50 protein-coding genes, 2 tRNA genes and 1 pseudogene (1 of these 53 only partly in view) are annotated in these 57339 nt (G+C 61.5%); 13 read left to right on the plus strand and 40 right to left on the minus strand.

What is annotated here, in order from left to right; all coding sequences use genetic code 11:
• The 3 genes and pseudogenes from Q0P52_RS16515 to cysD all read right to left on the minus strand — a co-directional run.
• A pseudogene (locus Q0P52_RS16515) lies at positions 1-397 on the minus strand (transposase); the annotation flags it as partial.
• Between the two features lie 263 nt (positions 398-660).
• Positions 661-2097 carry a sulfate adenylyltransferase subunit CysN gene (gene cysN / locus Q0P52_RS16520; RefSeq protein ID WP_293766124.1) on the minus strand — a complete coding sequence of 479 codons (1437 nt, stop codon included), beginning with the start codon at positions 2095-2097 and terminating at the stop codon, positions 661-663.
• A 79-nt stretch (positions 2098-2176) separates the two neighbouring features.
• The gene (cysD, locus tag Q0P52_RS16525) at positions 2177-3100 is read right to left on the minus strand and encodes a sulfate adenylyltransferase subunit CysD (protein WP_293766125.1); all 924 of its coding nucleotides are present in this window, start codon (positions 3098-3100) and stop codon (positions 2177-2179) included.
• Between the two features lie 272 nt (positions 3101-3372).
• On the opposite strand from cysD, the gene Q0P52_RS16530 reads away from it, so the two are divergent.
• Together Q0P52_RS16530 and Q0P52_RS16535 are read left to right on the plus strand one after the other, a co-directional pair.
• The gene (locus Q0P52_RS16530) at positions 3373-5550 is read left to right on the plus strand and encodes an HDOD domain-containing protein (protein WP_293766126.1); all 2178 of its coding nucleotides are present in this window, start codon (positions 3373-3375) and stop codon (positions 5548-5550) included.
• A 3-nt stretch (positions 5551-5553) separates the two neighbouring features.
• Positions 5554-6669 carry an LD-carboxypeptidase gene (locus Q0P52_RS16535; RefSeq protein WP_293766127.1) on the plus strand — a complete coding sequence of 372 codons (1116 nt, stop codon included), beginning with the start codon at positions 5554-5556 and terminating at the stop codon, positions 6667-6669.
• 9 nt (positions 6670-6678) lie between these two features.
• Here the strand turns inward: Q0P52_RS16535 and Q0P52_RS16540 are convergent, their stop codons facing one another.
• The 13 genes from Q0P52_RS16540 to Q0P52_RS16600 form a co-directional block, all read right to left on the minus strand.
• On the minus strand, positions 6679-8082 hold the full coding sequence (locus tag Q0P52_RS16540) for a lipid II flippase MurJ (protein ID WP_293766128.1): 1404 nt from the start codon (positions 8080-8082) through the stop codon (positions 6679-6681).
• Positions 8082-8903, minus strand: a complete 822-nt coding sequence (locus Q0P52_RS16545; protein WP_293766129.1) for an acyltransferase — start codon at positions 8901-8903, stop codon at positions 8082-8084. Before Q0P52_RS16545 ends, Q0P52_RS16540 begins: the two co-directional genes overlap by 1 nt.
• Positions 8900-10297, minus strand: coding sequence for an O-antigen ligase family protein (locus Q0P52_RS16550; protein WP_293766130.1), 1398 nt, complete (start codon positions 10295-10297; stop codon positions 8900-8902). Before Q0P52_RS16550 ends, Q0P52_RS16545 begins: the two co-directional genes overlap by 4 nt.
• A complete protein-coding gene (locus tag Q0P52_RS16555) occupies positions 10264-11379 on the minus strand; it encodes a glycosyltransferase family 1 protein (protein ID WP_293766131.1) in 1116 nt (371 codons plus the stop codon). The genes Q0P52_RS16550 and Q0P52_RS16555 overlap by 34 nt, the downstream gene beginning before the upstream one ends.
• Complete coding sequence (locus Q0P52_RS16560; protein WP_293766132.1) at positions 11363-12619, minus strand: glycosyltransferase family 4 protein; 1257 nt, start codon at positions 12617-12619, stop codon at positions 11363-11365. The genes Q0P52_RS16555 and Q0P52_RS16560 overlap by 17 nt, the downstream gene beginning before the upstream one ends.
• On the minus strand, positions 12619-13926 hold the full coding sequence (locus tag Q0P52_RS16565; RefSeq protein ID WP_293766133.1) for a hypothetical protein: 1308 nt from the start codon (positions 13924-13926) through the stop codon (positions 12619-12621). The genes Q0P52_RS16560 and Q0P52_RS16565 overlap by 1 nt, the downstream gene beginning before the upstream one ends.
• Positions 13923-15116 carry a glycosyltransferase gene (locus Q0P52_RS16570; protein ID WP_293766134.1) on the minus strand — a complete coding sequence of 398 codons (1194 nt, stop codon included), beginning with the start codon at positions 15114-15116 and terminating at the stop codon, positions 13923-13925. The genes Q0P52_RS16565 and Q0P52_RS16570 overlap by 4 nt, the downstream gene beginning before the upstream one ends.
• Positions 15116-17110, minus strand: coding sequence for a hypothetical protein (locus Q0P52_RS16575; protein WP_293766135.1), 1995 nt, complete (start codon positions 17108-17110; stop codon positions 15116-15118). The genes Q0P52_RS16570 and Q0P52_RS16575 overlap by 1 nt, the downstream gene beginning before the upstream one ends.
• Before the next feature lie 8 nt (positions 17111-17118).
• On the minus strand, positions 17119-17898 hold the full coding sequence (locus Q0P52_RS16580) for a polysaccharide biosynthesis/export family protein (protein WP_293766136.1): 780 nt from the start codon (positions 17896-17898) through the stop codon (positions 17119-17121).
• The gene (locus Q0P52_RS16585) at positions 17895-18821 is read right to left on the minus strand and encodes a glycosyltransferase (protein WP_293766137.1); all 927 of its coding nucleotides are present in this window, start codon (positions 18819-18821) and stop codon (positions 17895-17897) included. Before Q0P52_RS16585 ends, Q0P52_RS16580 begins: the two co-directional genes overlap by 4 nt.
• Entirely contained in the window at positions 18818-20272 is a 1455-nt protein-coding gene (locus Q0P52_RS16590; RefSeq protein WP_293766138.1) for a mannose-1-phosphate guanylyltransferase/mannose-6-phosphate isomerase, read from the minus strand. The genes Q0P52_RS16585 and Q0P52_RS16590 overlap by 4 nt, the downstream gene beginning before the upstream one ends.
• A 10-nt stretch (positions 20273-20282) precedes the next feature.
• Positions 20283-21731, minus strand: coding sequence for an undecaprenyl-phosphate glucose phosphotransferase (locus tag Q0P52_RS16595; protein ID WP_293766139.1), 1449 nt, complete (start codon positions 21729-21731; stop codon positions 20283-20285).
• Positions 21732-22027: 296 nt separating this feature from the next.
• Positions 22028-22201: a hypothetical protein gene (locus Q0P52_RS16600; protein WP_293766140.1), complete on the minus strand. Its 174-nt coding sequence runs from the start codon at positions 22199-22201 to the stop codon at positions 22028-22030.
• On the opposite strand from Q0P52_RS16600, the gene Q0P52_RS16605 reads away from it, so the two are divergent.
• From Q0P52_RS16605 to Q0P52_RS16615, 3 genes are all read left to right on the plus strand, one after another.
• Positions 22200-22445 (plus strand): hypothetical protein, encoded by a 246-nt coding sequence (locus tag Q0P52_RS16605; protein ID WP_293766141.1) that lies wholly within the window; start codon positions 22200-22202, stop codon positions 22443-22445. The genes Q0P52_RS16600 and Q0P52_RS16605 overlap by 2 nt on opposite strands.
• Before the next feature lie 11 nt (positions 22446-22456).
• On the plus strand, positions 22457-23386 hold the full coding sequence (locus Q0P52_RS16610; RefSeq protein ID WP_293766142.1) for an SPFH domain-containing protein: 930 nt from the start codon (positions 22457-22459) through the stop codon (positions 23384-23386).
• 65 nt (positions 23387-23451) lie between these two features.
• Positions 23452-24090, plus strand: coding sequence for a LysE family translocator (locus Q0P52_RS16615; RefSeq protein ID WP_293766143.1), 639 nt, complete (start codon positions 23452-23454; stop codon positions 24088-24090).
• 73 nt (positions 24091-24163) lie between these two features.
• Here the strand turns inward: Q0P52_RS16615 and Q0P52_RS16620 are convergent, their stop codons facing one another.
• The 4 genes from Q0P52_RS16620 to Q0P52_RS16635 form a co-directional block, all read right to left on the minus strand.
• Positions 24164-24373 (minus strand): DUF2788 domain-containing protein, encoded by a 210-nt coding sequence (locus Q0P52_RS16620; protein WP_293766158.1) that lies wholly within the window; start codon positions 24371-24373, stop codon positions 24164-24166.
• Positions 24374-24570: 197 nt separating this feature from the next.
• Positions 24571-25797, minus strand: coding sequence for an argininosuccinate synthase (locus Q0P52_RS16625; protein WP_293766144.1), 1227 nt, complete (start codon positions 25795-25797; stop codon positions 24571-24573).
• 42 nt (positions 25798-25839) lie between these two features.
• Positions 25840-26763, minus strand: coding sequence for an ornithine carbamoyltransferase (gene argF / locus Q0P52_RS16630; RefSeq protein ID WP_293766145.1), 924 nt, complete (start codon positions 26761-26763; stop codon positions 25840-25842).
• Positions 26764-26954: 191 nt separating this feature from the next.
• Entirely contained in the window at positions 26955-28913 is a 1959-nt protein-coding gene (locus Q0P52_RS16635) for an aminotransferase class I/II-fold pyridoxal phosphate-dependent enzyme (RefSeq protein WP_293766146.1), read from the minus strand.
• A 189-nt stretch (positions 28914-29102) separates the two neighbouring features.
• Here Q0P52_RS16635 and dinG point away from each other — a divergent pair, with 189 nt between their 5' ends.
• The 6 genes from dinG (at position 29103) to rnk (ending at position 35384) form a co-directional block, all read left to right on the plus strand.
• Positions 29103-31229 (plus strand): ATP-dependent DNA helicase DinG, encoded by a 2127-nt coding sequence (gene dinG, locus Q0P52_RS16640; RefSeq protein ID WP_293766147.1) that lies wholly within the window; start codon positions 29103-29105, stop codon positions 31227-31229.
• 117 nt (positions 31230-31346) lie between these two features.
• A complete protein-coding gene (locus Q0P52_RS16645) occupies positions 31347-31661 on the plus strand; it encodes a DUF3579 domain-containing protein (RefSeq protein WP_366062601.1) in 315 nt (104 codons plus the stop codon).
• A 168-nt stretch (positions 31662-31829) separates the two neighbouring features.
• Complete coding sequence (locus Q0P52_RS16650; protein WP_293766148.1) at positions 31830-32975, plus strand: porin; 1146 nt, start codon at positions 31830-31832, stop codon at positions 32973-32975.
• A 118-nt stretch (positions 32976-33093) separates the two neighbouring features.
• Positions 33094-33891 (plus strand): type I methionyl aminopeptidase, encoded by a 798-nt coding sequence (map, locus tag Q0P52_RS16655; protein ID WP_293766149.1) that lies wholly within the window; start codon positions 33094-33096, stop codon positions 33889-33891.
• Between the two features lie 118 nt (positions 33892-34009).
• The gene (locus tag Q0P52_RS16660; RefSeq protein WP_293766150.1) at positions 34010-34867 is read left to right on the plus strand and encodes a flagellin; all 858 of its coding nucleotides are present in this window, start codon (positions 34010-34012) and stop codon (positions 34865-34867) included.
• Between the two features lie 112 nt (positions 34868-34979).
• Positions 34980-35384 carry a nucleoside diphosphate kinase regulator gene (gene rnk, locus Q0P52_RS16665; RefSeq protein WP_293766151.1) on the plus strand — a complete coding sequence of 135 codons (405 nt, stop codon included), beginning with the start codon at positions 34980-34982 and terminating at the stop codon, positions 35382-35384.
• 65 nt (positions 35385-35449) lie between these two features.
• Here the strand turns inward: rnk and Q0P52_RS16670 are convergent, their stop codons facing one another.
• From Q0P52_RS16670 to Q0P52_RS16685, 4 genes are read right to left on the minus strand one after another with little or no spacing between them, the layout of a single operon-like run.
• Positions 35450-36058 (minus strand): alpha/beta fold hydrolase, encoded by a 609-nt coding sequence (locus Q0P52_RS16670; protein WP_293766152.1) that lies wholly within the window; start codon positions 36056-36058, stop codon positions 35450-35452.
• Entirely contained in the window at positions 36058-36366 is a 309-nt protein-coding gene (locus tag Q0P52_RS16675; protein WP_293766153.1) for a (2Fe-2S) ferredoxin domain-containing protein, read from the minus strand. The genes Q0P52_RS16670 and Q0P52_RS16675 overlap by 1 nt, the downstream gene beginning before the upstream one ends.
• A 38-nt stretch (positions 36367-36404) precedes the next feature.
• Complete coding sequence (dnaB, locus tag Q0P52_RS16680; RefSeq protein ID WP_293766154.1) at positions 36405-37814, minus strand: replicative DNA helicase; 1410 nt, start codon at positions 37812-37814, stop codon at positions 36405-36407.
• A gap of 41 nt (positions 37815-37855) precedes the next feature.
• Entirely contained in the window at positions 37856-39028 is a 1173-nt protein-coding gene (locus Q0P52_RS16685) for an NAD(P)/FAD-dependent oxidoreductase (RefSeq protein ID WP_293766155.1), read from the minus strand.
• Positions 39029-39158: 130 nt separating this feature from the next.
• Between Q0P52_RS16685 and Q0P52_RS16690 the strand changes: the two genes are divergently transcribed.
• Entirely contained in the window at positions 39159-39740 is a 582-nt protein-coding gene (locus tag Q0P52_RS16690; RefSeq protein WP_293766156.1) for a Fe-Mn family superoxide dismutase, read from the plus strand.
• 115 nt (positions 39741-39855) lie between these two features.
• Here Q0P52_RS16690 and Q0P52_RS16695 read toward each other — a convergent pair whose 3' ends face one another.
• From Q0P52_RS16695 to Q0P52_RS16735, 9 genes are all read right to left on the minus strand, one after another.
• The gene (locus tag Q0P52_RS16695) at positions 39856-41691 is read right to left on the minus strand and encodes a SurA N-terminal domain-containing protein (protein WP_293766157.1); all 1836 of its coding nucleotides are present in this window, start codon (positions 41689-41691) and stop codon (positions 39856-39858) included.
• 78 nt (positions 41692-41769) lie between these two features.
• Positions 41770-41846: transfer RNA gene (locus Q0P52_RS16700), tRNA-Asp, on the minus strand.
• A 6-nt stretch (positions 41847-41852) separates the two neighbouring features.
• Positions 41853-41928: transfer RNA gene (locus Q0P52_RS16705), tRNA-Val, on the minus strand.
• A gap of 50 nt (positions 41929-41978) precedes the next feature.
• Entirely contained in the window at positions 41979-42248 is a 270-nt protein-coding gene (locus Q0P52_RS16710) for an HU family DNA-binding protein (protein ID WP_043572292.1), read from the minus strand.
• 174 nt (positions 42249-42422) lie between these two features.
• Positions 42423-44837 (minus strand): endopeptidase La, encoded by a 2415-nt coding sequence (lon, locus tag Q0P52_RS16715; protein ID WP_293766549.1) that lies wholly within the window; start codon positions 44835-44837, stop codon positions 42423-42425.
• 144 nt (positions 44838-44981) lie between these two features.
• Entirely contained in the window at positions 44982-46262 is a 1281-nt protein-coding gene (gene clpX / locus Q0P52_RS16720; RefSeq protein WP_293766546.1) for an ATP-dependent Clp protease ATP-binding subunit ClpX, read from the minus strand.
• Positions 46263-46278: 16 nt separating this feature from the next.
• On the minus strand, positions 46279-46911 hold the full coding sequence (gene clpP / locus Q0P52_RS16725) for an ATP-dependent Clp endopeptidase proteolytic subunit ClpP (protein ID WP_293766544.1): 633 nt from the start codon (positions 46909-46911) through the stop codon (positions 46279-46281).
• 24 nt (positions 46912-46935) lie between these two features.
• Positions 46936-48243 (minus strand): trigger factor, encoded by a 1308-nt coding sequence (gene tig, locus Q0P52_RS16730; protein WP_293766542.1) that lies wholly within the window; start codon positions 48241-48243, stop codon positions 46936-46938.
• Positions 48244-48550: 307 nt separating this feature from the next.
• Entirely contained in the window at positions 48551-48703 is a 153-nt protein-coding gene (locus tag Q0P52_RS16735; RefSeq protein WP_293766540.1) for a hypothetical protein, read from the minus strand.
• Between Q0P52_RS16735 and Q0P52_RS16740 the strand changes: the two genes are divergently transcribed.
• The gene (locus Q0P52_RS16740; protein WP_293766537.1) at positions 48702-49835 is read left to right on the plus strand and encodes a methyl-accepting chemotaxis protein; all 1134 of its coding nucleotides are present in this window, start codon (positions 48702-48704) and stop codon (positions 49833-49835) included. The genes Q0P52_RS16735 and Q0P52_RS16740 overlap by 2 nt on opposite strands.
• A 53-nt stretch (positions 49836-49888) precedes the next feature.
• Here the strand turns inward: Q0P52_RS16740 and Q0P52_RS16745 are convergent, their stop codons facing one another.
• The 7 genes from Q0P52_RS16745 to Q0P52_RS16775 all read right to left on the minus strand — a co-directional run.
• The gene (locus Q0P52_RS16745; RefSeq protein WP_293766535.1) at positions 49889-51148 is read right to left on the minus strand and encodes a GNAT family N-acetyltransferase; all 1260 of its coding nucleotides are present in this window, start codon (positions 51146-51148) and stop codon (positions 49889-49891) included.
• A gap of 210 nt (positions 51149-51358) precedes the next feature.
• Positions 51359-52135, minus strand: coding sequence for an ABC transporter ATP-binding protein (locus Q0P52_RS16750; RefSeq protein ID WP_293766534.1), 777 nt, complete (start codon positions 52133-52135; stop codon positions 51359-51361).
• The gene (locus Q0P52_RS16755; RefSeq protein ID WP_293766533.1) at positions 52128-53078 is read right to left on the minus strand and encodes an iron ABC transporter permease; all 951 of its coding nucleotides are present in this window, start codon (positions 53076-53078) and stop codon (positions 52128-52130) included. The genes Q0P52_RS16750 and Q0P52_RS16755 overlap by 8 nt, the downstream gene beginning before the upstream one ends.
• A 5-nt stretch (positions 53079-53083) precedes the next feature.
• Positions 53084-53875: an ABC transporter substrate-binding protein gene (locus Q0P52_RS16760; protein WP_293766531.1), complete on the minus strand. Its 792-nt coding sequence runs from the start codon at positions 53873-53875 to the stop codon at positions 53084-53086.
• Complete coding sequence (locus Q0P52_RS16765; protein ID WP_293766529.1) at positions 53865-54899, minus strand: ChuX/HutX family heme-like substrate-binding protein; 1035 nt, start codon at positions 54897-54899, stop codon at positions 53865-53867. Before Q0P52_RS16765 ends, Q0P52_RS16760 begins: the two co-directional genes overlap by 11 nt.
• Positions 54900-54925: 26 nt before the next feature.
• Positions 54926-57115, minus strand: a complete 2190-nt coding sequence (locus Q0P52_RS16770; protein WP_293766527.1) for a TonB-dependent hemoglobin/transferrin/lactoferrin family receptor — start codon at positions 57113-57115, stop codon at positions 54926-54928.
• Positions 57116-57182: 67 nt separating this feature from the next.
• Positions 57183-57339, minus strand: partial view of a hemin uptake protein HemP gene (locus Q0P52_RS16775; RefSeq protein WP_293766525.1) — the 3' portion only. 26 nt of this gene lie beyond the right edge of the window; only the last 157 of its 183 coding nucleotides appear in the window; its start codon lies off the right edge, out of view; it ends in the stop codon at positions 57183-57185.

Consider the following 57339-nt stretch of genomic DNA (forward strand, 5'->3'; position numbering starts at 1 on the left):
ACTCGCCTTCACCCATCATTTTGATGCCGGTGCTATCCACCAGGAGATGCAGACAGCCCTGCTTCTTCTGCACCGGGATGCGCACCTGCAGGTCTTTCTGCCGGCGGGAAAGCGTGCTGAAGTCGGGAACGGCCCAATCAAGTCCAGCCAGGCGCAACATGCTTCCGACCATGCCTGTGGTTTGCCATAGCGCCAGACCAAAGAGACATTTGATGGTGAGACAGAACTGGATGGCGGCATCGGAAAAAGTTGGCTGCCGTCCCCGCCTGCCGGTAGCCGGTGCCAACCAGTTCATGTTTTTGTTGAGCCAGAGAAGGAGCTGCCCTCGTTGCTTGAGGGGCTGGTTGTTGGACTGCTAGTTGATGGTTTGGTACTTGGGAGGAAGGTGCTTGCTCATGCGGTCACTCTACCGGACAGGCGCAAGCCCTGATTTGTACAACAAAGCCACTGCATAGCACATGCGGCGACGAAAGATCCACACAACAAGTATCAGAGAAGCTGCCCCGAAAGCGTCTCCACACAGCGAAGGCAGTCCCATGGGCGGTTGGCATCCAGCTTGAAAGAGAGGATTACCCCTACTCCACCATGAGAAAACCCGGCTCAAGGCCGGGTTTTTTTGACCTGACGGCAGTCCCATCCCAGAACGCTGCCATCATGGCATCAGAGCAGCTTGCTGATGTCTTTCGCCTCCCAGTGCGGGAAGTATTTGCGCACCAGTGCGTTCAGCTCCACCTCAAAGGCGCGCAAGCGGGTCAGTTCATCCTCGGCGGCCGGCGCTTCGCCGGCATATTCCGCAGCGGATGTCACCATGCCTGCGGCGGCGGTTGCATTGCTCAGGCGGTCAATGATGATGAAACTGCCGGTGCCGCGGCTCAGGCTGTAAGCGTCGAACACTACCGGCGCGTTGAGTTCCACGCGGATCAGGGCGATTTCATTGAGCGCCAGCTCTTCGGTGTCAAAGCGCTTGAGCGTGTTGACGTCGATGCGATGGCGAATGGCGGCCACGCGGCCGGTGACGAACTTGCCGGCCAGTTTGAAACCGTACTCTTTGCCCACCACCAGCGGCGCTTCAGACATCCATACCACGTGCGCTTCCAGCGCTTGCGATACCGAGGGCGCCTGTTGATCTGCGCGCACCAGCAGGTCGCCGCGCGAGATGTCGATCTCGTCTTCCAGCGTAACCGTGATGGCCTGGCCGACAAAGGCGGATTCCAGTTCGCCCTCGTAAGTGACCAATGATTTGACGCGGCTTTGCTTGCCGGAAGGCAACACTTTCACCGCATCGCCCGGGCGCACTTCGCCGGCGACGATGGTGCCGCAAAAGCCGCGGAAATCCAGATTGGGGCGGTTGACGTACTGCACCGGCAGGCGGAAGGCGTCCAGCGCCACGTCATGGCTGATCTGTACGCTTTCCAGCAGCTCCATCAGGGTGCTGCCCTGATACCAAGCCATGTTTTCACTGCGCGTGACCACATTGTCGCCGCGCAGGGCGGAGATGGGCACGAAACGGATGTCTGGAATATCCAGGTGTTCGGCAAACGTAAGGTATTCGTCGCGGATGCGCTGGTAGGTGTCTTCGTTGTGTTCGACCAGATCCATCTTGTTGACCGCGACGATGACGTGACGGATACCCAGCAGACTGACGATATAGCTATGGCGGCGGGTTTGGGTCTGCACGCCGCGACGGGCGTCGATCAGGATGATGGCCAGGTTGCTGGTGGAAGCGCCGGTGGCCATGTTGCGGGTGTACTGCTCGTGGCCCGGGCAGTCGGCAATGATGAACTTGCGCTTTTCGGTGCTGAAGTAGCGGTAGGCCACATCGATAGTGATGCCCTGCTCGCGCTCGGCTTGCAGGCCGTCCACCAGCAAGGCGAGGTCGATGTTCTGGTCGGTGGTGTTGTACTTTTTCGAGTCGCGCTCGATGGCGGCCAGCTGGTCTTCGAAGATCAGCTTGGAATCATGCAACAGACGGCCGATCAGCGTGGACTTGCCGTCGTCGACGTTGCCGCAGGTGATGAAGCGCAGCATGTCTTTGTTTTCATGCTGCTTTAGGTATTCCAGGATGTCCTGGGCAATCAGGTCGGACTGGTGGGACATGATCGTTTCTTCCACTGGTGGCCCGGGTCTGGCCCGGGCGGCGTTCATTCGGTGTGCGAGGTTGGCCGAAGCGGCCGGATCAGAAGTAGCCTTCCATCTTCTTCTTTTCCATCGAGCCGGCCTGGTCGTGGTCGATCACGCGGCCCTGGCGTTCGCTGGTGGTGGTGAGCAGCATTTCCTGGATCACCTCCGGCAAGGTGGCGGCGGTGGATTCCACCGCGCCGGTCAGCGGATAACAGCCCAGCGTGCGGAAGCGCACGGACTTGCGGGTGATGGAAGCCTTTTGCTCCGGCGTCAGGTATTGCAGGATACGCTCGTCGTCAATCATCACCAGCGTGCCGTTGAGGTCCACCACTTCGCGCTCGGCGGAGAAATACAGCGGCACGATCTCGATGTTTTCCAGGTAGATGTATTGCCAGATGTCCAGCTCGGTCCAGTTGGAGAGCGGAAACACGCGAATGCTCTCGCCCTTGTCGATCTTGCTGTTGTAGATGTTCCAGAGTTCCGGGCGCTGGTTTTTCGGGTCCCAGCGATGGTTGCGGTCGCGGAAGGAGTACACGCGCTCCTTGGCGCGGGATTTCTCTTCGTCGCGGCGCGCGCCGCCAAAGGCCGCGTCAAAACCGTATTTGTTGAGCGCCTGCTTCAGGCCTTCGGTTTTCATCACGTCGGTGTGCTTGGCGCTGCCCACAGTGAAAGGGTTCACGCCGGCCTTCACGCCGTCTTCGTTGACGTGAACGATCAGGTCCCAGCCTTCAGCCGCCTGCTTGTCGCGCAGGGCGTACATGTCCTTGAATTTCCAGGTGGTGTCCACGTGCATCAGCGGAAACGGCGGCTTGCCGGGGGCAAACGCCTTGCGCGCCAGATGCAGCATCACGGCGGAGTCCTTGCCGATGGAGTACAGCATCACCGGGTTTTCAAACTCGGCCGCCACTTCACGGATAATGTGGATGGACTCCGCTTCCAGTTGCTTCAAGTGCGTCAGTTTCTGTTGACTGATGTTCATGCTATCCCGCCTGTTTCCTTGGCGGCCCGGCCCTTGGCGCCCGGCCGGCATGCCGCGCAGTGCGGGCAAGCGTTTGAACAGGCGAAAGGGGCAAAGCCCGATGTCATCGATAGACGCCAATCTACCCGAAACGCCAGCGCAGCCAAAAATCAGTTGGATATATCAATATACGATATTGAAGTGAAAAATTAGCACAAAGAGCAATAATGCAAATTGACGCACCTGTTCCATTGGCCGGCATTCCGCCCTACAGTTGGAGCAGGGAGAAAAAAATGAACAACAAGGACTCAGTCCAGCCTTTGCACGTCACCCGCGCCTTGCTGTGCGGCGACGGCCTTACCGTCCACCTGGCCACGGATGGCGACGGTCGGGAATTTCTGCTGCTGCCGGCTTCAGGCACCCCGCTCCCATCCCCTTCCTCGCTGCCCGGCAGCCTGCTGGCTCGGCCGGATGAGGTGATGACAACGGAAGACGGCGCGTTGGCGGCTTTTGCGCTGGGCGGTCGTCAACCTTTGGCGCTGGCGCAGCTGGCGTCCTGCGATATCGAGTCGCTGGCCGGCATTGCCTGCGATCTGCTGGAGGCCCTGCTCAGCCTGCATCTGGCTGGCCAAGCGACTGGCGCATTACAACCGGAACGGCTGCTGCTGGATAGCCATCTGCAACTGACAGTACCACTGGCCGTGCTGAGCCACGCCGATGCGGACACGATGGCGGAGGACCTGCGACAAGCCGGCAAGCTGTTCTACTGGCTGTTTTCCGGCCGCCGCCACAGCAGCCTGCCTTTGCAGCGACTGAAACCGGACCTTGCTGCCGAGCTGGCCGCGCTTGTTGAAGAGATGACCGACGGCAGACTAGCCGGCGCGGTGGACAGTACCCGCCAATTGCTGGCAAGGCTGCAAGACTGGTTGGCCGGCCGCCAGCGCTTCATCCGCCACGACGGCGACACCGAAGCGGCCCTGCAACAGCTGTTGCATCGCATGCGCCACAGCCAGGATTTTCCCGCGCTGTCGCAGGCGGTGTCCGCCATCAATCACATCGGCAACGCGGACAGCGAGCGACTGCAAGTGCTGGCCGAGATCATCCTCAAGGATTTTTCACTGACCAACAAACTGCTCAAGGTGGTGAATTCGGCCAACTTCAGTCAGTTTGGCGGCACCGTCAGCACCGTGTCGCGCGCCATCGTCATTCTGGGTTTCGACACCATCCGCAATCTTGCGCTGACGTTGCTGTTGTTTGAGCACATGCACAACCGCCCGCACGCGCAAGAAGTGAAGGATGTGGCCATCAAGGCGCTGTTTTGCGGGCTGATGACGCGCGCGCTGGCGCAGAAAGCCGGCCAGCGCGAGGTTGAGGAAGCCCTGATCTGCGGCATGTTCCAGCAATTGGGCGAACTGCTGTGCGTCTATTACTTCCGCGAGGAGTACCGGCTGATCCAAAAGAAATTGCAGGCCGGCAGCCGCCAGGAAGCGGCGGTGAAAAGTACGCTGGGCATCGGCTACGCCGACTTTGGCGGCGGCACGGCGGCACTGTGGAGCTTTCCCGAGCGCATCGTGCGCAGCATTGAACCGCTGGGCGACGAGCCGGTGCGTCAACCGCAGCATGGCGAGGCCCGCCTGCGCGTCTTCAGCCATCTGGCGCGCGAACTCACCGAGCTGCTGTCGCACAACCATCCCGATTCGCTGGCGCGCGCCGCCACCCTGCTGCGCCGCTACGAGCGGGCTCTGCCGATGACGCTGCGCGACCTGGAAGACCTTATCCACGATGGCCAGCAACTATTTACCGACTATCTGCGCGAACTGGACAGCGGCAAGGAACACAGCCCGCTGGCCCGCCAGTTGCGCACCGCCCGCATCGGCCAGACGCCGCCGCGAGCCGCCGCCCCTTCGGCCAACCTGCCGCCTGCGCTGGAAGACAGCGTGGTGGCGCCGCCTCCCGCCACCTCGGCCCTGCTGTCGGCGGGCATTCAGGACATCACCAGCACCTTGCTGGGCAATTACCAGCTCAACGACCTGCTGCGCATGATCCTGGAAACCATGTTCCGCGCGGTGGGCTTTGATCATGTGCTGCTGTGCACGCGCGATGTAAAGCTGAACCAGGTGGTGGCGCGCTTCGGTTTCGGCGACGGCGTGGACGGGCTGCTGAAGAGTTTTCGCGTGGATCTGGCTGTCAGCGACAACGCCTTTTGCATTGCCATGGACCGCAATGTGGACATCTTCATCGAGGACGCTACTGCGCCTGAAATCGCCGCGCACATCCCGCCGTGGTTCCGCCAACTGGCGCCCGGCGATACCTTCATCGTCTTCCCCCTGGTGCTGGACAAGCGCAAAATCGGCTTTTTGTACGGCGATCGGCGCAAGGCGCACAGCCTGCCGCTGAAGCCGGACGAACTCAATCTGCTGAAAACGATGCGCAATCAGGCCCTGCTGGCCATCAAGCAAAAACAGAACTGATTCATGCCCCAAGATTCCAACCTCGCGCCTGATCCACAGCGCCGCCTGCTGCTGCAAGCGGGAGCCGGCGTGGCCGCCGCCAGCCTGCTTGCCGCCTGCGGCGCGCCGCCGCTCAAGCCCGACCAGCCGTCCGCCGCATCCACCCGACCTCATCTCATGAACAACAATGAAATCTACCTGCTGGCCCTGTCCGGCACCCTGCCCAAGGCCAGCCAGCGCGATGCCGGCATTGCCCGCCTCACCGCCGCTGGCTTCACGGTCAGCAATCAGGAGGCGGTGTCCCGCCAGTACCAGCGTTTTGCCGGCACCGACGAGGAGCGGCTGTCGGATTTGCACAACCTGCTGAAACGCGACGCCATGCCGCGCATGCTGCTGGCTGGACGCGGCGGCTATGGCGCGTGCCGGCTGCTGCCGCGCATCGACTTCGGCAAACTGGTTCCCCGCCTGAAAGAAGCCGGCACCCAAGTAGTGGGCTACAGCGATTTCACCGCCCTGCAACTGGCCCTGCTGGCCAAGGGCGGAATGGGCAGTTTTGCCGGCCCCATGCTGTACAGCGACATCGGCGGCAAAACACCCAGCGCCTATGCCCTGCAACAGTTCATGGGCTGCCTGAGCCAGAGCGGCTGGCAGGTGAGCGTGCCGGGCCGGCAAGCGGAAACCGGCCGGGGCGAAGGTTTGTTCTGGGGCGGCAACCTCAGCGTGCTGAGCAGCTTGGCCGGCTCGCCTTACTTGCCGGACATTGCCGGCGGCCTGCTGTTTCTGGAGGATGTGGGCGAACAGCCCTACCGGCTGGAGCGGATGCTGCAGCAGCTGTATCTGGCCGGCATCCTGCAAAAGCAGAAAGCCATTTTCCTCGGCGATTTCTCCATGGGGCGTATCGTCGACGCCTACGACCCGTCCTATACCCTGGGCAGCGTCATCAGCCAGATGCGCCGGGAGCTGGATGTGCCCATCTATACCGGCCTTCCTTTCGGCCACATACACGACAAAACCACTTTGCCGCTGGGCTTTCCGGCCAAATTCGCCTGCGATGAAAACGGCCTGACCCTGAGCTTCTTCGACTACCCCGCGCACAGCGCCGACGGCCTGCAGCCGGATACCCTGCTGAGCGCGATCTGACCGGCCGAGTCAGCCGTGGCGACGTTGCAGCAGCAAGGCCCCCAGCAGTCCGCCGCCCAGCAGCAGCGCCAGGCTCCAGGCCATGGGCGCGCTCAGGCCGGCCAGCCCGCCTTGCGCCAGCATCGCCGCGCCGCAGGCCAGCAAGGACAGCCCGGCCAGCCGCAGGTAAGCGGTGCGGGCGGCCCGGTCCAGCAGCCCTGTCAGCAACAGACCGGTAGTCAGCACTCCCACCAAACCGGCCAGCGCAATGCCGTACAACTGCGCCAGCGCAGGCAGCGTCAGCAGGCACGCCGCCTGCGCGAGATTGCCGCGCAATTCGCAAGATAGCGGCGTGCGGGTATCGGCCGCCGCATAGTAATAACGCGCCAGCAAGGCGTTCCAGCTGCCAAAAACGATGGCCACGGCAAATGCCGACAGCAGGCCCGCCAGCGGCCCTTCGGCCAACCCTGCCGGCAAGACGGTACGCACCAGTTGCGGCGCGATGGCGATCAGGCCCACCGCCGCCGGCAAAGTCAGCACGGTGCAAAGCGACAAACCGCTGTCCAGCAGCGCGCGCCGATCTTCCCGGCTCTGCCCGCTCATACGCCCCAGCAACACCTGATTGAGACTCATCAGCGCAATCAGCGGAATATTCACCAGCTTGCGCGCCAGATTCACCAGGGTAATGGCGCCTTCGCCAAGATAAGACGCCGCCAACCGCTCCAGCCAGGCTAGGCCTTGACTTGCGCCGCCGCTGGCCAGCAAGGGCCACAACTGCCGCCACACTTCTCGCGCAGCCCCGCTCGGGCCGCGCAAACAGGGCCGCCACCCCTCGCGCCAAGCGGATGGCAACAAGGGCAGCGCCATCAGCACGCTGCCCAGAACAAACCCCCAAGCCGCCCCGCGCGGCGTCGCGGCCGGCCCGCTCAGCCACAGATACACCACCGCAGGCAGATTGAACATCAAGGAACCCAAACCCGGCAGCAGGAAACGGCCCTGCGCCTGCGCCGGCACGGCAAACACCGCCTGCAGCATCAAGCCCGGCATGATCAGCGACAACAGCGACAGCGTCTCGGCGGCCAGCGCGAGATCCGCCGTTGCCAACCCGGGCCCCACCAGCTGCGCCAGCCCGGGGGCCAGCAAACTGATGGCCGCCGCCAGCGCCATGCCCACCCACAGCCAGTGGCGCGCCAGCGCCGCCAGCCAGCCTGGCCGATCCGCCTCCGCTCGCCCTTGCCACAAGGGCAGGCAGGCCGCCGACAGCACACCGCCGGCCAGCATGGCCCGCAGCGCTTCCGGCAAAAACATCGCCACCAGAAAAGCGTCGCTGCGATGACCCGCGCCCCAGTCCGCCACCAGCAGCCACTCGCGGGCAAAGCCCGCCGCCAGGCCGGCCAGTGTGGCCAGCGTCAGCCAGAGGGTGGCGCCGAACATCAGTGCAGGAAAGTGAACAGCCCGAGGCCGCCCACCTTGTAATTGAGGTTGTGCGGCCGCTCGCCCATAGGCTTGGCCCCGCTGCCGCCCACAATCTTGTACGGAGCCACTTCCTTGCTCACCACGGTATTGGCCGTCACCACCGCGCCGCGACCGATGCGCGCGCCGTGGCCGATCAGCGCGCCGGTGGCAATCCACACGTAGTCATCGATAAAGATGGGCGCCGATACCGACCAGAATTCCGGGGCGGCCAGATCATGACTGCCGGCGATGATTCTGGCGTAGGACGCCACGGCCACGTGATCGCCGATGATCAGGCCGGCGCGGGCGTCTATCTGGCAGTGCCAGGCAATCACGCTGTCCACGCCCATCACTAGGTTTTCCACACCCAGCACTTCGGTATTGCGCCAGATGGTAGAGCCCTTGCCGATGCGCGCGCCACCCAGCCGCAGCCAGGCCAAACGCACATGGTGACTGGGAATCTTGTTCACCAGCATGTTGTAGCACTGCTCCCACACCCGACGGCAGCGATCTTTCAGCGTGGGCCAGTTCAGCCCGTACAAGGGCACGAACGTGGCGGGCACCTCATCTCGCAGCAAGGCGAAGAAGCGGCGCGCCAGCGGGTGCGCGATGCGCGGCTCGATATTGATGGAGCAGATGGACACCCTTGGCGACGCCGCATCGCCCTCCTCGAAGGCCACGTCGTTGGCCAGCATCCATCGCCAGGCTTCGGCCAACTCGGTTTCCGGCACGCCCAGGCGCGCGGCGTATTCGTCAAGGCGCGCCGACACGCCGTGTGAATGATAAACCCGATGTTTCATGCCGTTTTCCTTCCATCCGTCGCCCCGCCCTTATCGCGCGCCCATTGCAGATTGAGCGCCATCACCAGCCAGAACAGGGCCACCAGCACATTAGTAAAACTGTAGTAATGATCAAAAAACCCGGTCAGCAAGGCCGCCAGCACACCGGCCCCTGCGCCCAGCGCCAGCGCCTCGCGCTCGCCCATGGCCGCCAGACTGGGCCCGGGCCGCCAGGCTCGCCACCAGGCCCGGGTTTGCAGCACAAACAACGCCATGCCCGGCAAGCCCAGCTTGTAAATGAGGTTGAGCCAGAGATTGGAAATGCCCAGCAAGCCGGTATCCGGCGGCGGCGGCTCGGTCTTGAAACCAATGCCCAAGGGATAGCGCGCCATGGCCTTGGGAAACATCCGGTACTCGTCCATACGGATTTCCGTGCTGGCGTTGCTGGAGGAAAACATGGTGGACAGGCGCTCCTGCAAGGGCGGGTAAAACAACACCAGCGCCAAGCCCAGCGCTGCGGCCAGGCCGATGATGCGGCCCGCCAGCGGCACCCGTCGCCAGCTCATCCACAGCAACACCAGAGCCAGACTGAGAATGGCCCCGCGTGAAATGCTGAACAGCAACCCCGCCGCGCCCAGCACGGCAACCGAAGCGCCCAGCAAGCGCCGCCAGCCTTGCCGGCATTGCGCGTAAAAGAAGGCCAGCGGCAGAAACAGCACCAGCGCGCCGCCGGTCAGGTTGGGATGCACCCAGGGCGAGGCCATGCGGGTGTAGTTGGCCGAAAAGATGTCTTTCACCGCTTCCGGGTGGGCATATTTCAGTTTCTCCAGCACCGGAATGAAGGTATTGGCGTTCCGGTCCTTGAAGAAATACGCCAGCGACAGCAGCAGCATGGCCAGCGTGCCCAACAGCAGCGCAGCCGCCACCGCATCGCGTTCGCGCTCTCCCTGAGCCAGCAGCGGCAACAGCAGCAAAGGCGACAGATTCAGCAACCAGCGCAACCAGTTGACCACCCCGTTGCCATCGGCCTGCACCGTGACTTGCCCCACCAGAAACGGCAGGCCGCTGAACACCATCAGGCCGATCAGCCAGCGCTCAGGCGAGTCCAGCCGCCAGCGCCGCTGCCCCGTCATCAATTGCCAGCCCGCGCCGGCCCAGCACAGCCCCAGCATCGCTTCGCTGACGGTAATGCGAAAACCCAGATTCACCGTGGTGTACGGGATGAAAGTGGCCAGCACGGCAAACAGCAGCAAGCCCCACAAGGGCTTCCACAGCACGGTCAGCGCCAACGCCGCGCCGGCGACCGCCAGCAGGGTAACCGCCTTGGGCAGGGCCAGCAGCAAAGCGCCGAACACGACGCCGATCAGCACCGCCAGCGCGCTCACCATGCCTCCCCAAGCCATTCGCCCAGCCATTGCCATAGCCTGGCGCTGTAAGCCGGCATGTCAAACTGCGCGGCCCAGGCGCGCAAGGCGACGGGACTCTCCAGTCGGCCCCGGCCATCCTGCGCCAGTCGTCGCATCAGTCGCTGCAAGGCGGCTCCTTGATGCGGATCGAAGCGCGGCGCTTCCGGCAAGGCCACCTCGTCCAGCGCGGACCCCAGCGCCACCGCCGTCGGCGTGCCTTGCGCCATGGCTTCCACTACCGGCAAGCCAAACCCCTCGGCCAAGGAAGGCTGCCACAAGCGTTCGGCATGGCGGTACAAGGCGGCCAGCTCCGCGTCGCTCACCCCGCTCAACACCCGCAGGCCAGGCAAGTCGCGCTGCTCCGGCGGCAGATCGTCCAGAGACCCCACTAGCGCCAGTTCGGGCAACAGCTCAGGACAAGCCTGACGCGCCGATCGCCATTGCTCGATGAACCAGGGGATGTTTTTGCGCGGCTCCCGCGAACCCACCAGCAACCAATAAGGCGCATTCAAGGGCGATGCCATCACGGGTTCAGCTATCGACGGCACAGCATTGGGCAGCACACGCAACTTGGCCGCATGACGGGGAAACAGCGCGGCGGCCTGCTCGGCCGTGAAACGCGAGGGTGTGAACACCCGCTCCGCCAGCGACACGGAGCGCCGTACGCCCAGGCGGTCTATCTGCCGGTAGGCCAGCGCCTTCCACCAGCTGGCGTGACGGTTGTCCAGCGTCAGCTGGAACACATCATGCAGCAGCAAGCCCAGCCGCACGCCCTCCGGCGCGCCCAAGGGCGGCAGGCCGGTATTGGCGGTGGCGATGTAAACGTCCGCCCTGCTGTCGCGCAGGGCCTGCGGCAGGAAGCCGGCCTCGAAACGCCAGCGCTCCTGGGGGCGATGTAATCCGCCCTGCGGGCTGGCCTGCGCTGGGCACAGCGCAATCTGTCGATGCGGATGGCCGTCGGGACAGGCGGTGAAACGCAGCACCTCCACGCCGGGGCGAGCCGCCAGCGCCGATTCCATCGCCAACACCTGACGCGCGATGCCGGAATACGGCGCGGCCGTCACCGGGCGGTAATCAAGACCGACGCGCATCAAGCATCTCCCGATACAGGCATTCCAGCTGGTCGGCGGCGGCGTTCCAGTCGTGGCGCGCGCGCGCATAAGCGCGGCCGGCCTCCCCCACCCGGACGGCCAGCCGGGGCGAAGCCAGCAGCAGCAAGGCTTCGCGCGCCAAGCCCTCCGCGCTTGCCGCAGTGAAAGCGTCTTCGCCGTCGCGCAGGCTCAAGCCGGACACGCCCTGCGGCGTACTGACCACCGGGAGCCCCGCCGCCATGGCTTCCAGCACCTTGAGCTTGGAGCCGCCGCCCTCGCGCAGGGGGGCGATGAACAGCGTGGACGCCGCCTGCTCCACCCGCAGATCATCGACAAAGCCCTGCCACTCGATGCGCGCGTCCGTCCAACGCGTCTTCCACTCTTCCGGCATCGCGTAGCCACAGATGGCCAGCCTGGCATCCGCCGCCTGGGACCAGACGCGGGGCATGATGTCTTCCACGCACCAGCGCACCGCATCGAGATTGGGCGGGTATTCGAAATTGCCGACAAACAGCAGACGCCGACTGCCGGCCACAGGACGCACTGATTCGAAATGCCGGCAATCCACGCCATTGACCACCACATCCACCGCGTCGCCGCGCACGCGCGCCAGCTGGGCGGCGTCCTCGGCGGTAACCGCCGCCACCCGCGCCGCCGCCTTCAGCACCCGCGCCTCCCAGCGGCGATAGCGCCACTGGTCGTAAACCACATAGGGTTTGCTCCAGAACGGCAGATGCTGATAGGTGGCTGCGCCGAGGGCCGACTCCACATTGTGTTCGGTCAGCAAAAAGGCTTGCCGGCGACGCCGCAATTCGGCCAGAAAAGGCTGGGCGGCGTAGCTGTGCTCAATCTGCACCACATCCCAGCCTTCGGCCAACAGTTGGCCGAAACGGCGGCTGAGCGCTGGCGCAAGGCCGTTGACGCTAGCCAGCAGCGGGTACGGAGCCAGCGCCGCAGCGAGCAAGGTTTTGGGGTGCTTCAAAGGGCGGCGCGGCAGGACGATCAAGCGCTCCACCAGTCGCGACAGTCGCCATTGTGTATCGGCGTCCAGCGCCTGTTTGCTCTGCACCAGCAAGGTAATGCGATGACCACGCTCTGCCAGCGTGCGAATGAGGTGAAACTGTCTCAGCTTCCCGCCGCTGGTGGTGGGCCAGGGCAAATACGGCAACGTCCACAGAATGCGCAACGGGCGCTGCAAGGCCTGTTCCTGCCGGATGATCTTGTCTACGGGACAGCCCATTATTTCCACTCCAGAATCTGCAATTGGCGACTGGCGTCCAGTCGCAGCCGGCCGTTCTCCGCCGTCAGTTCGCGCCGACCACCGCTTAGCGGCTGGTAGAGGGTGGCGCGCGTCACCCCGCTCAGCTCCACCACGCCGGGCTGCCGCGCCCAGAACAACCACAAGCGGCTGCCATCCGGTTTGCGCCAGGCCACGCTGAATTGTTCGCCGGCTTCGCGGGTCAAGGCGGGGCCGCTGTCCGGCAGCAAACGCGGGCCGGTAATGGCGAGAAAACGCGCCAGCGCGGTATAAGCGGGCTTGGGTTTGCCGTCCAGCGACAGCAGGCCGTAAGACTGGTCGCGCCGACCGGCGCGGCCATCCAGATCGGACAGGGCAAACAGGAAGACGCGGTCGTAATCCAGCGCGCTCATCAGCGCCAGACGACGCAAGAGAAAATCGGCCTGCCCGTCGCGGCCGATGACGGGCTGCTCCTCTTTCGGGCCGCCATAACTGGACCAACCCCACTCGGTTGCCCAGATGGCGGGCACTTTCATCGCGCGCAGACGGCGGTTGGCTTCCTGCGCGCGCAGGATGAAATCGCGGGCGGTCGGGTCGTCGCCTTCCGGCTCCAGGCTGTACGGGTGGTAGGCCACCACCGCGCCCAGACTGAAAGCGCCCAGTTTGCCCAGCTCTTCCAGCATCAGCCCGCCTTGTGTCGGCTGCTGGCTGTAATAGGCCATGCCCGCCATGACCACCGGCTTGCCCGGCGCGGCGCGGCGCAGTGCCTGCACCGAATCGCGCAGCAGCAGGCCATAGCCGCGCGCGTCTTCATGCGGCTGCCAGAATGCCGGCAGATTGGGCTCGTTCCACACCTGCCAGGCGTCCACGCCGGGATAGCGACCGGCCAGCATGGCCAGCCGCCGCGCATAGACCGCGGAGTCGGTAGGCGGGTACTGGTCCTTGTTGCGCGCCCAGAACGGCGCGCTGCTGGCAAAGCGGGCCGAACCCACCAGATAGAACACCGACTTCAGCCGCTCGCGCCGCAAGGCGGCGGTCAGATCGTCCAGCGGCTGCAGCACATAGCGCTCTTCCTGTGGTTCGTGCCGGTCCCAATGCAGATCCACCCTCACCCACTCCAGCCCCAGCGCCTTGAGCCGCGCCATCTGGCCTTGGTATTGCGCCGGGGTAAACCAGAGGAAATGCGCGTTCACACCGAGAAAATCTTTCCATGCCAGCGGCTGCTTGCCGCTGAGGCGGGTTTCCGCCCGCAAGGGCGCGCACATCATCAAGGCCAGGCAGGCCAGCAAGGCGGCCATCCGTGTTTTCATAACGTCTCTCCCTGGCCCTGCGCGCGCAGAAACACTTTTTTGAAGCGCTCGGCGGTACTGGGCCAGACTCGGGCCTGCCCCAGCCGGGACGCCGCCTCGGCGCAAGCGGCGATACGGGCGGGCTGATCCGCCATGCGGGCAATAGCGTCCGCCAGCGCCGGCACATCGCCCTGCGCATACACCACCCCGTTGCCATGCGACACCTCTTCGGCAAACGCCCGCGCATTGGAAGCGATGGCGCCGCGCCCGCAGGCCGCCGCCCAGGACAGCGCGCCGCTGGTGCCGCGTTGCTGCCCCAGCCAAGCCAGCCGGGCGGACTCGCGATACGGCAGCACCATCACATGGCAGGACTGGATCAGGGTGGGAATAGCATCAGCCTCCACATCCAGCCGCCAGTCCAGCGTCAAACGCGCCAGCCCGGCCTCGCGCAACCGCCGCCGCAGGAAATCGAGATAATCCCCGCCGCCGGCAAAGGTCATGTCCGGCTGCGTGCCACCGGCCAGCGTCAGGGCGCAGCCTGCGGCAAAGCCGGGCCGCTGTTGCTCCAGCAGCGCCAGCGCATCGATGAGATCTTCGATGCCTTTGCCCCGGTAGACGAAGCCGAAGTACAAGAGCCGCAGCGGCCCCCTTGGCGGCAAAGGCGGCAGCGGAGCCGGCGGCAGTGCGCGGTTGCCATGAGCGATGGCCACCACTTGCGACTTGGCCAGGCCCATGCGCCGACACAGACGGAAACGCCCGGTTTCGGTCAGGGTGACCAGCAAGGACAGCTGCTCCGCCAGCGTGCGCTCGCGCCGCAAGGTAAAAGGATCGAGCGCCAGCACACCCAGTTTGGCCAGCGTCGGCGGCAGCTTGCGCCACCAGGCCGGCAATGACGGCGGCCGCCAGATCAGCCGCTCCGGGTCGTGCACCGTGGCGGTCAACGCCAGCCCCGGCCGGTGTCGCGCCAGCCATTCCAACGCCAGGAACTCGCCGCAACGTCCGCCGCCCAGCTCGGCGTGCGCGCCGTCGAAAGCAGTCCAATCCACGCTTGCCAGCGCTTTGGCCAACCTTGCCGGCTCCTGCGGCAGGCCGCCAGCCAGCGGCGGCGTCAACGCCACGCCAAGCTCGCTCATGGCCTGACGAAACGCGGCGGCATAGTCGGCAATGCCGCTTTGCTCCGGCGGCAAGGGCGCCAGCAGGGCGATGCGCATCACCAGTTCCCTTTCAGGCGATCCAGACGCGCCAGCACGGCGGCCGGAATTTCCAGCCGGCGGCGGTTCAATACCAGCCCGTCCACTTTGCCGAAGGCGGTCTGCAGGATGGATAGCGCGTTTTCCAGCATCGGCACGCGGGTCTTGCCAGCCTCAATCAGCAGCAAGATGCGATCGGCCCGCTTCAGCTGGACGAAGGCGTCGTGATTGCTGCCCAGGCCGGCGGCCGGCAGCAGCAGCACCTCACCCGGCGCAGCGCGGTCCGCATCGTCGCGCGCCAGCCTGGCCGGTACGCCGCGTTCTTGCAGCACCTCGATCAGGCGCTGCGCGACAAAACCCACGCCCGCGCCGTCTGCGGCCGAACACAATCCCAAGTTGAGGCCCTCCGCCCGCGCTTCTTCCAGGGGCAGCTGGCCGTACAGGCGATACAGGCTGGCGAGGAAAGCCGCATCGTGACCGGCATCCTCGCCAGCCTCGGGGATGACGCTCCACACCGGCACGCCGAAACGCGCTTCCAGCCGCCCGGCGTCGTGGATGCGCTGATCAAACAAAAAGCCCAGGTAAACCACCAGCAAGCCCACGGCGAGGCCGGCGGGCAAGGCCAGCAACAGAATGGGCAGGCTCTTGGGAAAGACCTTGCCCGGCGTGAAAGTGGCTTTTTCGATGACGGCGATATTGCTGATGCGGCTGTTGTCCAACTCGCGATCGATACGGGCCTTTTCCAGGCTGTCCCGGTACAGCAGGTAGTTTTTCTCGGCGGCGGCCAGATCGCGCTCCAGCCGGGCCAGTTCCGGCTCCACGCCGAGAATGCGGTGACGTTCGCCCTTGAGGGTGTCCATCTCGCGGTCGTAAGCGGCGATGCGTGCTTTCAGTTCGCTCACGCGCACGTCTCGCTCCAGCGCGTCCCGCTGCAGCATGGTCACCATCTCGTTGGGCGCGCGGTTTTCCGAGCGCTGCACCGTGGGCTTTTCCTGCCCCGCGCGCGCCTTGAGCGCGGTGATGGCGGCGTCCAGCTCGCGGATGGGCGGCGCGTCGTTCTGGTACACCTTGAGTTTGTCCAGCCGTTCCAGCTCCAGGCCGTTGAGTTTGAGCAGCAAGTCCTCTCGTGCCGGATTCAGGCTGAGCTCGCGCTCCTTGGTCACTTCGCGCGGCAAACCCTGTGCGCGTTGTCCAGCGCTTTGCACGCCCTTTTCCAGCGCCAGCTGTTCGGCCACAGCCTCGGCGCGCTCGCCCGACACCCGGTTGAGACGGTCGGTCAGGCTCTCCAGTTTTTCCTTGGAGCTGATGCCGTCGATGGCTTTCAGATGCTCGGCGATGGCTGCCTTGGTGCCGGCGATCTGCCCGGCCAGCTTGCCGCTTTCTTGCTGGTAAAAGTCGTACAGGCTCTTGCGACCCAGCGCACGGGCGCGCTCTTCCAGATAGACATTGACCCATTTGGCCACCACCTGCTGCGCCACGGCCGGATCATCCCAGGTAAAGCTGATCTCCATCACCGCCGAGCCGGCCGCGTGGCTGACTTCAAACTGTTTTTCCAGCTTGGCCGCCAGCCGCTCTTCGGCCGACTGTTCTTCCAGCACCCCCACCAGCACCAGCCCGTCGCGAGCAGTTTCAATGACGCTGTTGGCCGCCTTCTTGACATAGAACTTGATGGTTTTCCACACACCCTGCGGCGGCTGCGGGTGCATGGCTTCCAGATAGTATTCGGCCACTTGCCGGATGATGGGTCGACCGGTCAGCAGCTTTTCCTCGTCCACGATGGGGTCGCGCTGGGTACTGGGTGCCACCAGCGTCTGGCGGTCTGCAAATTCGATGGGCAGCGTGCTGGTATCGCGTCCCGGCTTCACCAGCAGGCGCGCCTCGGACTCATAGCGCGCCGGCAGGAGAAAGGCCCCCAGCACGGCCACCACGACGGTGGCGATGACTGCCAGGCGGAATTCCCGCAGGAAGATGAACAGCAGCCGGACAAGGTCGCGGAATGAACGGATTTCAATCATGACGCACCTCAATTGGCCTTGATGTTGACATTGGTGTCGCTCGAGTTGAGGTTGTAATTCAGCCCCAGGCCGATAGCCTTGCTGAACGGCAGCAACTGGTTCAGGTAGAGGTCCACCACCTCGATACCGTTGCCCACGGCGGATTTCGGCACAAACACAACGTCGCCGCGTTGCAACATGACTGCCCGGCGCTGATCGTCCGGCTGCAGGAAACGGCTGAAATCGGTGAAATACACTTTGTAGCGGCCGTTATCGTCCAGTCGCAGCAAGGCCACCCGGCTGCTGTCCGCCGTGGGCAGCACGCCGCCTGCGCCGATGATGGCCTGCTCTATGGAGGCCGCGGCGGACAACTCGAACGCCGACGGGTTGCGCACCGCGCCGCCAACGAATACCCGGTTGCCCGGCGCGATGGCGATATTCACCGTCACCTGCGGGTAGCGGTAGATGCGCGCCAGCTTGGCGCTTACTTCTTCGCCCACCGCCTCCGGCGTGCGGCCGGCGGCGCGCACCGTGCCGATGAAGGGATAGGCGAACCCGCCGTCAGGGCGCACGAAATACAAAGTGGCTTCGTCTTTCTCCGCCGGCGTCTGCGCGTCGCGCACGATGCGCAAGGTGTCGCCGCTCATGACCCGAGTGACCGGCGGCGGCAGCTGGCTGATGTCGGCCACATCGATGCGGCGCGCCTCGACCTCCTTGTCGGCCGGCAGTGTCACCGTGCTGGGCGTGGCGCAGCCATTCAGGCAAAGCGCCGTCGCGCAGACGGCAAACAGGGGAACAATGCGTGTCATTGGATGGTTTCCTGATTCCAGTAAGCCCCGAACATGCCGAGGCGGCGCTTGAGGGCACGCGGCAGTGCGCGCTCATGCCAACCCAGACGATAGCCGGCCCACTTGAGCGCGCTGCGCAGCGCGGCTTCGGGCAGGCGCCATGCCTGCCCGGCCGCCAGCAAGGCGCGTAGTTCGGAGCGGACAAAACGCAGGCCTTCGCCGCTCGCTCCGCCGAAATGCTCGGCGATCCAGCGTTCGCGGCCATAAAACACGCCCACATCGAAATAGCGGCGGAATTCCTGCAGCAGGCTGTAGTCGTGCGAATGCAGCACTGCGGCATCTGCCTCATAACGCACCGCCCAGCCGGCCAGCAGCATGCGCGCCGCCACATAGGCGTCCTCGCTGCCGATCACGTCGGCCGGAAAGCCGCCCGCAGCCGTCAGCGCTTCGCGCCGATAGGCGCAAAATGAGTCGGAGGCGAAGCAGGTTTTGATACCGAGTTCTGCCGCATCGCGCAGGCGTTTGCTGCGGCTTTGCGGCGGGTAATTGAATTGCCGGGCATGCGCGGCCAGCACGCCGGCATCGTGATGCGGCAGCTGTCGGCCGAAAGCCATGCCCACTTCGGCGTCGTCTGTCACTGCGGCGCACAAGCGTTCCAGGCTGCGCTCGTCGGCGGGGATGGCGTCCTGCGTCAGGTAAACCAGCAGCTCGGCCCGCACCAATTCGCTGGCCATGCGCCGGGTGCCGCCATGATTGAAGCGCGCGGCGGGGATGCCCACTACGCGAGCGCCGGCGGCGCTCAAGCGGGCGGCGCTGCCGTCCCCAGACTCGCTGTCCACCACCAGCCACTCGTCAGGCTGCCGCGTCTGGGCAGCAAGCGCCGGCAGCAGACGACCCAGCCAGGGCCCGGCATTGCGCACCGGGATGATCAGCGCCATCTTCATGAGCGCGCCCCCTCTCCCGTGGCGCGGCCATAGTCGTCGTTGAAGCGCACGATATCGTCTTCGCCCAGATACTGGCCGCTTTGCACCTCGATCATCACCAGATCAATGCGTCCCGGGTTATACAAGCGATGACGCTCTCCGGCCGGAATGAAAGTGGACTGGTTGGTGTGCACCAAGCGCACCGCCTCGCCATTGGTCACTTGCGCCGTGCCGCTGACCACAATCCAGTGCTCGCTGCGGTGATGGTGCATCTGCAACGACAGCGAAGCGCCGGGCTTGACCAGAATGCGCTTGATCTTGAAGCTCTCGCCTTCCTCCAGCACCGTGTAATAGCCCCAGGGCCGATGCGCGGTGCGATGCTGGCTGCCGGCCTGATGCCCGCCCTGCTTGAGCTTGGCCACCACTTCGCGCACTTCCTGGCTGCGGGCGCGATCAGCCACCAGCAAAGCGTCCGGCGTATCCACGATCACCAGATCCCGCAAGCCAATGGCGGCAATCAAGCGCCCGCGCGCCTGGATGAAACAATGGTGACTGTCCTGGCTGATCACCTCGCCGGACAGGCGGTTGCCGTTTGCGTCCTCCGGGTACAAACCAGCGTAACTGTCCCAGCTGCCGATATCGCTCCAACCCAGGCTGCAAGGCAGCACTGCGGCGTTGTCGGCTTTTTCCATTACCGCGTAATCAAAGGAAATGTCCGGACAAGCCCTGAAGGCCGTTTCGTCCAGTTCGCGTTGCGAGCGCCCGCCGCCCTCCAGCAAGGGGCTGGCGTCCAGACTGCGCGTCACCGCCTCCCGCACCTCCGGCGCATGGCGGGAAAAGGCATCATTCAGCACATCGGCCCGACTGCAAAACATGCCGCTGTTCCACAGATAACGGCCATCGGCAAGAAACGCCTCGGCGCGGGCCGCATCCGGCTTTTCCACGAAACGGGCAATGCAATTGCCGCCTTCGGCCAACCTTTCGCCGGCCTCGATATAGCCAAAGCCGGTTTCTGCCCGCTCCGGCCGCAGGCCAAAGGCCACGATATGGCCCACCTGCGCCATGCGCAGCGCCTCCGCCGCCGCTTCGTCGAAGGCCGCCTCGTCCTGTATAAGATGATCCGCTGGCAAGACCAGCAGCGTTGCTCCCGGCCAGCGCGTTTCAGCCTCCAGCGCCGCCGCGGCGATGGCTGGCGCGGTATTGCGACCCAGCGGCTCCAACAACAGCTCGATCGGCAAACCACGCGCGTTCACCGCTTGGCATTCGTCCAGCGTGCGAAACAGCGAGGACTGGCCGGTCACGATCAGCACCCGCTCCACGCCGGGCAAGGCGGCGGCGCGCTGGAAGGTTTTCTGCAGCAGGCTTTGATCGTCCGGCAAGCGCATGAAGGGCTTGGGAAACGACGCGCGCGACACCGGCCACAGGCGCGTGCCCGCGCCGCCGGAAATGATGCAGGGAATCAAGGACGACATGGCAAGCCTTTCAATAAGCGGCCTCGCCGCCCAGCACCGCCAGCGGCGTGAGCGCGAGGATGTAAAGGTCGAACCAGAGCGACCAGTTCTCGATGTATTCCAGGTCGTAGGCCACCCGCTTTTCTATCTTTTCCAGCGTATCGGTCTCGCCCCGGTAGCCTTTCACTTGGGCCCAGCCGGTGATGCCGGGCTTCACCCGATGGCGCGAGGTGTATTCGTCCACCGCTTCTTCGAACAACACGCCCGCCGCCTTGGTGGCCTTGGCGTGCGGGCGCGGCCCCACCATGGACATGCTGCCGCCCAGCACATTGAAGAGCTGCGGCAGCTCGTCGATGCTGGTCTTGCGGATGAAGCGCCCCACCCGCGTCACGCGCGGATCGTGACGCGTGGTCTGGCTGGCCGCGTGGTGATCGGTCATCTCGGTGTACATCGAGCGGAATTTGAAGACTTCGATCAGGCGGTTGTTGTAGCCGTAGCGCTTTTGCCGGAACAGCACCGGCCCGGGCGAATCCAGCTTGATCAGCACGGCGGTCAACAACATCAACGGAGAAAACAGCAGCAAGGCCAGCGCGGACAGCGCGATGTCCTCCAGCCGCTTTACCAAGGGCGACCAGCCGGACAGCGGCAATTCGGAAATATTGAACATCGGCAGCCCGGCCACCGGCGTGATGCGGTTGTGGGCAAAGTGAAAGGCCGCCATGTCCGGGGCCAGTAGCAAGGTGACAGGCAGCCGGCGCAAATCGCGAATGATGCTGCCCATGCGCTCTACCGCCGCCCAGGGCAACGCGATGAGAATCAGTTGGGCGCCGCCTGCCCGCACCAGCGCTTCCAGGTCGGCGATGGTGCCAAGATACGGGATGCCGGCCATGCCGTGCCGCGAACGCTCTGCGCGATCATCGGCGTAGCCGATCAGGCGATGGCGCAAGTCGGCGTGCTCCAGCATGAAGTCGGCCAACCGGCTGCCGCTTTCGGTGCGCCCGACAATCACTGCCTTGCCCAGCCCGCGCCCGCGCCGCACCAGATGGCCAATCACCCAGTGGGCCAGCACGCGCTGCAAGGACAAGGCCGTCAGCGTCATGCCGAACCACGCGGCAAGACCGCCATAGCCCAGCTGATGCAAGGCCGGGGAGAAGAACCTCAACGCCAGAATCAGCAGGAAGCCGGCAGCGCAAGCTAGCGCCAGCGGCCGCAGCCGCCACTGCCGCCCGAACATGGCCGGTCCATAGAGGCCGAAAGCCTGGAACACCACGGCCATGACCAGGCCGCAGGTAAGAATCGGACGCCACCAGACAAGCAGCGCCTCGCCGAGAGTGAGAATCGAACGGGAACTGCCAGCGCCGGCCGCCAGCAAACCGCAAAGCGTCACCCAGAAAACATGGGAGAGTCGCGCTGCCAGTCGCAGGTAAACCACCACTTCAGCCCCGGTTCGGTCCTGTTGTTCAATACTGTGAATCAGCATTGTCCAGACCTTTGTTTAAACTGTTGCAATTATAAATCTAAAATACAGCAACAGCACCCGGCCTCAGCAGCATTTCTTTACTCTCTTTACAGCAATAGGCTCATTTTCAAGCAACAAACAGGTCGTTTTGCTTGAAAATGCAGTACAAATCCTGCCATCCAGCCCCCCGCGCCCCACATTCCCTTGCACCTTGCCAACAATGCAAATTGTTAATTCATATTAAATCCATTACCCATCAAGGCTCTGCAACACCCAACCATCGCCCGTCACTCGCAAAGCAATAGACAAATTAGTATTTAAAATGATTTAACAAAAAGTGATGCAAAGATGCGACACACGATCTGTCCATTCATGATCGTCAGCCCTTCCGCCGCCCTTTCTCGCGTACCTTCCAGCGGTTTTCCTTGCTTTTTGTGCAAACGCACATATGCTGAATGAAAATACCCACATAGCTGTTTCACACCAATCATGAATACTCCTCTTCGCGTACTGCTCACTGCAGTCGTGATCCTCGCGGCAAGCGCCATCCTGCGGCTCGTCGAGCCCTGGACGGCGCTTGAAGCCAACACCCTCACCGTCAGCCAATTCGCCAACAGCAATGCCGCCGCCATCGCCAGTCAGTTCGCCGGCAATGGCGCATGGCTTGCCCGGCTGTTGGTTGGCGTGCCGGGGCTGGCTCTCATTGCTGTCATCTGGCTGAAAAAACCCCGATAGAAAGACGCATCATGAAAAAAACCATGGTTCTGCCGGCCATGGCCGGCGCCCTGTTGCTGACTGCTTGCACCCACAACGCCATCGACGAATTCCAGGAAGTTGGCCCTTCGGAAACAGCTTTCCTTATCGCACTGGATGGCGACACCATGAAAAACCAGTCCAGGCTGCAATCTGTGGAGTTTTTAGAGAAAAACAAAGTCAGCGATAAACGGGTCATGATCCCGCACCGCATGGTCAACCTGTGCCCCTCCTGCTGGTGGGGCCAATACCAGGACATGCCCAGCGCCAAACTGATCCGCATCTCGCGCGCGCCGGTAACCCGGGAATGGACGCGGTCGGGCCTTACCGGCACCAGCGCTTCGAACCAGGCCTTCTCGGTGGAAACCAGCGAGTCCATCGACTTCGATATCGGCGCAACGATGACCGCCCACATCAATGAAACCGACGCAGCGAAATTCCTCTATTTCTATGCCGGTAAGCAGCTGGCCGAAGTGGCGGACAGCAACATTCGCAGTTTTGTTGCCGCCAGCCTGGCAAGACAGTTCGGCGCCAACACGCTCGACTGGTGCCGCGCGCACAAGAACGAGGTGTTCGCCAACGCCTTGAAAGAAGCGCAGGACGCCTTTGCCCCCAAAGGCATCGCCATCGACAATCTGGGTTTTGTCGAAGGCATGACCTACCACGACCAACGCATCCAGGACGCCATCAACAAGAAGTTTGAAGCCGACGTGCAGGTGGAGGCAGCGCGTCAGCAACTGGCCGCTGCCGAAACGCTGGCCAAGGCGCAAACCGCCGTACAGGCACAGCAAGAGCTGGAAATGAAAAAGCGCGCGCTGGATCTGCAGGCCAAGGCCATAGACAAGTGGGACGGGCATTTGCCGCAGGTGGTGGGCAGCGACAGCAAGCTGATGCTGGGCATGGGCGATATGCTGCGCAAATGACGGCATTGCCAGAAAGCGGGAAATCGCCAATCATGTTTCCGCAAACCTGATCACAAGGACAAGACATGATCGTCACCCCCGACCAGTGGCTGGCCTTTCTCGCCGCCGCCATTCTGATCACCCTGTCGCCCGGCCCGGACAACCTGATGGTGTTGAGCCTGGGCATCGCGCGCGGCCGTCGCCAGGGCATGGTATTCGGCCTTGGCTGCGCGCTGGGCTGCATCACCCACACCCTGCTGGCGGCGCTGGGCATCAGCGCGCTGATTGCCGCATCGCCGCTGGCGTTTACCGCGCTGAAGCTCTCCGGCGGGGCTTACCTGATATGGCTTGGCTGGCAAGCCATCCGCAGCCGGGGCGGTTCACTGGATGCCGGCAAGGCCAAGGGGCGGAACGAGCCGCTGGCGGTCCTGTTTCGCCGCGGCCTGATCGCCAACGCCATCAACCCCAAAGTGGTGCTGTTCTTCCTGGCTTTCTTGCCGCAATTCGTAGTGACTTCGCGCGGGCACGTCGGCCTGCAAACGCTGATACTGGGACTGACCTTCACCCTGCAAGGCGCCGTGCTTTTCGGCTCGTTGGGTTATTTTGCTGGCCATGTCGGCGCCTGGTTCAACCGCAGCCCGCGCGCCGGCATGTGGCTGGACCGCATCGCCGGCAGCATCTTCATCGCACTGGGCCTGCGACTGGTCCTGGCGCCGCAACGCTGAGCGCGCATGGCGTGCATAAAACAAAAGGGGTTGGCTCAAAGCCAACCCCTTTCTCTTCGGCCAACCTCGCCGCCTACTTCTTGCCCATCACCAAAAACTCCACCAGCACATTCTTGAAGATGAAGCCGCTGACGCCAAAGCCCAGCACCAGGAACAGAATCGCCGTGCCAAGCTTGCCCGCCTGGGATTTCTTGCCCAGATCCCAGATGATGAAACCCATGAAGATGATCAGCCCGGACAGGCAGACGATCATCGAAATATTGGTGAATTGTTCTTCAGACACCTTGTCATCCTTTGCTGTTGCCGCCGCCTGCGGCGGGCCCGCTCGCCCGCGCGCATCCATTCGGAGGTGATAACGATACTCGTCCCGCCTCGCCGGCTCAACCTTGATGGCGATCATGAAAACCCGGCACGCCACGCGTCGCGCATGCGCCCATGAAAAAAGGCCGCCTCCCGGGCGGCCTTCTCATGGTCGGTGCCTTAACCGCGACGATGCTTGGCGTTGGCGGCAATCCGCATGCGCAAGGCATTCAGACGGATGAAGCCGGCAGCATCGGCATGATTGTAGGCGCCGCCGTCCTCATCGAAGGTAGCAATGGTGGGGTCGAACAACGAATCGGTCTTCGATTCGCGGCCAACCACAATCACATTGCCCTTGTACAGTTTCAGACGCACCCAGCCGTTGACCGTGGCTTGCGAAGCGTCGATCATGCCTTGCAGCATCAGACGCTCCGGGCTCCACCAGTAGCCTGTGTACACCAGCTTGGCGTACTTCGGCATCAGTTCGTCCTTCAGGTGGGCCACTTCGCGGTCCAGCGTGATGGATTCGATGGCGCGATGCGCCTTCAGCATGATGGTGCCGCCCGGGGTTTCGTAGCAGCCGCGGGACTTCATGCCCACATAACGGTTTTCCACGATGTCCAGTCGGCCAATGCCATGCTTGCCGCCCACGCGGTTCAGCTCGGTCAGCACTTGCGCCGGGGACATGGCCACGCCGTTGATGGCGGTGATGTCGCCCTTCTCGTACGTCAGTTCCAGATACTCAGCGGCGTCAGGCGCGTTTTCCGGGCTGACGGTCCACAGCCACATATCTTCTTCGGGCTCGGCAGCCGGGTTTTCCAGCACGGTGCCTTCATAGGAGATATGCAGCAGGTTGGCATCCATGGAATACGGGCTGCCGCCGTTTTTCTTCTTGCTGATGTCGATGCCGTGAGTCTCGGCGTAGGTCAGCAGCTTCTCGCGGGACAGCAAATCCCATTCGCGCCACGGCGCGATGACCTTCACATCCGGCTTCAGGGCGTAGTAACCCAGCTCGAAACGCACCTGATCGTTACCCTTGCCGGTAGCGCCGTGGGATACAGCGTCGGCTCCCACCTGGTTGGCGATTTCGATTTGGCGCTTGGCGATCAGCGGACGCGCAATGGAAGTGCCCAGCAGATACTCGCCTTCATAGATGGCGTTAGCGCGGAACATCGGAAACACGAAATCGCGCACGAATTCTTCGCGCAGGTCGTCGATGAAGATGTTTTCCGGCTTGATGCCCAGCGATACGGCCTTCTTGCGCGCCGGTTCCACCTCTTCGCCCTGGCCGATGTCGGCGGTAAAGGTCACTACTTCGCACTGATAAGTGTCTTGCAGCCACTTGAGGATGACGGAGGTATCCAGACCGCCCGAATAAGCCAGCACTACTTTTTTGATGTCAGACATGTTTCTTCTTTCCAGCGAATTGTTTCAGTGTTCTGTTGCGACTCAGTCGTACTGATGTCCCAGCAACAGGAATTCGATCAGCGCCTTTTGCGCGTGCATACGGTTTTCGGCCTCATCCCAGACCACGCTTTGCGGACCGTCGATCACCTCGGCGCTCACCTCTTCGCCGCGATGAGCCGGCAGACAATGCATGAACAGGGCGTCGGGCTTGGCATGCTTCATCAGCTCCGCGTTTACCTGATAACCGCTGAAAGCCTCCAGACGCGCGGCGCTTTCGGCTTCAAAGCCCATGCTGGTGAACACGTCGGTGGTCACCAGATCGGCGCCGGCGGCGGCACGAACCGGGTCATGCGTGGTTTCCAGGTGCTCGGAGCCGTAGTGCGCGCCATCCAACACGGTGAGTTCATAGCCGACCGGCGTCGCCACCTTGAGCTTGAAGCCCAGTACCTTGGCCGCTTGCAGCCAGGTTCGGCAAACATTGTTGCCATCGCCGATCCAGGCCACGGTCTTGCCCTTGATCGAACCGCGGTGCTCGATGAAGGTGAAGATGTCGGCCAGAATCTGGCAAGGGTGGTATTCGTTGGTCAGGCCGTTGATCACCGGCACGCGCGAATGGGCGGCAAGGCGGTCCACCAGGGTCTGGTCGAAAGTGCGGATCATGATGATATCGCTCATGCGCGACAGCACGCGGGCGGTATCTTCCACCGGCTCGCCCCGGCCAAGCTGGCTCGACTTCGAATCCAGGAACATGGCATGGCCGCCCAATTGGGCCATGCCGGCTTCGAAGGAAACGCGGGTGCGGGTGGAATTCTTTTCGAAAACCATGGACATCACCTTGCCGACCAGTGGTCGGTACAGCTCGCCTGAGCTGTGTCGTCGCTTCAGTACCTTGGCGCGCTCGAAGATATGACGGTATTCCTCGTGGTTCAGGTCGCTGAATTGCAGGTAATGGCCTACTGGCTTCATGATGTAAGGGTTCCAAAAAAAAAGAGCCATCACGCATAGAACACGGTGTGTGTCTTCATGCGCAATGGCACATTACTACACGCTGGTCTCAAATCAGTTCACAAGTGTCGCGGTTTTGCTTCAGTCGAAACAAAATTTACATATTTGCGACATGGATATATTTATCTGAATTTGCCTTGTCTGACAAGGTCTCAGCTGAACAATAATCTGTCATGCAATCCGGATAACTCTTTCTCTTTGAGAACCCGCAAGTACATTTCCCCACCATCTTCGGCCAAACCATGCATTTCTATGGTTTTTTGTGTCTTTTGCAGACGAGCCAAATAAGACAGGATACTGTCGTCAATCACCTGCCCCGGCACCAAAACGGGGATGCCCGGGGGGTACGGTACGATCTGATCGCAGCAAATTCGCCCCGCCAGCGCGCCGTTCGGCCGACCCTCATCATCCAGCAACGGCAAACGCTCGCCCGCTTCGTAAAATGCATCGCGCGGCAGGCAGGCCAGGCGAGAGAAGCGCGGAATCTCGGGCATGCGCGACAAGGTGCGCGGCGCGCGCTTTTCCTTGGCCAGGCGCAGCAGCGCGTCATACAAGCGCGACACCTTGCTGCGCGTGGTGCCCATGGTCAGCAGCAGGGAAATAGTGCTGAAGGTGGATTTTTCGATCTGGATGTTGAAACGCTCGAATAGCTCATGCTGCAGCTCGTCGGCGGTGTAGCCCGTCTGCGTAATGTCCACCGTCAGCTTGGTGGGGTCCAAGCGGATGCCGTCCTCCCTCACCTCCTCAGGCAACAAGTCTTCCAGCTCAAGCACGCGAAAAACGCCGGTGGAGTTGATCTTCTCGCGCAACTCCTGCGCCAGTCGCAAAGTGCGATCCAGCAAACGATAGCCCTCGGTGACCGCCTGTTTGCGCGCCACATCCAGACTGGCGATCAGGTTGTATTGCGGGCTGGTGGAGGCATGCATGTTGAAGTTCTCGCGAAACAGATGTTCATCGAAAGCCGGATCATTGACATGAATCATGCTGGCCTGCGAAAACGCCGAGAGAATCTTGTGGGTGGACTGGGTAGCGTAATCCGCGCCCGACTCAAGCGCCGTAGGGCGGAATGCGGGGTGAAAACGGGCGAAACCATACCAGGCCTCATCCACAATCACCTTGATGCCTTTTTCATGCGCGGCCTCGATGATGGGCTTGAGGTCGTAACGCATGCCGTCGTAAGTGCAGGAGGTGAGAATCAGCACCCGCGCGTCCGGATTGGCCTCGATGGCGTCAAAAATGGTTGCCTTGGGCACTGGACCGAACACGCCGTACTGCCGGTTGATGGATGAGTCCAGATACACCGGCAATGCGCCAGACAAAATCACCGCGTGATGCACGGATTTGTGACAATTGCGGTCCAGCAACAACTTGTCGCCCGGCGCCAGCAAGGTCTGGAAAATCACCTTATTGGAGGTGGAGGTGCCATTGGTGGCGAAGTAGGTTTTGCGCGCGCCAAACGCCTTGGCGGCCAGCTTCTGGGACTCGGCAATCACACCTGTGGGGTGAAGCAGCGAGTCCAGCATGGGAACCGACACCGAAAGGTCTGCGCGCAGCATGTTCTCGCCGACAAAATCGTAGAAGTCGCCCACCCAGGGGCTGCCCTTCAGCGAGTCGCCGCCGGCATGGCCCGGCGTATGCCAGGAATCCTTGGCCATACGAACGTATTGCTTGAGCCGGTCGTAAAAAGGGGTGGCGGATTTTTCGGCCAGCTCGGCGGTGAGGATACGGAACCAGCCGTTGTGGTCGGCTTCGTCGCGGTAGAAGTAACCATCCACGGCGTGGCTGGCCAAGTCCTCAACCAGCGCGCGCTCATCATCATCGTTAAGCATCACGTACAGCGACAATTCCGGGCGGAAGTCGCTAACCTGATTGGCCAGTTGCACAGCAGCCTGGCTGATGCCCTTTTCCTGCAATTGCTTGTCCACCAGCACGGCCTGGATATCGCCGTCGCGGGTGATGATGTCCATCGCTTCCTTCAAGCGGGATGCGCCGATAAAGGTGAGTCCGTAGGGATTTTCCAGGCGTACGGCCACAGCGCCCAAGCCGGCCAATACATCGGCCTGCCACTTGGCGTCGTCGCTTACCACCAGAACACGGCTAACGGGGGTCATCTACTGATTTCTCCTGAGTGTAGTGCGGCGTACTTCGTTGTCTGTCTGTCCTGTGTACGCTTCAGAGTTTGTTTTGGTTTTTGGCTATCGTATCCACAAGCGCGGGCAGCGTCATTTTGCAGTCGCACAATTTTCCGCCGCCGACACATCGGCGGAGCGAGGCCGCCGGCTTGAGGTACAATGCGCGGCATGCTGACCGATGCCGAAAAAGACGCGATTCGCGACCACTACCGCACCATCTCGGAAAACCTGCCGGGATTCCGCCCTCGCCCGGCCCAGCGCCGCATGTTGGCCGAAGTGGCCAATGCGCTGTCGCGCTGCCAGGAAAAGCAAGGCGATGACGCGCCCGATCGCCAAGGCGAAAGCATCGCCGTCATTGAGGGCCCCACTGGCGTCGGCAAAAGTCTGGCCTACCTCCTGGCCGGCGGCGTCATGGCCAAAGCGCGCAACAAGAAGCTGGTGGTCACCAGCGCCACCATCGCACTGCAAGAGCAACTGGTGAATCGCGACCTGCCCTTCGTGGTGGAAAAAAGCGGCCTGCCCGTGACCTTCGCGCTGGCCAAGGGCCGCGGGCGCTATCTGTGTCCCCAGCGCATCTTTGCCCTGACGGCGGAGTCCGCTCAGGGGCAATTACTGGCCGGCGACCCCGTCCTCACGCTATGGGACCGCAAGCCGCAAGCGGAAGAAATCGAAGCGCTGCGCGAAATGGCCGACGCTTTTTATTACCGCAAATGGAACGGCGACCGCGACAGCTGGCAGACCATCATCGACGACGGACTATGGGGACGCGTCACCAACGACCGGCACGGCTGTCTGAAATCCGCCTGCCCCAACCGCCCGGAATGCCCTTTCTATCTTGCTCGCGACACCCTGGAAACCGTGGACGTCATCGTGGCCAACCACGACCTGATGCTGGCCGACGTCTCCATGGGCGGCGGCGTCATCCTTCCCCCGCCCGAAGACAGCTTTTATTGCATCGACGAGGCGCATCACCTGGCCAAGAAAGCCGTCAACCAGTTTTCCGCCGAGCACTCGCTGGCCCAGGCCATGGGCTGGCTGGACAAAGTGGGCCCGGTTGCCGCGCGCGTGGAAACCCTCACCGGCAAGACCGACATCACCGGCCAGGCCATGGAAGCCGCCGATGCGGCCATGGAAACGCTCAGCGAATGGCTGTGGTTGCTGGAAGGCGAAGAACAACTAAGCGCCAATAGTGAAAATCTGGAACCCACCTGGCTGATTGAAGACGGCAAGCTGCCCGAACGACTGCAAACCCCGGCCGCGAATATGGCCATCTCGGCGCGCGCCATCTTCAAGCACCTCTCCGCCATGACCGATGCGCTGACCGAAGCGCGCAAGGAAAAAGGCAATGAGACAGTGCTGATAGACAAAGCCGCAGGCGACTTGGGCTTTCTTACCGGGCGCGCAGAGCAACTGATGGCCGTGTGGGATCTCTTTGAAAAAGAAACCGAAGACAATTCGCCGCCCATTGCAAAATGGATTACCCGCCGCACCGAAGGCAAGGGCGACTATCTTTTTTCCGCCTCTCCGGTCAGCGCAGCGGCCAGCCTTGCCGCAACCCTGTGGCGACGCGCCGCCGGCGCCATTCTGACCTCAGCCACCCTGCGCTCGCTGGGCGCTTTCGATCTGCTGCTGTCGCAAACGGGCCTGCGCTGGCTGCCGCAAGTGCAATGCGTGGCGCTGGATTCTCCGTTCAATTTTGGCGAGCAGGGCGAACTCTACCTGCCGCCCATGCTGGCCAGCCCAAAGGACCCATTGGGGCACACGCGGGAAATCGTCGAATGGCTGCCGCGCCTGATCGACACCACCGAAGCCGTCGGCACGCTGGTGCTGTTTTCCTCGCGCAAGCAGATGCAGGACGTCGCGGCCCTGCTGCCGGCAAATATCCGGGATGCGCTGCTGGTGCAGGGGGAAATCCCCAAGAGCGTGCTGCTGGAAACCCACCACACCCGGCTGGGAGCCGGCCAAGCCAGCATCATCTTCGGCCTGGACTCCTTCTCTGAAGGGCTGGATTTGCCTGGCGAAAGCTGCGTGCACGTCATCATCGCCAAACTGCCCTTCGCCATGCCGGACGACCCCGTTGGCCGAACACTGTCGCGCTGGATAGAGAAACGCGGCGGCAACCCCTTCGTCGAACTGACCGTACCGGAAGCCTCGATCAAGCTGATCCAGGCCGTGGGCCGGCTTATCCGCACCGAGCGCGACTATGGTCGGGTCACCATTCTGGACAACCGGCTGGTGAAACAAAGTTACGGCAAAAAGCTGCTGGCATCGTTGCCGCCATTCAAGCGCATCTGATTTTGAGGTAAAATCGCGGGTAAACCCGCTACAGGCCGGCCATTGTCCTACAAAACAACAAGGTCGCCTCTGCTATAGCTATAAGAGACCACACCCAGCACACTCCGGTTTGACACCATGATCTGCAATCCATACGAAGTAGTGATTCAGGGGCTGACCTCTGAAGGCCGCACCTTTCGCCCCAGCGACTGGGCCGAACGCCTGGCCGGCATCCTCGCCTCTTTCGGCGGCGACCAGAAACTCGCTTACCACGCCTACGTCCGTCCCATGCTGCTCGAAGGCGTCCGCTGCGTCGCAGTGGACAAGAAGCTGCAAAAGATCAATCCGCAAGTGTTTCAGTTCCTGATGGACTTCGCCAAAGACAACGATTTGCGGATTGTCGATTGTCGAACCCTGATCGACGAGATTTACCCGAACAAGTTTTTGGCTTAAATACGACAAACGCTCGTTGGTTTTTCTTGATCTGCGTCATTAGTGCAACATCAGCGTCATATTGTGTGGTTAGAATCGGACAGTACTGAAGCATGGCAACGCCAATCCGTGAGCGTTAAGCCACAGCTGGTACTGCAATAATCACAACACCCGATGGAGCACATTACGATGCAAAAGAAAAGCCTGGCCGCACTGGTCGCCACTCTGTTCGCCATCCCGTTCGCCGCTCACGCTGACGTCACCGTTTACGGTTTCATCAGCGGTGGCATCGAATCCACCAAAGCAACCGGCAACGGCGTATCCTCCAAGGACTACACCTCGCGCACCCGCGTTGTTGACCACAACTCCCGCATCGGCTTCAAGGGCTTTGAAGACTTGGGCAATGGCACCAAGGCCATCTGGCAGGTTGAAAGCAGCCTGAAGAACTTTGAAAACGGCGGCACCGACGACAAGGGCGTAACCGCCACTTTCGGTACCCGCAATACCTTTGTCGGCCTCGACAATGCCAACTTCGGTAAGGTTTACTTGGGCTACAGCGATACCGCTTACAAAGCGATGACCGATATCGGCCTGAACCTGCTGACCAACACCACTGCCGACGTCAACGGTTCCTCCAGCGTTTACAGCCGCGGCGAAACCCGCCTGAAGAACTCCGTTCACTACGTCTCTCCGGATCTGTCCGGCTTCAAGGTTGGCCTGTCTTACGGCGTGGATGAAGCTCAAACCAGCGACAGCACCGGTGCCAAGACTGACGCCAGCCGCCTGTCCCTGGCTGCAAACTACACGCTGGGTGGCCTGCAAGTCGCCACCGGCTGGGATCGCCAGAACGACAAGGGCGACTACAAGGGCGCCACACTCTACTCCGGCAAGAACACCAGCTTCTACAAACTGGCTGCCAGCTACAAGTTCTCCACTGGCACCTTCGTTGGCGCAGGTTATGAATGGGGCCGCTTTGACTCCACAGTTGCCGGCAAAGGCACTCTGAAGCAAGACGACTGGACCATCGCCATCGGTCAAGACATCGGCAATGCCTCCATCAAGCTGTCCTACAGCGACCTCGGCAAGCTGACCGGCGCCACCGCCGGCACCGAAGGCGACTACAAGGCTCACGAGTGGGTATTCGGCGGCACTTACAACCTGTCCAAGTCCACCCAACTCTTCGGCTACTACGCCAAAATCACCAACAAGAAGTCGCAAAACGCCAACTTCGCCAACAACGCCGTATATGACACCGCCTCTGGCACCCCCACTGCCAGCCTGACCAAGGGTAACAGCCCGGAAGCCGTCGGCGTTGGCATGAAGGTAGCGTTCTAATATCCCAGCGGCACATTCGGCCAAAGCCGAAACCGCGGCAGACGGGCATCCCTTGGGGTGCCCGTTTTTTCATCATTTGCTAGAATATGGAATTGCCGCACACACAAGACCACCCAAAATGAGCATTGAACTGAAAACCGCCGCCGACATTGAGAAAATGCGGGTAGCCGGCCGCCTGGCCGCCGAAGTGCTGGACTACATCACGCCTTTCGTCAAACCCGGCGTGACTACCGAAGAAATCGACAAGCTGTGCCATGACTACATGGTTAATGTGCAGCAAACCGTCCCGGCCCCGCTGAATTACGCGCCGGACGGCCACAACCCCTACCCCAAGTCCATTTGTACCTCGATCAACAGCGTTGTCTGCCATGGCATCCCCAATGACAAGCCGTTGAAAAACGGCGACATCATGAACATCGACATCACGGTGATCAAGGATGGTTATCACGGCGACACCAGCCGCATGTTCTATGTGGGCGATGTCAGCGACCATGCCCGCCGACTGTGCAAGATCACCTATGAGTGCATGTGGAAGGGCATCGAGAAAGTAAAACCGGGCGCCAAGCTCGGCGACATCGGCCATGTCATTCAGCAACATGCCGAAGGCAGCGGCTACAGCGTTGTGCAGGAGTTTTGCGGCCACGGCATTGGCAAAAAATTCCACGAAGAGCCGCAAGTGCTGCACTACGGCCGCCCTGGAACAGGCCTGGAGCTCAAAGCCGGCATGATCTTCACCATCGAGCCCATGATCAACCAGGGCAAGCGCCACCTGCGCATGATGAGCGACGGCTGGACAGTGGCCACCAAGGATCGCAGCCTGTCAGCCCAATGGGAACATACCGTGCTTGTTACCGAGACGGGCTATGAAATCCTGACCCAATCAGACGGTACGCCGCCGAAACCGGTTTTCCGTTAAACCACAAAAAAACCCGCCTGGCGGGTTTTTTTGTTTTAAAGCAGACGATTTCATGGAAGCCGCTCAAATCACGAACTACACTAACAGACAGTAGATAACATCATGCGGGAGTAACGGCATGCTTAGCGTCAACACCAATATCAGTTCGCTGGAATCGAACAGCCAGCTCGACAAGTCCAGGAAGAAATCAGAACAGCTGCTGGATCAGCTCTCCTCCGGCACCCGGCTCACCAGCGCCTCCGTTGACGCCGCCAACAGCGCCATTTCCCAAACTCTTGAAGCGCAAGTGCGCGGCCAGAATCAGGCCGTCAACAACGCCTATGACGGCGTTTCCATGCTGCAGACTGCTGACGGTGCACTGTCTCAACTCCAAAGCAATTCACAGCAGATTCAAGACTTGGCCATTCAGGCGGGCAACGGCGCATTGAGCAGCGCCAATCGGCAATCGCTGCAACAGCAGGTGGACCAACTGACTCAGGCCAACTCGGCCATCGTGCAAAGCACCACCTTCAACGGCACCGCACTGCTTAATGGCGGCAACTCCCAAACCTTCCAGATCGGCGCCAACGGCAGCAGCGACAACCAACTGACCGTCAGCACGCCCAACCTGTCGGCCAGCGCGGCAAGCGGCGGCTTGAGCAGCTACAACAGCAACCTGAACGCGACCGGCACCATCGACATCACCACTCCGGCCAACGCAGTTGCAGCCCAGTCCAGCATCAGCAACGACCTCAACGCGCTGTCGAACAGCCGCACCCAGCTAGGCGCCGCCAGCAACCAGTTTGAAGCCGCCATCAACAATCTGCAGAATTCCTCCGTGAATCTGCAGGCCGCCAAGAGCCGTATCAGCGACACCGACTTCGCCGCAGCGCTGTCGCAGCTGACACAGCAACAGATTCTAGGCCAGGCGGCAGTAGCCACCCAGGCGCAAGCCAATGTTTCAGCCCGTTCCGCCCTCAGTTTGCTCTCCGGCTAGGCAACTTTATCGACGCAACACAGTCAAACTGCATGGCATGGCGGCAATTGGCCGCCGAATAAACCGACAGGACACCGCAAGGTGTCCTGTCTGCTTTGATAAGGAGTCATGCATGTCACAACCCGCGATCACCGTTTCCAGCCTGGACTACGAACGCCTCAGCCAATGGTTAGCAAAGGGAGGGGCGGCGGCGGAAACGCTTGCCGCGCTGGAGGCTGAGCTTGATCGCGCAGACGTGCTGGAGCCGCACGAAATGCCACCAAACATCATCACCATGAACAGCACGGCGCGTGTGCGCATTGAAGCCAGCGGCGAGGAAAAAGAGCTGACGCTGGTTTATCCGGACAAGGCAGACCAGGCCAATGGCAAGCTCTCCATCTTTGCGCCGGTCGGCACCGCCCTGCTAGGGTTGGCCGAAGGCCAGAGCATTGACTGGCAAACACTGTCCGGCCCCACGCGCCTCACCGTACTGGCGATTACCTACCAGCCGGAAGCCGCCGGCGAACTGCACCGCTGATCCGACTATTGGAAAAACAAAAGGCCAACCCGATGGGTTGGCCTTTTTTGCTTGCTGACCCGCGCTTACCAGCAGCGCTCTATCATCTGCCCCAGCCTTACCAGCTTGCCATGAAAAAAGTGCCCCGCACCGGGAAACACCAACACCGGCAAATCCTGCGGGCGCGCCCACTCCAGTACGGCGGATAGTGGAATCACTTCGTCTTGCTCGCCATGAATCACCAGCGTACCGGCTGGCACTGGCGGCGTCGGAATCTCGTACTTGCCCACCGCCACGCCCATCAGCAACAATTTATCAGCCTCAATGCGGGCGCGGGTGCGCGCCGCCACAAAACCACCGAAGGAGAACCCCGCCAGCGCCAGCGGCAAGTCGCCCTGCTCGTTCCGCGCATGCTCAACCACGGCGATGACATCCTCCACTTCGCCTTCGCCATGATCGTGCTGCCCTTCGCTTTGACCTACGCCGCGCAGATTGGGGCAGTAGCAAGCATAGCCCATGCGCGACAAGGTACGCGCCGCAGTCTGCACCACCTTGTTGGTATTGGTGCCGCCCTGCAACGGATTGGGATGACAGATCACCGCAATGCCGCGCACTTCGCCCTGTGCCGGCACCACGATGGTGTCCAAGGCGCCGACCGGACCGGCAACGCGAATGGAGTCAGGCGTTTTCAGCATCAGATCTTCAACCTTTCAACCACGTTGCCGGCCACCATGTGCTGATCGATGATTTCGTCGATATCCTCTTTGTCGACGAAGGTGTACCAGGTCTCTTGCGGGTACACCACCATCACCGGGCCTTGATCGCAACGTCCCAGGCAACCCGCCTTGTTGACGCGGATCTTGCCGTCGCCAGCCAGACCCATGGCCTTGACGCGGTCTTTCATATAACCCAGCAACTCGCTGGAGCCATGGTTGTTGCAACAATCTTCGCCCGGGGCTCGCTGGTTGCAGCAGATAAATACGTGCTTGTCGAAAAAGCTCATGACATCCTTTCTTCGGCCAACCTTGCGGCAGGCCCGGATTAACTGTCGCTGTCAGCCCAACCGCTGATGCCCAGCGTGGCCGCATTATCGAATTTGGCGTATTTGCCGACAAAGGCCAGCCGCACAGCGCCGGTGGGGCCATTACGGTGCTTGCCGATAATCGCCTCGGCCATGCCTTTGACTTCCTGGTTTTCCGGGTTGTAGTACTCTTCCCGGTACATGAAGACGATCAAGTCGGCATCCTGCTCGATGGCGCCGGATTCGCGCAGGTCGGACATCATCGGGCGCTTGTTCGGACGCTGCTCCACCGCGCGGGACAGCTGAGAGAGCGCAATCACCGGCACAGCCAGCTCCTTGGCCAGGCCCTTCAAACCCCGCGAGATCTCACCCAGCTCGGCAGTGCGGTTGTCGCCGCGACCGGAACCAGACATCAGCTGCAAATAGTCGATCACAATCAAGCCCAGCTTGCCGCCGTGCTGGCGCGCAAGACGGCGCGCCCTGGCACGCACTTCCAACGCGGTCAGCGCGGGAGTTTCATCGATGTACATCGGCGCCTCGGACAGCTTGCCAATCGCGTAGGTCAGCTTCTGCCAGTCCTCGTCGCCCAGCTTGCCGGTGCGCAGCGTGTGTTGATCCAGCCGGCCCACCGAGCCCAGCATACGCATCACCAGCTGCGCGCCGCCCATTTCCATGGAAAACACCGCTACCGGCAGATGAGCTTCCACCGCCACATGCTCGGCGATGTTCATCGAGAAAGCGGTTTTACCCATGGAGGGACGGCCTGCCACAATGACCAAGTCGCCTGGTTGAAGGCCAGATGTCTTGGCGTCCAGATCAACGAAGCCCGTGGGAATACCCGTTACCTCGTCCGGGTTCTCGCGGCTGTAGAGCATGTCGATGCGCTCCACCACCTCTTTGAGCAGACCCGGCATTTCCAGAAAGCCTTGCTTGGATTTGGCGGTGGATTCGGCAATCTGGAACACCTTGCCTTCCGCCTCGTCCAGCAACTGCGCGGCATCGCGTCCTTGTGGCGCATAGGCGGCCTCGGCAATCTCGGTGCCCACTTGCGCCAACTGACGCATGACTGAGCGCTCGCGCACGATTTCCGCATAGCGGCGGATATTGGCGGCAGAAGGCGTGTTCTGCGCCAGTGTGGCCAGATAGGACAAACCACCCACATCGCCCAGCTCCGCATGCTTTTCCAGGCTTTCGGACACCGTCACCACGTCGGCCGGGCGCGCCAACTCTACCAACCGTGCGATGTGGCGATAGATCAGGCGGTGATCGTGGCGGTAAAAGTCGGACTCGCTGACTACGTCGGCAATCTTGTCCCAGGCACTGTTGTCCAGCATCAGACCGCCCAGCACCGACTGTTCGGCCTCTACGGAATGCGGCGGCGTGCGCAAGGCGACGGTGTCAGTGTCAAAGGTGTCGTAGGTATCGCTCATGGGAACTCAGTGCAGTCGGTCAGATGAATCAGCCGGCCATTTTAACAGTTTTTGCCGGCGACGAAGCCCGAGGACCACGCCCATTGAAAGTTATAACCACCGAGCCAACCCGTTACATCCACCACCTCGCCGACAAAGAACAGACCAGGCTCGTTGCGCGCCTCCATGGTCTTGGAGGACAAGGCTTTGGTGGATACGCCGCCCAGCGTCACCTCCGCCTTGCGGTAACCCTGCGTGCCATTGGGCTTGATGCGCCAGTGATGCAGCGCTTCGGCCAACTGCTGACGCTTCTTGGGGTTCAGATCCTTCAGTCGCACATGGCAGCCCTGCTTTTCCAGCCACGCTTCTGCAAAGCGCTTCGGCCAACCATGCTCGGCCATGGCGTTGACAATCAATTGCTCGCTGCCCTGCCGCTCTTCCAGCCACGCCAGCGCATCAACATCAGGCAGCAAGTCAATCACCAGCTCCATGCCCGGCTTCCAATAGGATGAAATCTGCAAGATAGCCGGCCCGGACAAGCCCTTGTGAGTAAACAGCACATTCTCCCGGAAGCACCCCCTGCCCGCGCGCACCTCCACATCCAGCGATACGCCAGCCAGCGGCGCAAATGCGTCCGCATCTTCCACGTGAAAGGTCAGCGGCACCAGCGCAGGCGACAAATCGGTTACGGGCAGGCCAAACTGCTCTGCAAGGCGATACCCCAGCGGCGAAGCGCCAATTTGCGGTATCGACAAGCCGCCAGTGGCCACCACCAGCGATTCACAGACAAACTCGCCGGCGGAGGTCGTCACCACAAAGCGCTCATTGCGGGAAACGCCGAGTATCTCCACCCCCATCCGCCGATCCACGCCCGCCTCGTCGCACTCCTTGTCCAGCATGTCGATGATGGACTGACTGCCATCATCGCAAAACAGCTGACCCAGCTTCTTTTCATGCCAGGCAATACCGTGGCGATTAACCATGGCGATGAAATCCTGCTGAGTGAACTGTGCCAGCGCTGAGCGGCAAAAGTGAGCGTTATTGGAAAGATAACAATCAGGCCGCGCCTGTAGATTGGTGAAATTACAGCGCCCACCGCCGGAAATACGGATTTTCTCAGCCAGTTTTTCGGCATGATCGAGCAACAGCACGCGCCGGCCGCGCTGCCCCGCCACCGCGGCGCACATCATGCCTGCGGCGCCGGCGCCCAGCACTACGACATCCATTTTTTCCATAAGCTTTTTTACTTTACTTATTTAGTCAACTATTGGCGATCAACGCCCTATTCCAGTACACTTGGCATACACACACCGCAAGCTGCGGTTAGACTTTCCCTTCTAGCCCGCTTATCACAAGGAGAGCATGATGGAACACAAACTGCCGGAACTGCCGTACGCCCTGGACGCCCTGGCGCCGCACATCTCCAAGGAAACCCTGGAATTCCACTACGGCAAGCACCATCAGACCTACATCACCAACCTGAACAACCTGATCAAGGGCACCGAGTTCGAAAACGCCCCCCTAGAAGAAATCGTCAAGAAATCCTCCGGCGGCATTTTCAACAACGCAGCCCAAGTATGGAACCACACCTTCTACTGGTTCGGCCTAGCCCCGAACGCCGGCGGCGAACCGACCGGCGCACTGGCTGATGCCATCAATGCCAAGTGGGGCTCCTTCGAAGAATTCAAGAAAGCCTTCACCCAGACCGCCGTTGGCACCTTCGGCTCCGGCTGGGCCTGGCTGGTGAAGAACAGCGACGGCTCTCTGGATCTGGTTTCCACCAGCAACGCCGCCACCCCGCTGACCACCGACAAAACCCCGGTGCTGACCTGTGACGTGTGGGAACACGCTTACTACATCGACTACCGCAACAGCCGTCCGAATTACTTGGACAGCTTCTGGAAGCTGGTGAACTGGGACTTCGCAGCCAAGAACTTCGCTGCCTGATTTCAGTGACAAGCAAGACAAAGGGCCGCAAGGCCCTTTTTTCTTGCGCCAAATCATCAAACCGGCGCCACCTCAAGAAAAAGCCGACCTTGCGGTCGGCTTTTTGTCAGGCGTTTTACTGATCAGACACCTGCTGCTTACCCATAGTAACAGGGTACTTCTGCCTTAAAGTGCCAAGATAGGCATCCAGCTGACTGCGAGCAGCCATCTGGCTAAGCATGGAGGACAACTGCGCCTTGTCAGCATCGGTTGCCGCTGGCGCGGGAATGATTTTATCGATCTGATACACCACGAAATCACCATTATCACGCTTGCTACCAGCATAGGCGGGCAAGGTTTTCACCGAAGCGCCAAACACAGCGCGCATCTCGGCCGCCGACATCCCCTTGGCGTCGCGACGAGAAGCCACGCTGCTCTCGCCCCATTTGAGTGCGGCCACTTGCTTGCCGGCCTTCAGCTCAGCCAGCATCGCCTGCCCTTGCTTTTCGGCCAACTTGGTGCCTTCTGTCGCTACCAGTTGCGCCTTGATCACATCCTTTACCTCATCCAGCTTCAACTGACGCTCCGGCTGATAATCAGCGACGCGCACCACCACCATCGTGCTGTTGCCGACATCAATCGGTTCGCTGTTGTGCTTCTTCTTCAGCACGTCGTCGCTGAAAGCGGCCTCCTGCAGCTTGGGATTGTTCAGGAGCGTATCTTGCGCCGGCTTACCGCGCTCCAGCCAATCACTATGCTTGGCCTCCAGCTTGAGCGCATCCTGGATGCCCTTCAGCGAGCTGCCTTGCTGGTACGCCACCTCAGCCAGACTGTCTGCCTGCTTGCGATACAAGGCTGCCGCTTTCTGCTGCTTCAGCTTCGCAGCGACTGCCGCTTTCACCGCAGTCAGGTCCGCTTGCTTGATCTCGTCCAGCTTGATGATGTGGAAACCATACTCAGTCTCCACCACTTCGCTGATCTTGCCCGGTTGCATGCTGAACACCACATCGTCAAACGGCTTCACCATCGCACCATGGCCGAAGAAGCCAAGATCGCCGCCATTGGCAGCCGAACCCGGATCCTGCGACTTGGCCTTGGCGATTTCGGCAAACTTGGCGGGATTAGCGCGCACTTCCTTCAGCAAGGCATCAGCCTCTGCCTTGATCTTGGCCTTTTCTTCCGGCTTGGCGCCCTTGGGCACGGTCAGCAGGATATGCGAGGCGCGACGCTCCTCCCCACCAAACTCCGCCTTGTGCTTCTCGTAGTACTGCTGAATCTCCGCATCGCTCACCTGCTGGCCCTGCGCAATGCCATCCAGCGACAACACGACATAGTCCAGCTTCACCTTCTCCGATGTGCGGAAGCGCTTCAGATTCGCGTCGTAATAAGCCTTCAGCGCTGCATCATCAGTTTTCACCTGCGCGGCGAAGTCAGCGGGATGCAACACGGCGGCGCGCAACTCGCGCCCCTCGCCCAACAAAGCAATAACACGATCAACTACGGAATGGGATACGAAGCCAGTACCGGCATAGTTATTCACCTGCCCCTGCAACAGCATGTCCCTGCGGATACGGGCTTCGAAATTTTCGGCGCTCATATTGCGCTCAGCCAGAAACTCGCGATAGCGATCCGGGCTGAATTTGCCGTTATCCTGCAGCTCTTGCATGCTGGAGATAGCCTTGAAAAGTTGCTGATCGGGAATTGAGGCACCCGCATCATGTGCGGCATTCAGTAACAGCTCGCGGCTGATCAGATCAGCCAGCGCCTGCTGACGCGTGGCGGGATCACTGGGCTGGCCTTCAAGCGCGCGGTCCAGATCATGTTTGTAGATCTTGGTGCCGCCAACCTTGACCAGGTAAGGATCTTCAATAGCGGAGCTGTAGCTGCCCACGCCGAAGGCGACAAAGCTCAGCGCCACCGCGCCGAGAATGACTTGAAGAGCGGTTTTATTGTTCTGAACAAAATCGAACATGACGAATCAGGCGAAAGCCGTCCCAATGTGAAAAAAAAAGGTGAACGACTGAAAACCGTTCACCTTTTTCTGTGTTTCTGGCGGAGCGGACGGGACTCGAACCCGCGACCCCCGGCGTGACAGGCCGGTATTCTAACCAACTGAACTACCGCTCCGAACTTTGGTGGGCGTTGACGGAGTCGAACCGCCGACATTCTGCTTGTAAGGCAGACGCTCTACCAACTGAGCTAAACGCCCCTCGAATCTGGACTGTCAGCCCATGACATCAAGGCTGACAGAGTGGCAGATTATAGCGCGTCTTTCAGCGCTTTGCCAGCACGGAACTTCGGAGAACGTGCAGCCGGGATCTTGATGGTTTCGCCGGTCTTCGGGTTGCGACCGCTGCGCTCAGCGCGTTCGCCAACGTAGAAGGTGCCAAAACCCACCAGGGTCACGGTGTCGCCCTTTTTCAGAGCATCGGTAACAGCGGCAACCATACCATCCAGTGCCTTGGCGGCTGCAGCCTTGGAAATATCGGCTTCAGCGGCGATTGCATCAATCAGTTCAGACTTGTTCACGTAAGTCCCCTTTCGTCGTTCTCGGTCTACGTAATTCGGATAAAAACCGCTTGCTTTATAGCAAGGCCAAAATCCTTGTGTCAAGCGGCTTCCAGCGCAATCTTGCCATTTCGCAAGACCCGCTGGAAGCACCAGCGGCAACGAAAAATCGTTACTTCTGCAACCTACTGATTTTTAATGCGTCATTACAGACACACCCTGCCCGCCTTCGGGCGCGGGGTGCAACTCTTCCGGCTTGGCATCTTCATGCAAAGGCTCTGGCTGGCGCTCCAGCGCCAGGGCGAGAACCTCGTCAATCCACTTCACCGGATGAATTTCCAGCTTCTGCTTGATGTTGGCGGGGATATCCACCAAATCCTTGGCATTGCCCTTCGGAATCAATACACGCTTGATTCCGCCGCGATGAGCAGCCAGCAGTTTCTCTTTGAGACCACCAATCGGCAACACCTCGCCGCGCAGCGTGATTTCGCCAGTCATAGCAACATCAGAGCGTACCGGAATTCCCGCCAGAACGGAAACTATCGCGGTAGTCATGGCAATACCAGCACTGGGCCCATCCTTGGGAGTCGCCCCCTCGGGGACGTGTATATGCATGTCATGTTTTTCATGGAAATCAGGCTTGATGCCCAATGTCTGCGCACGACTTCGCACCACACTCATTGCAGCCGTAATCGACTCTTGCATCACCTCGCCCAGCTGACCGGTACGGATGATATTGCCCTTGCCTGGCAAGGAAACCGCTTCGATAGTCAGCAACTCGCCGCCAACCTCGGTCCAAGCCAAGCCAGTCACCTGGCCAATGCGATTCTCTTCCTCGGCAACACCGTAATCAAAACGATGCACACCCAGGTATTTGTCGAGATTCTTACCGCCTACAGTGGCCTTGCCGGCCTTGCTCTTGCCCAGAGAGTCGGCAGTCACCACCTTGCGGCAGATCTTGGCGATCTCGCGATCCAGGCTGCGCACGCCGGCTTCGCGGGTGTAGTAGCGCACAATATCGCGCAGAGCCGACTCCTGCACCACCAACTCGCCGTCCTTCACGCCATTGGCCTTGACTTGCTTGGGCAGCAGGTATTTCTGGGCAATGCTGACCTTTTCGTCCTCGGTGTAACCCGCCAAGCGGATGATCTCCATCCGATCCAGCAACGCCGGCGGGATGTTCAAGGAGTTGGCCGTAGCCACGAACATCACATCAGAAAGGTCGTACTCCACTTCTGCGTAATGATCGACGAACGAATGGTTCTGCTCGGGATCAAGCACTTCCAGCAAAGCAGAAGACGGATCTCCACGGAAATCCGCACCCAGCTTGTCCACTTCATCCAGCAGGAACAAGGGGTTCTTCACTCCCACCTTGGTCATGTTCTGCAGCACCTTGCCCGGCATGGAGCCGATGTAAGTGCGGCGATGACCACGAATCTCGGACTCGTCCCGCACACCACCCAGCGCCATACGCACAAACTTGCGATTGGTGGCGCGCGCAATGGACTGCCCGAGCGAGGTCTTGCCTACGCCCGGAGGACCTACCAGGCACAGAATCGGCGCCTTCAACTTGTCGACGCGCTGCTGCACCGCGAGATACTCGAGAATGCGTTCCTTGACCTTTTCCAGGCCAAAGTGATCTTCATCCAGCACCGCTTCGGCATTGGCGACGTCCTTATTGATCTTGGTCTTCTTCTTCCAAGGCAGATCCAGCAAGGTGTCGATGTAGTTGCGCACCACTGTGGCTTCGGCCGACATGGGCGACATCATGCGCAATTTCTTGAGCTCGGACTGCGCCTTTTCTCGAGCCTCTTTGGGCATACCCGCCAGGCGGATGCGCTTTTCAAGCTCGTCGAAATCGCTGGTCTCGTCCAGATCGCCCAGCTCTTTCTGGATGGCCTTGACCTGCTCGTTGAGGTAATACTCGCGCTGACTTTTTTCCATCTGCCGCTTCACACGGCCACGGATGCGCTTTTCCACCTGCAGGATATCGATCTCACCCTCCAACTGACTCAGCAAGTGATCGAGACGCGACTTGACGTCGAACATCTCCAGCACTTCCTGCTTCTGCTCCAGCTTGAGCGGCAAATGCGCGACGATGGTGTCGGCCATACGGCCGGCGCGTTCGATGCCGGCCAGCGAAGTCATCACTTCAGGCGGAATCTTTTTATTGAGCTTGACGTACTGTTCGAACTGGGCAAGCAGTGCCCGGCGCATGGCTTCGGACTCGGTAGAGTCTTCGCCATCGGCCGATACTGGCTGGATAGTGCCGACGAAGCAGCCGCCGTCTTCACTCACCTCGGAGATGCGAGCGCGCTGGCGACCTTCCACCAGCACCTTGACCGTGCCATCAGGCAGCTTGAGCATCTGCAAGACCGAGGCAATGGTACCGACATCGTAAAGATCGTCGGCTTCAGGCTCATCCTTGGAAGCTGAACGCTGGGCCACAAGCAAGACCTGCTTGCCTTCGTCCATGGCGGTTTCCAGCGCACGAATGGACTTGGCCCTTCCGACGAACAGCGGAATGACCATATGAGGAAACACCACGACATCCCTCAAGGGAAGCAAGGGCAACGTGGTTTCTTCGCGGAGTTCTGCGGGTTGGGGCATATCACCTAACCTTGCTTACGTGAAACAATGTTTCTCAGATGGGGGAGACGCTTTGAAAATCAACCACCCCATACTAAATCAGTTTTGCGGCAATACAAAAGAAAAAACCGCCCGTCAGGGCGGCTCTCCGACGATGTGTGAACATCAGGCGGACTGGGCTTCGTCGTCCTTGTCGCTATAGATAAACAGCGGCTTGTCGCCTTTATCGATAACCTTTTCATCGACAACGACTTTTTCCACATTTTCCATCGACGGCAATTCATACATGGTATCCAGCAGCACACGCTCGAGAATCGAACGCAAACCGCGCGCGCCTGTTTTGCGTGCCAGCGCCTGCTTGGCAATGGCGCGCAATGCGGACGGACGAACCTCCAGCTCGACGGCTTCCATCTGGAACAGACGCTGATATTGTTTCACCAACGCGTTCTTGGGCTGGGTCAGAATCGTGACCATCGCTTCTTCGTCCAGCTCTTCCAGCGTCGCCACCACCGGCAAACGGCCAATCAGTTCCGGGATCAAGCCAAAACGGATCAGATCATCCGGCTCAGCCTCTTTGAACAACGCGGAAACGCTCTTGCTATCGTCGCGCGAAGCCACTTCTGCGCCGAAACCAATACCGCCCTTTTCAGACCGACGGCGGATGATTTTTTCCAACCCATCGAAAGCGCCACCGCAAATGAACAGGATATTGGTGGTGTCCACCTGGATGAATTCCTGATTCGGATGCTTGCGGCCACCTTGCGGCGGGATAGACGCCACCGTGCCTTCAATCAATTTCAGCAGCGCTTGCTGCACGCCTTCGCCCGATACGTCGCGCGTGATGGACGGGTTTTCCGACTTGCGGGAAATCTTGTCGATTTCGTCGATGTAGACGATGCCGCGCTGGGCCTTTTCCACATCGTAGTCGCACTTTTGCAGCAGCTTCTGGATGATGTGCTCGACATCTTCGCCCACATAACCAGCCTCGGTCAGCGTAGTGGCGTCAGCGATGACAAAAGGCACGTCAAGCAAACGAGCCAGCGACTGCGCCAGCAGGGTTTTGCCCGAACCGGTTGGGCCCACCAGCAGAATATTGCTCTTCGCCAACTCCACGTCATTCTTGTCCGCAGCCGGTGCGTACAAGCGCTTGTAGTGGTTGTACACCGCCACCGACAGGGTTTTCTTGGCGAAGTCCTGCCCGATGATGTACTGATCTAGATCGGAGCGAATCTCCTGCGGCGTAGGCAGATTGCGGTCATCGCCGACTGCGTCGGCGATATCGCCAACGCCCTTTTCCAGCTCCTCGCGAATAATGTCGTTGCACAGCTCGACACACTCATTGCAGATGAAAACCTGCGGCCCCGCGATCAATCGCTGCACTTCATGCTGGCTCTTGCCGCAGAAGGAGCAGTAAAGGAGCTTATCGTTGCTGCTTTTCTCAGCCATTGGCTAGTTCCACTACTTAGGCTGCCACGTCTTTGCGAGACAACAGCACTTTGTCAATCAGACCGTATTCACGGGCTTGTTCGGCAGACATGAAATTGTCGCGCTCGGTATCGGCCTGGACGCGCTCCAGCGGCTGACCACTGTGCTTGGCCAGCAGCTCGTTCATGTGAGCCTTGACCTTGACCAGCTCGCGAGCATGGATTTCGATGTCAGTCACCTGGCCAGAAAGGCCGCCGCCGTAAAGCAAGGGCTGGTGAATCATCACGCGACTATTAGTCAACGCAAAGCGCTTACCATGCGTACCGGCCGACAACAGGAAGGCGCCCATGCTGGCGGCTTGCCCGATGCACAGGGTGGAAATGTCCGGCTTGATGAAATTCATCGTATCGTAGATGGACATACCCGCCGTGATGGAGCCACCCGGAGAGTTGATGTAGAAGTAGATGTCCTTGTCTGGATTCTCGGACTCCAGGAACAGCATCTGCGCCACAACGAGGTTGGCCGATTCATCGGTGACGGGCCCCACCAGGAACACGATGCGCTCCTTGAGCAGACGCGAGTAAATGTCGTAGGCGCGTTCGCCACGACCGCTCTGCTCCACTACCATGGGCACCAGGCCCAGCCCTTGCGGTTCAAACATCGATTTCATCGACCAACTCCGTATGTGTCGTTATCAGGCGTTGTTACCCATCAGGGCGTCAAACGGCAGATCCTTTTCCACCACTTTAGCCTTGGACAGGACGAATTCGACCACATTGTCTTCCAGCACCATGGAGGTCGGGCCTTCCAGGCGTTCCGGGCTGGCGTAGTACCAGCTCACCACTTCGGCCGGATGCTCGTAGCTGTCGGCGAACTCTTCGATCATGGACTTGATCTGCTCGTCCTTGGCTTCCAGCTTGTTGGCTTCCACCACTTCCGCCAGAATCAGGCCCAGCGCCACGCGGCGTTCTGCTTGCTGGGCAAACAGTTCCGGCGGGAAGGGCATGTTCTTCACGTCCATGCCGCGTTGTTGCATGTCGCGTTGAGCCTGCTCGATCAGGCGACCGATTTCCAACTGAACCAGCGACTTCGGCAGGGTGATTTCGGTGGCGTCCAGCAGAGCCTGCATCACGGCTTCCTTGGTGCGAGCCTGCAGGCGGCGCTTCACTTCGCGCTCAACGTTCTTGCGGATTTCGCCGCGCATTTTTTCCACATCGCCGTCAGCAATGCCCAGCAGCTTGGCGAACTCTTCGTTCACTTCCGGCAGTTGGGCTTCAGCCACGTTCTTCACGGTGATTTCGAACACGGCGGTTTTGCCGGCCACATCCTTGCCGTGATAGTCGGCCGGGAAAGCCACTTCCACGCTCTTGGTTTCGCCTTCCTTCAGACCGGTAACGCCGGTTTCGAAGTCAGCCAGCATCTGGCCTTGGCCCAGCACGAAGGGGAAGTTTTCAGCGGAACCGCCTTCGAAGGCCACACCGTCGATGCTGCCCTTGAAGTCGATGATCACGCGGTCGCCAGCGGCGGCTTCACGCTCAACGCGGGTGAAACGGGTGCGTTGCTTGCGCAGGATGTCGATAGTCTTGTCGATTTCGACATCGGACACCGGGGTATTCGGCTTTTCGATTTCCTTGTCGGCCAGCTCGCCCACTTTCACTTCCGGGTATACCTCGAAAGTAGCGGCAAACTTGAAGTTCTCTGCGTCGCCTTCAGCGGCAACAGGTTCAAAACGCGGATAGCCGGCCACGCGCAGCTTCTGCTCGCTTACCGCGGCGTAGAAACCTTGTTGAACCTGCTCGCCCAACACTTCTTCACGCACCTGGGCGCCGTAGTTCATTTCCACGATCTTCAGCGGAGCCTTGCCCGGGCGGAAACCTTGGATCTTGGCGCCGCGAGCCACGCGCTTCAGGCGCTCGGCCACTTGCGCATCGATGGCAGCCATCGGCAGTGCGATATTCATGCGACGCTCAAGATTGCTCAACGTTTCCAGTTGTACTTGCATGTTCAATCCTCAAACTTGTAACGAGTTTAGTCTGTGCGACCACCCAGCCGGCCTTGGCCTCTGGGAAAAGGTCTGATGCGGACCCGGTCCGTTCATGGCGATGGCAGTGTAGATGGGGGCACACCCCGCGACTGCAAGTCTGCAGCCATCCTGCCCGCCGCATGCGACGAACCACGCCCATCGGCGAAAACGCCCAGTATACCATGCACCCCGCTTTTGTCTGCAGCGTTTGCGGCCATGGTCAAGCCGCCTGTGGCGGGGCTTGCAGCCCGCCTCATGTCGCAATAACCCACCGAATAAAGTGGATTTAATGACTTGCAGGGCTATAACCGAGATGTGCGCTCGTAAACAGAATCACGCCGTCTTGATGCTTGCCGGTTTTGTTTTGATAGATAAAATGCCAAAACAATAAAAAGCAAGATTCACAAGGCGCGGCAACCATCCCTTCGGAGAGTTTCATGTTTTTCGCTGACAAAAAACGCCAGGCACTGCTGGAAAAAGACAAAACCATCAGCATGCTTTATCAGTTGCTGGACCAGTCCGACAATCTGATCATGTTGGCCGAAGACACAGACGACAACGCCATCTTTTATATGAATCGCACCGCCAAGGCCTTGCTGCACCAACATCGTCTGGCGCTGAATCAGTCCTTCGCCGCGGGTGTGGACGTAGACAACGCCTTCCAGCACAGCATTCATCAGTTTCACAAAGACCCCAACCGCATCCGCCAACTGCTAGCCCGCATCAAGCGCCGGGAGATCAGCCATCACGAAGCGCTGATTCCGGTGGGCGAGATCACCTTCAAGACCAAAGTATTTCCGATCTGGAATCCCGACAACGGCGAGCTGCTTTGCTTCATGGCCAGCTTCCAGGACGTCTCGGCGGAAGAAAAAGCCAGAAAGCTGCAAGCCTCCAACGACATCTACAAAACCTTCGAAAGCCAGATCCAGTCGCTGTCAGAAAACATCAACGGCCTGGCCGCCACCATTGAAATGGTGGCCGTGCGCACCGCCGAAGCCAGCCGCTCGGCCGAAATCATGAACGATCAGGCCGACCTCGGCGCGACGCTGACAGAAAAAAACGCCGCCAATATGAAGGCCGTCACCGACATCGTGGCGGAAACCACCACCAGCCTGGAACAACTTGGCGTGCAGTCCGAATCCATCGGCAAAATCGTCAGCGTGATCAAGGACATCGCCGACCAGACCAATCTGCTGGCGCTGAATGCGGCCATCGAGGCCGCGCGCGCCGGCGAAACCGGGCGCGGCTTCGCCGTAGTAGCCGACGAGGTGCGCAAGCTGGCCGAACGCACCAGCAAGGCAACGCAGGAAATCGAAGGCATGATCTCCGGCGTGCAAAGCATGGTGAAAAGCAACGTCAGCAAAGTGCTGAGCGGCAAGAAGTTTGTTGAAAGCGCCGGCGAGGATTTCAAGGTGGCCGAAGCCGCCATGAGCCGCATTACCGACGAGGTGGGCAATGTCAAAGACTTCATTGTTGAAATCGCCAATGCGGCGGAAGAGCAAGCCAGCACTGCGCAAGACATCAACGCCAAGCTGGAAGACGTGATCAACACCACCCGCGCGCCGCGCTGAAACCACCCTTCGGCCAACCTTATGCCGAGGCCCGACAACGGGCCTCGGCATGTTCATGCAGTCGTTTTTTTGAACGGACTGATGGCCGGCGCATCCGGTGCCTTTACCAGCCCGAAGCCATGCTTGATCACGGCATTGAGCACCGGCTGGCGATGCCGCATCCATAGACGGGTAACCACCGGCTTGCAGCCCATGCGCGCCTTGGGCTCAAGCGCGGTGCGCCCGTACACCACCCGGCGCGCACCAGCGTCCAGCGCCACCTCCACCGAGGCGTGCAACAACCGCAGATACAAGGGAAGATCCTTGGCCGCTTGCCGATCGAAGCCAATCTGCGCCGCCGTGACTGTTTCTCCATCCAGCAATAGCAGCAGGAAGCCCAGCAATTCACCCTGCTTGCGCACGGCGCGAATGCGCACCCTATCCGGGCCTAGCGCCGCCATGCTGGCCCAGTAGCGCCCCCCTACGGTTACCGGCCGCAGGCTGGCATTGTCCTGCACCGCCAGATACTGGTCCTGCATGCGTCCCGCCAGCGCCGCCACCTCGACGAGCGTGAGATCCGCCAGCTGGCAGCCGGCCTCTTCCATCGGCTTGAAAATCTGCTGTTTCACGCTGCTGCGGTATTTGGACGCCATACTGGCCAGATAGTCGGCATGCGTTTTCCAGGCCGGGTCCAGTTCCAGCACCATATTGGGCTCGGTGCTCATGGCGCGATAACTCAACTGGCGCAGCATACCACTGTCGGCGTGCGCCGCCTCGTCCAGATCCTTGATCATGATGAAATCGATCTGCCCATTGAGTTTTTCGGCGCGACGCAGGCGATAAAGCATCTCCGCCACCGCGTGCCAGCGGGTGAACGGGTCCAACTCGGGATCGCTGGCCACGCCATCCAGCCCGTAGCTGAGCATGTTGCCGCACACCATGAGCTTTTGCTGCAGACGCGGCTCCACGTTTTCATTAATGGCGGCAATCAGCGAACCCTCTTTCGGCAAACCTTTGGAGGCGCGCGTGGCGTGGAAGCGGTCCAGCCCCACATCCAGGAGCTGCACGGCCACCGCCGCCAGCGGCCGCGTACCTTCGTAGGCCATGGCATAGCGGTGCTCCATGCCCTCCGTGCCGGCGGCCTCCATGGCGCGCAGGTAATCGCGCGACATCAGCAAATGCCGCCCCGCCAGCAAGGCATCCCAATGCGCGGGGTTGAGGTAATCAATCCGCTCGGCAAAAACAAAATGCAGCGGCGTGGCTTGCCGCAAAGTGCGCCGCAAGCGCAGTCGATCGCCCCAACGCTTGGCGAAGCCAGACAGTTTCTTGTTCATGACATCGGGCTCGCAAAAAAGCGTCAGTGTGCACGGATGGCATGATGAGCTCAAGGGGTGGCGGCAAGACGCAACCAGAAGAACCCGCCCAGCGCATCGGCAAGGCAACCCGACCGCAGCGCGGGCAACGCCATCAAACAGACTGGGATGCAGCGTCAACCGCCACGTCACCCTATCGGCTGCCGATCAGCTTGCCGTCTCCGGCGCCGATCATGCCGCCCGTGTCGTAACCGTCTGCCGATGATGACGCAGGTGAACCGGCCATTGGTACACGTCCTGCAAACACTCAGGCGTGAGGGTCATCGCCGGTTCGCCGCTAGCGATCAGGCGTCCCTGATCCAACAAGGCCACGTGGTGGGCGTACTCTGCCGCTAGCGCAAGGTCATGCAGCACTTGCACTACGGTATGGCCGGCGTCGGCCAAGGCGCGCAGCAAAAGCTGCAGGCGGTGCTGGTGCCGCAGATCGAGGTGATTGGTGGGCTCATCCAGCAGGATGACGGGTGCGGACTGCACCAGTGCGCGGGCGATGGCGGCGCGTTGGCGTTCGCCGCCGGACAGCGCCGCCAGCCGCATGCCGGCCTTGGGTACCAACTCGACGGCATCCAGCGCTTGCGCCACTGCCTGGCGGTCTGCTGCGGAAGGTTGGCCGAAGGCGCCCAGGTGCGGTATGCGCCCCAGGCCGGCAAACTCCGCCACAGTCAGCGGCACATCGCCTGGCAGGTGTTGCGGCACCCAGGCGATGAGGCCGGCGCGTTCTCGCGGCGTCAGAGCATGCGCGGCTCTTCCGGCCACGCGCGCCTCGCCCGCCGAGGGAGGCTGCAAACCGGCCAGCAGGCGCAGCAGGGTGGTTTTTCCCGCACCGTTGGGCCCCAGAAGCGCGCTGACGCGACCGGCAGGCAGGCGCAAATGGATATCGCTCAGTAATGGGCGGCCGCCCAAGGCGTAGCTCAGCGAGCGCGCCTCCAGCGCAGCGTGGATGTCAGGCATGACTCGAATTCCCTCTTTGCCGACGGAACAACCAGACGAAAAACGGCGGACCGGCAAAGGCGGACAGCAACCCCACCGGCAAATCCAACGGCCAGGCCACACTGCGCGCCACCGTGTCCATGGCCAGCAGGAACAGCCCGCCCGCCCAGGCGGACAGCAGGATCAGGCGACGACGACAGCCACCGGCCAGCAGCGCCAGGGCATTGGGGATCATCATGCCGACAAAGCCGATAACGCCTGCCAGCGCTACCGCGCCACCCGTGGCAAGCGCGGCGCCAACCGTGGCCAGCCGGCGGATGCGCACGGTATCCACGCCCATGGAGCGGGCGGTTTCCTCCCCCAGCATCAGGCAGTCCAGATGGCGGCCCAAGGCCACCAGGCCCAGAATGCCCAGCCCCACTGCCAGCAAGGCCGGCCATTGGCTGCCGGGCAGAGCTGCACCAAGATTGCCGGCCAGCCAGCTGCTGGCGGCGCGCAAGGTGAGGTCGTCCGACAGGAACAGCAGCAAGCCGGCTACCGCGCCGCAGAAAGCGCCGATCACCAAGCCCATCAGCAACAGGCCCGCCAATCCGCCCTGCGCCAGTCGGGACAGCAACAAGATCAGCCAGGTGGCTGCCAGCCCGCCGACAAAGGCGGCCAGCGGCAGCGACACGCCAGCCCAGCCCAGCGACAACACGGCGATCACCGCCAACGCCGCGCCGCTGGAGGTGCCAATCAGCCCCGGGTCCGCCAGCGGGTTGCGGAACAGCGCCTGCAAGGCCGCCCCGCTGGCGGCCAGCGCCGCCCCCACCGCCAGTGCCGCAGCGATGCGCGGCAAACGCAAGGCCGGCAGCAAGGGATCGGACCAGTCCGGCCAGGCCCACTGCCCGCCGCCGCTCATCAAGGCCAGCAAGGGCAATATCACGCTCAGCAGCACCAACCCCGGCAGCAGGCCGCGATCCATCCGCTTCACATCTTCACCATGCGATCCACCACGGCCGGGCTATCCAGTCCCACCAGCATGGCTTGTTGCGGCGGCAGCAAGTAGATGCGGCCCTGTTTGCCGGCCGGCGTGGCTGCCACCTCCGGCCGGCGAGCGAAGGCTTCCTTGCCGCCGTAAGCGGCCGCCGTATGGCTGCCGAGGATGATCACGTCCGGTTGAAGGGCAATCCAGGCATCCCGGTTGAGCGGCTTGAAGCCGGACAATCCTGCGGCCGCATTCACGCCGCCGGCGGCGCGGATCAGCGTATCGGACGCAGTATCTCGCCCGGCCGCCAGCGTACCGTCGTAGCTCACCAGATAGCGCACTTGTCGCTCCGGCCGGGCGCGCATGGCGTCCTGCCAGCGCGCCGCCAGCGTTTCCGCCGCGGCGGCACGGCCCAGCAAGGCACCCACTTTGCGAATGGCGTCGGCGAAATCGGTACCGTCTTCACGCGCGCTGACCTCCTCCGCCCGCAGATTCAGCTTTCTCAGCCGATCCCATAGATTGACCGGCTGAGCTGCTGCGCTGCCCAACACCAGCGAGGGCTTGAGCCGGGCGATGGTTTCTGCGTTCAGGGCGCGAGAAAAACCCACCACTTGCGCCGCCGCCAGCTCGGGCTCGCGGCTGGAACGGTCGCGCCCCACCACGTCGCCGGCGGCGCCCAGGGCCACCACAATACTAGCGATGTCGGGCGTCACGACTACCACGCGTTCCGCCGCCCACGCCGGCAGCGCCAAGCCGGCCAGCAGTGCGCCCATGGGCCATGACTTACGCCACATCGGCCTGCTCCTGAAGGGGCAGTTCGCCCAATAGCTTCACCCATTCGGCGCGCTCGGGACGGCCCGGTTTGCGTTCGCCGAAGAAGGTCACCAGCGATTCGCCCGCGTCGTCGAACAGTTCCAGCGAGGTCACTACACCGTTGTCGCCCGGCTTGCGCGTCACCCAGGCCTCGGCCACCAGATCGGTGCGCAGATGCAGGTTGAAATCGCTATCCAGCACATTGAGCCAGTCGCCCACCACGCTGACATTGCTGATGGGGCCGGTATGAATCTGGATCAGGCTGCGATTGCCGGCAAATACCATGATGGGCAAGGCGGTGGCAGCCGCCCGGCGCAGCAGTTGTTCCACCGCGTGTTCAGCTACTCGCCAGGCCAGCCCTTTGGGCGCGAGGCGGAAACCCTGACGGCGCGACACGCCCCAGCGGCGCAGGAAGGGGTGAAATTCATGCACATCTTTCAAGGACAGCCATTCAGCGCGGAAGGCATCCAGATCCACCGCCTCATCGGCCGCCTCGCCCGGCAATGCCTCCACCGGCTCCAGCGTCAGCGCGGCCGGCGCTTCGGCAAACCTTGCCGCCAGCGCATCAAAGGCGTCGATATTGCTTTCTTCAGTGAGAAATACCTTGTGCACGGCGTCGCCGTGACGATCGAAAAACTGCAAGCTGCGCTGCACGCCGCGCGGGGTGGCGGTGCGCAGCACAAAGCCGTAGCGCCAGTGGAACAGGAAGATGCGCAGGTCGATCACCGGATTCATGGCCAGGCCCACCTTGCCTTCAAACGACACGTTGTCGTACAAACCCAGGGTTTCATGCACGCAGGCGTGATTGCGCGTCAGCGCCATCACCCGGCCCAGACTGGCCAGCGAGGACAGGATGTCCTCCCAGTGAGGTTGCAGCCTTACCGCCGTGGGGTCGGCCGCCGCCAATTCGCATTCACTGACATGCAGCGCCGCTGCGGCATCGCGAACACGCAGGCGGGGCTGTCCGGCCTTGAGGGCTTGATAACGGTCCCAGAGCAGACTCATGGTTGTCTCCTTTGACATCAGGGGGATCAGAAACGGTACTCGACGCTGGCGCTCAGGTTGCGCCCAGGCTGGGTGTAACGGTCCAGTGTCGCGTCAGTGGCGGACATACCGCGCACATCGGCGGCTTTCCAGTATTTGCGGTCCAGCAGATTGAACACGCCGGCACGCACCGTGGTGTTCTTGAGCGGACGCCACCATGCGGTGAGGTCCAGCGTGGCGTAGCCCGGTGCGGCAAAACTGGCGGCCCCGGCGGCGGTTTGCACCGGGATGCGACTGTTGCGCGCCACTGCGGTAAGCAGCAGTTCGCCGCCCGCGCTGTCCTGGTCGAAGCGCAAGCCCAGTACGCCGGTTAGCGGCGCAATGGAGGCCAGCGGGGTGTTGTCGTCCAGATTGTCGCCGCGGGCGTAGGCCAGCGAGGCCTGCAACTGCCAGCCGGGCGCAGGCCGCCACGCCGCGCGCCCTTCCACGCCGCGAATATTGACGCGGCCGATGTTCTGGTACTGGTAGGTCAGCAGACCGTTGACCATGCCCAGACTTTGCTGCTCGATGAAATCGCGGTAGCGGTTAGCGAAGGCGGTCAGGCCAAAATCAACGCTGCCCCAGCGCCCCTTAAGCCCCAGCTCCAGCCCTTTGCTGGTTTCCGACTTGAGATTGGGATTGGCCACCACCTGATAGCCGTAAGTGCGGTTGGCGAAAGCCATATTGGCGTCGTCAAAGGGCGGCGCGCGAAAACCGGTGGCCAGCTGGGCAAAGCCGGTCAGCCCGCCGCCCATGGGCACACTCAGACCCAGCTTGGGCGAGAAAGCGCTGTCGCTAAAGCCGGCCACAAGTTGCCCCTGGCTATTGGCGTAAGCCTGATCAGGCTGAGTGCTCATGCGGAACTGGTCCCAGCGCAGTGCCGGCGACAGGGTAAGGTCGCCCGCCAGGCGGATTTCATCCTGCACAAACAGACCGACACGGGTGGAAGTGCTGTCCGGGAAGGTTTTGTTGGGGAAGGTTTCGCCGCCTACGGTATTGCTCACGCCGCCGCTGGCGCTGTGCTGGGTCTTCATGCGCGGGCGACTGGTGTCTGCCTGGCTGACGTCCGCGCCCCATTGCAGCCAGTGGCGCGCGCCTAGCCAATCCAGCCGCTGATCCGCGTCCAGCCGCACCCCGGTGATGGTTTGCCGAAAGTTGTAATCGGAAACAATGCGGCTGCCGTCGGCATAGCGTTCCAGCGCGTTGTCGGCGTTGTCCAGCCGCTGCTGGTAGAGCTGCACGGCAAGCCGCTCGAACGGCCCCAGCTGCCTCCCCTCCCAGGACAGCGCAAAGCGGTCGCGCTGCACGTGGTCCGCCGCGGTCTGGTCATTCAGACCCCGCACCAGCCTGCCGCGCGCATTGACGTAGCTGCCGTACAGCGTATTGAGGAGGCGCGTGTCCGTGTCGCGCCGGTAATGCTCCAGCGTCAGTTCCAGCCGTTGATTGGCGTCGGGCCGATAACCCAGCTTGGCCAGCACATTGTCGCTTTGCCAATCTTGCGGATTGGGTGTGGTCCGCGCTGCGCCAGCGACATCCTTGTTGCCCTGATTGTCGGTTTGATGGCCGTCGCGGTGGGTAAACATCAGCAAGGCGTCGGTTTTCTCACCCTTGACGCCCAGCGCAGCGCTGCCGCCCCAGCCGTCGTTGGCGTTGCCGCCGAAAGCCTTGACGCTGCCGCCCACGCCCTGCTCCGCCTCAACGAAATCATCCGCCGTCAGCGTTCGGTAGCCGATGACGCCGCCAATGGCGTCCGAGCCGTACAAGCTGGAGCTGGGGCCGCGCACGACATCAATGGCGCGCAGGGTTTCCAGTTCGACGAAATCGCGACCCGAAACCGCGCCATTGCCGTTGCCGCCGCCCGCATAGGCGTCCGGCAAGCGCTGACCGTCGATCAGCATCAGGATGCGGTTGCCGTCCATGCCGCGAATGCTGTAGCCGGCATTGCCGCGACGATTGGGGTCCGACGCCACTTCCACGCCCGGTTCAAAGCGGGTGGCATCGGAAATATCGCGAGACAGCCTGTCGTCCAGTTTGTGGCGGGACACCACACTGGCCGAAGGCGCGGTTTCCTCCAACGGTTTTTCGCGGTTGTGCGCCGTCACCTGCACAGTGTCGAGCTGTTGCGGATCTGCGGCGGCATGGGCCGGCCAGGCGTGAGCCAGTGCCAGCACCAGGGGGGTGGCGCGTAACAGTGCCATGGAAACTCCAGTGTCCTAGTGGTTTCACGCTGGCTGGCTGCTGGCTGGCTGGCGATGCTTTAGTTGTTTATTTGATGAGTATGAGCTTGCCGTTGCGGGTAATCTGCAAACGGTAAGTGTCGCCCTGATGCTCGATCAGGATTTCGCGACAAGCGCCGAACAATCGACGGCTGTCCACGATGACGGCGTCGGCCTGCGGTTTCGCGGCAGCCGCCTCCGCGGGC

Origin of the sequence: uncultured Aquitalea sp. (assembly GCF_945957525.1) — a bacterium.
In the GTDB taxonomy this organism is placed as follows: domain Bacteria; phylum Pseudomonadota; class Gammaproteobacteria; order Burkholderiales; family Chromobacteriaceae; genus Aquitalea.

Coding starts and splice junctions, on each gene's coding strand:
- dnaB (WP_293766154.1), bottom strand. CDS start 37,814: ATGAGCGATACCTACGACACCTTTGACACTGACACCGTCGCCTTGCGC.
- Q0P52_RS16535 (WP_293766127.1), top strand. CDS start 5,554: ATGCCCCAAGATTCCAACCTCGCGCCTGATCCACAGCGCCGCCTGCTG.
- clpX (WP_293766546.1), bottom strand. CDS start 46,262: ATGGCTGAGAAAAGCAGCAACGATAAGCTCCTTTACTGCTCCTTCTGC.
- Q0P52_RS16550 (WP_293766130.1), bottom strand. CDS start 10,297: ATGGCTGGGCGAATGGCTTGGGGAGGCATGGTGAGCGCGCTGGCGGTG.
- Q0P52_RS16595 (WP_293766139.1), bottom strand. CDS start 21,731: ATGCTGATTCACAGTATTGAACAACAGGACCGAACCGGGGCTGAAGTG.
- tig (WP_293766542.1), bottom strand. CDS start 48,243: ATGCAAGTACAACTGGAAACGTTGAGCAATCTTGAGCGTCGCATGAAT.
- Q0P52_RS16750 (WP_293766534.1), bottom strand. CDS start 52,135: ATGCCTGACATCCACGCTGCGCTGGAGGCGCGCTCGCTGAGCTACGCC.
- rnk (WP_293766151.1), top strand. CDS start 34,980: ATGTCACAACCCGCGATCACCGTTTCCAGCCTGGACTACGAACGCCTC.
- Q0P52_RS16770 (WP_293766527.1), bottom strand. CDS start 57,115: ATGGCACTGTTACGCGCCACCCCCCTGGTGCTGGCACTGGCTCACGCC.
- cysD (WP_293766125.1), bottom strand. CDS start 3,100: ATGAACATCAGTCAACAGAAACTGACGCACTTGAAGCAACTGGAAGCG.
- map (WP_293766149.1), top strand. CDS start 33,094: ATGAGCATTGAACTGAAAACCGCCGCCGACATTGAGAAAATGCGGGTA.
- Q0P52_RS16760 (WP_293766531.1), bottom strand. CDS start 53,875: ATGTGGCGTAAGTCATGGCCCATGGGCGCACTGCTGGCCGGCTTGGCG.
- Q0P52_RS16635 (WP_293766146.1), bottom strand. CDS start 28,913: ATGACCCCCGTTAGCCGTGTTCTGGTGGTAAGCGACGACGCCAAGTGG.
- Q0P52_RS16675 (WP_293766153.1), bottom strand. CDS start 36,366: ATGAGCTTTTTCGACAAGCACGTATTTATCTGCTGCAACCAGCGAGCC.
- Q0P52_RS16690 (WP_293766156.1), top strand. CDS start 39,159: ATGGAACACAAACTGCCGGAACTGCCGTACGCCCTGGACGCCCTGGCG.
- Q0P52_RS16735 (WP_293766540.1), bottom strand. CDS start 48,703: ATGAAACTCTCCGAAGGGATGGTTGCCGCGCCTTGTGAATCTTGCTTT.
- cysN (WP_293766124.1), bottom strand. CDS start 2,097: ATGTCCCACCAGTCCGACCTGATTGCCCAGGACATCCTGGAATACCTA.
- Q0P52_RS16670 (WP_293766152.1), bottom strand. CDS start 36,058: ATGCTGAAAACGCCTGACTCCATTCGCGTTGCCGGTCCGGTCGGCGCC.
- Q0P52_RS16745 (WP_293766535.1), bottom strand. CDS start 51,148: ATGAACAAGAAACTGTCTGGCTTCGCCAAGCGTTGGGGCGATCGACTG.
- Q0P52_RS16545 (WP_293766129.1), bottom strand. CDS start 8,903: ATGAAACATCGGGTTTATCATTCACACGGCGTGTCGGCGCGCCTTGAC.
- Q0P52_RS16530 (WP_293766126.1), top strand. CDS start 3,373: ATGAACAACAAGGACTCAGTCCAGCCTTTGCACGTCACCCGCGCCTTG.
- Q0P52_RS16570 (WP_293766134.1), bottom strand. CDS start 15,116: ATGCGCATCGCCCTGCTGGCGCCCTTGCCGCCGGAGCAAAGCGGCATT.
- Q0P52_RS16610 (WP_293766142.1), top strand. CDS start 22,457: ATGAAAAAAACCATGGTTCTGCCGGCCATGGCCGGCGCCCTGTTGCTG.
- Q0P52_RS16625 (WP_293766144.1), bottom strand. CDS start 25,797: ATGTCTGACATCAAAAAAGTAGTGCTGGCTTATTCGGGCGGTCTGGAT.
- Q0P52_RS16685 (WP_293766155.1), bottom strand. CDS start 39,028: ATGGAAAAAATGGATGTCGTAGTGCTGGGCGCCGGCGCCGCAGGCATG.
- Q0P52_RS16755 (WP_293766533.1), bottom strand. CDS start 53,078: ATGGATCGCGGCCTGCTGCCGGGGTTGGTGCTGCTGAGCGTGATATTG.
- Q0P52_RS16580 (WP_293766136.1), bottom strand. CDS start 17,898: ATGACACGCATTGTTCCCCTGTTTGCCGTCTGCGCGACGGCGCTTTGC.
- dinG (WP_293766147.1), top strand. CDS start 29,103: ATGCTGACCGATGCCGAAAAAGACGCGATTCGCGACCACTACCGCACC.
- Q0P52_RS16660 (WP_293766150.1), top strand. CDS start 34,010: ATGCTTAGCGTCAACACCAATATCAGTTCGCTGGAATCGAACAGCCAG.
- Q0P52_RS16555 (WP_293766131.1), bottom strand. CDS start 11,379: ATGCGCGTCGGTCTTGATTACCGCCCGGTGACGGCCGCGCCGTATTCC.
- Q0P52_RS16695 (WP_293766157.1), bottom strand. CDS start 41,691: ATGTTCGATTTTGTTCAGAACAATAAAACCGCTCTTCAAGTCATTCTC.
- Q0P52_RS16565 (WP_293766133.1), bottom strand. CDS start 13,926: ATGAAAACACGGATGGCCGCCTTGCTGGCCTGCCTGGCCTTGATGATG.
- Q0P52_RS16650 (WP_293766148.1), top strand. CDS start 31,830: ATGCAAAAGAAAAGCCTGGCCGCACTGGTCGCCACTCTGTTCGCCATC.
- Q0P52_RS16585 (WP_293766137.1), bottom strand. CDS start 18,821: ATGAAGATGGCGCTGATCATCCCGGTGCGCAATGCCGGGCCCTGGCTG.
- argF (WP_293766145.1), bottom strand. CDS start 26,763: ATGAAGCCAGTAGGCCATTACCTGCAATTCAGCGACCTGAACCACGAG.
- Q0P52_RS16740 (WP_293766537.1), top strand. CDS start 48,702: ATGTTTTTCGCTGACAAAAAACGCCAGGCACTGCTGGAAAAAGACAAA.
- Q0P52_RS16540 (WP_293766128.1), bottom strand. CDS start 8,082: ATGTTCGGCGCCACCCTCTGGCTGACGCTGGCCACACTGGCCGGCCTG.
- Q0P52_RS16605 (WP_293766141.1), top strand. CDS start 22,200: ATGAATACTCCTCTTCGCGTACTGCTCACTGCAGTCGTGATCCTCGCG.
- Q0P52_RS16765 (WP_293766529.1), bottom strand. CDS start 54,899: ATGAGTCTGCTCTGGGACCGTTATCAAGCCCTCAAGGCCGGACAGCCC.
- Q0P52_RS16575 (WP_293766135.1), bottom strand. CDS start 17,110: ATGATTGAAATCCGTTCATTCCGCGACCTTGTCCGGCTGCTGTTCATC.
- Q0P52_RS16645 (WP_366062601.1), top strand. CDS start 31,347: ATGATCTGCAATCCATACGAAGTAGTGATTCAGGGGCTGACCTCTGAA.
- lon (WP_293766549.1), bottom strand. CDS start 44,837: ATGCCCCAACCCGCAGAACTCCGCGAAGAAACCACGTTGCCCTTGCTT.
- Q0P52_RS16600 (WP_293766140.1), bottom strand. CDS start 22,201: ATGATTGGTGTGAAACAGCTATGTGGGTATTTTCATTCAGCATATGTG.
- Q0P52_RS16590 (WP_293766138.1), bottom strand. CDS start 20,272: ATGTCGTCCTTGATTCCCTGCATCATTTCCGGCGGCGCGGGCACGCGC.
- clpP (WP_293766544.1), bottom strand. CDS start 46,911: ATGAAATCGATGTTTGAACCGCAAGGGCTGGGCCTGGTGCCCATGGTA.
- Q0P52_RS16615 (WP_293766143.1), top strand. CDS start 23,452: ATGATCGTCACCCCCGACCAGTGGCTGGCCTTTCTCGCCGCCGCCATT.
- Q0P52_RS16560 (WP_293766132.1), bottom strand. CDS start 12,619: ATGGGCTGTCCCGTAGACAAGATCATCCGGCAGGAACAGGCCTTGCAG.